This window comes from Novosphingobium rosa NBRC 15208 (genome assembly GCF_001598555.1).
Classification (GTDB): domain Bacteria; phylum Pseudomonadota; class Alphaproteobacteria; order Sphingomonadales; family Sphingomonadaceae; genus Novosphingobium; species Novosphingobium rosa.
Genome location: NZ_BCZE01000023.1, coordinates 57,672 through 113,239 on the forward strand (window position 1 = coordinate 57,672; position 55,568 = coordinate 113,239).

43 protein-coding genes (1 of these 43 only partly in view) are annotated in these 55,568 nt (G+C 64.4%); 21 read left to right on the top strand and 22 right to left on the bottom strand.

Features of this window, described 5'->3' with window-relative positions:
• Positions 1-360, bottom strand: the 5' end (the start) of a protein-coding gene (locus SR3_RS09455) for a TonB-dependent siderophore receptor (RefSeq protein ID WP_084455273.1). The gene continues 1,791 nt to the left of window position 1, outside the view; 360 of the gene's 2,151 nt are visible here — the first part of the coding sequence; the start codon lies at positions 358-360; its stop codon lies beyond the left edge, outside the window.
• Between the two features lie 45 nt (positions 361-405).
• On the opposite strand from SR3_RS09455, the gene SR3_RS09460 reads away from it, so the two are divergent.
• Positions 406-1,350 (top strand): response regulator transcription factor, encoded by a 945-nt coding sequence (locus tag SR3_RS09460; protein ID WP_245653841.1) that lies wholly within the window; start codon positions 406-408, stop codon positions 1,348-1,350.
• Positions 1,351-1,409: 59 nt separating this feature from the next.
• Here SR3_RS09460 and SR3_RS09465 read toward each other — a convergent pair whose 3' ends face one another.
• The 3 genes from SR3_RS09465 to SR3_RS09475 all read right to left on the bottom strand — a co-directional run bounded on the left by SR3_RS09465 (position 1,410) and on the right by SR3_RS09475 (position 8,016).
• Entirely contained in the window at positions 1,410-4,004 is a 2,595-nt protein-coding gene (locus SR3_RS09465; protein WP_084455275.1) for a TonB-dependent receptor, read from the bottom strand.
• 352 nt (positions 4,005-4,356) lie between these two features.
• Positions 4,357-5,355, bottom strand: a complete 999-nt coding sequence (locus SR3_RS09470) for a YncE family protein (RefSeq protein WP_068084340.1) — start codon at positions 5,353-5,355, stop codon at positions 4,357-4,359.
• Between the two features lie 15 nt (positions 5,356-5,370).
• A complete protein-coding gene (locus SR3_RS09475) occupies positions 5,371-8,016 on the bottom strand; it encodes a TonB-dependent receptor (RefSeq protein WP_084455277.1) in 2,646 nt (881 codons plus the stop codon).
• A gap of 235 nt (positions 8,017-8,251) precedes the next feature.
• Between SR3_RS09475 and SR3_RS09480 the strand changes: the two genes are divergently transcribed.
• The 4 genes from SR3_RS09480 (at position 8,252) to SR3_RS09495 (ending at position 12,312) form a co-directional block, all read left to right on the top strand.
• Positions 8,252-8,920 carry a response regulator transcription factor gene (locus SR3_RS09480; protein ID WP_068084346.1) on the top strand — a complete coding sequence of 223 codons (669 nt, stop codon included), beginning with the start codon at positions 8,252-8,254 and terminating at the stop codon, positions 8,918-8,920.
• Positions 8,921-8,928: 8 nt separating this feature from the next.
• Positions 8,929-10,326: an ATP-binding protein gene (locus SR3_RS09485; RefSeq protein WP_169805597.1), complete on the top strand. Its 1,398-nt coding sequence runs from the start codon at positions 8,929-8,931 to the stop codon at positions 10,324-10,326.
• 164 nt (positions 10,327-10,490) lie between these two features.
• A complete protein-coding gene (locus tag SR3_RS09490) occupies positions 10,491-11,168 on the top strand; it encodes a response regulator transcription factor (RefSeq protein ID WP_068084353.1) in 678 nt (225 codons plus the stop codon).
• A 109-nt stretch (positions 11,169-11,277) separates the two neighbouring features.
• Positions 11,278-12,312, top strand: a complete 1,035-nt coding sequence (locus SR3_RS09495) for a sulfite exporter TauE/SafE family protein (protein ID WP_169805598.1) — start codon at positions 11,278-11,280, stop codon at positions 12,310-12,312.
• 116 nt (positions 12,313-12,428) lie between these two features.
• On the opposite strand, the gene SR3_RS09500 is transcribed toward SR3_RS09495, so the two are convergent.
• Entirely contained in the window at positions 12,429-13,337 is a 909-nt protein-coding gene (locus SR3_RS09500) for a LysR family transcriptional regulator (RefSeq protein WP_068084360.1), read from the bottom strand.
• Positions 13,338-13,470: 133 nt separating this feature from the next.
• Between SR3_RS09500 and SR3_RS09505 the strand changes: the two genes are divergently transcribed.
• From SR3_RS09505 to SR3_RS09525, 5 genes are read left to right on the top strand one after another with little or no spacing between them, the layout of a single operon-like run.
• On the top strand, positions 13,471-14,067 hold the full coding sequence (locus tag SR3_RS09505) for a hypothetical protein (protein WP_157098745.1): 597 nt from the start codon (positions 13,471-13,473) through the stop codon (positions 14,065-14,067).
• Entirely contained in the window at positions 14,064-17,246 is a 3,183-nt protein-coding gene (locus SR3_RS09510; RefSeq protein WP_068084367.1) for an efflux RND transporter permease subunit, read from the top strand. Before SR3_RS09505 ends, SR3_RS09510 begins: the two co-directional genes overlap by 4 nt.
• 11 nt (positions 17,247-17,257) lie before the next feature.
• Positions 17,258-18,409, top strand: coding sequence for an efflux RND transporter periplasmic adaptor subunit (locus SR3_RS09515; protein ID WP_245653842.1), 1,152 nt, complete (start codon positions 17,258-17,260; stop codon positions 18,407-18,409).
• Entirely contained in the window at positions 18,406-19,839 is a 1,434-nt protein-coding gene (locus SR3_RS09520; protein ID WP_084455278.1) for an efflux transporter outer membrane subunit, read from the top strand. The genes SR3_RS09515 and SR3_RS09520 overlap by 4 nt, the downstream gene beginning before the upstream one ends.
• A 30-nt stretch (positions 19,840-19,869) precedes the next feature.
• Entirely contained in the window at positions 19,870-20,307 is a 438-nt protein-coding gene (locus SR3_RS09525; protein WP_157098746.1) for an EamA family transporter, read from the top strand.
• A 3-nt stretch (positions 20,308-20,310) separates the two neighbouring features.
• Here SR3_RS09525 and SR3_RS09530 read toward each other — a convergent pair whose 3' ends face one another.
• Entirely contained in the window at positions 20,311-21,678 is a 1,368-nt protein-coding gene (locus SR3_RS09530; protein WP_068084373.1) for a HAMP domain-containing sensor histidine kinase, read from the bottom strand.
• Positions 21,665-22,342 (bottom strand): winged helix-turn-helix domain-containing protein, encoded by a 678-nt coding sequence (locus SR3_RS09535; protein WP_068084376.1) that lies wholly within the window; start codon positions 22,340-22,342, stop codon positions 21,665-21,667. Before SR3_RS09535 ends, SR3_RS09530 begins: the two co-directional genes overlap by 14 nt.
• Positions 22,343-22,624: 282 nt before the next feature.
• Here SR3_RS09535 and SR3_RS09540 point away from each other — a divergent pair, with 282 nt between their 5' ends.
• The 3 genes from SR3_RS09540 (at position 22,625) to SR3_RS09550 (ending at position 28,352) form a co-directional block, all read left to right on the top strand.
• A complete protein-coding gene (locus SR3_RS09540; protein WP_245653843.1) occupies positions 22,625-23,983 on the top strand; it encodes a TolC family protein in 1,359 nt (452 codons plus the stop codon).
• Positions 23,980-25,020: an efflux RND transporter periplasmic adaptor subunit gene (locus SR3_RS09545; protein WP_245653844.1), complete on the top strand. Its 1,041-nt coding sequence runs from the start codon at positions 23,980-23,982 to the stop codon at positions 25,018-25,020. The genes SR3_RS09540 and SR3_RS09545 overlap by 4 nt, the downstream gene beginning before the upstream one ends.
• A 293-nt stretch (positions 25,021-25,313) precedes the next feature.
• Positions 25,314-28,352, top strand: a complete 3,039-nt coding sequence (locus tag SR3_RS09550) for an efflux RND transporter permease subunit (RefSeq protein ID WP_068084378.1) — start codon at positions 25,314-25,316, stop codon at positions 28,350-28,352.
• Between the two features lie 31 nt (positions 28,353-28,383).
• On the opposite strand, the gene SR3_RS09555 is transcribed toward SR3_RS09550, so the two are convergent.
• Both SR3_RS09555 and SR3_RS09560 read right to left on the bottom strand, forming a co-directional pair.
• Entirely contained in the window at positions 28,384-29,064 is a 681-nt protein-coding gene (locus SR3_RS09555) for a Fe2+-dependent dioxygenase (protein ID WP_068084382.1), read from the bottom strand.
• Positions 29,065-29,082: 18 nt separating this feature from the next.
• Positions 29,083-31,440 (bottom strand): TonB-dependent receptor, encoded by a 2,358-nt coding sequence (locus SR3_RS09560; protein WP_084455280.1) that lies wholly within the window; start codon positions 31,438-31,440, stop codon positions 29,083-29,085.
• 197 nt (positions 31,441-31,637) lie between these two features.
• On the opposite strand from SR3_RS09560, the gene SR3_RS09565 reads away from it, so the two are divergent.
• Both SR3_RS09565 and SR3_RS09570 read left to right on the top strand, forming a co-directional pair.
• Positions 31,638-32,387, top strand: a complete 750-nt coding sequence (locus SR3_RS09565) for a response regulator (RefSeq protein ID WP_068084385.1) — start codon at positions 31,638-31,640, stop codon at positions 32,385-32,387.
• On the top strand, positions 32,387-33,784 hold the full coding sequence (locus SR3_RS09570; RefSeq protein ID WP_068084386.1) for an ATP-binding protein: 1,398 nt from the start codon (positions 32,387-32,389) through the stop codon (positions 33,782-33,784). The genes SR3_RS09565 and SR3_RS09570 overlap by 1 nt, the downstream gene beginning before the upstream one ends.
• Here SR3_RS09570 and SR3_RS09575 read toward each other — a convergent pair.
• From SR3_RS09575 to SR3_RS09595, 5 genes are all read right to left on the bottom strand, one after another.
• Positions 33,781-34,626 carry a protein-L-isoaspartate O-methyltransferase family protein gene (locus SR3_RS09575; protein WP_068084389.1) on the bottom strand — a complete coding sequence of 282 codons (846 nt, stop codon included), beginning with the start codon at positions 34,624-34,626 and terminating at the stop codon, positions 33,781-33,783. The genes SR3_RS09570 and SR3_RS09575 overlap by 4 nt on opposite strands.
• A gap of 169 nt (positions 34,627-34,795) precedes the next feature.
• Positions 34,796-35,290, bottom strand: a complete 495-nt coding sequence (locus tag SR3_RS09580; protein WP_068084392.1) for a hypothetical protein — start codon at positions 35,288-35,290, stop codon at positions 34,796-34,798.
• Between the two features lie 24 nt (positions 35,291-35,314).
• The gene (locus SR3_RS09585) at positions 35,315-38,440 is read right to left on the bottom strand and encodes an efflux RND transporter permease subunit (RefSeq protein WP_068084395.1); all 3,126 of its coding nucleotides are present in this window, start codon (positions 38,438-38,440) and stop codon (positions 35,315-35,317) included.
• Positions 38,437-39,603 (bottom strand): efflux RND transporter periplasmic adaptor subunit, encoded by a 1,167-nt coding sequence (locus tag SR3_RS09590; protein ID WP_245653845.1) that lies wholly within the window; start codon positions 39,601-39,603, stop codon positions 38,437-38,439. The genes SR3_RS09585 and SR3_RS09590 overlap by 4 nt, the downstream gene beginning before the upstream one ends.
• Positions 39,600-41,072 (bottom strand): efflux transporter outer membrane subunit, encoded by a 1,473-nt coding sequence (locus SR3_RS09595; protein ID WP_084455284.1) that lies wholly within the window; start codon positions 41,070-41,072, stop codon positions 39,600-39,602. The genes SR3_RS09590 and SR3_RS09595 overlap by 4 nt, the downstream gene beginning before the upstream one ends.
• Before the next feature lie 103 nt (positions 41,073-41,175).
• On the opposite strand from SR3_RS09595, the gene SR3_RS31235 reads away from it, so the two are divergent.
• The 4 genes from SR3_RS31235 to SR3_RS09610 all read left to right on the top strand — a co-directional run bounded on the left by SR3_RS31235 (position 41,176) and on the right by SR3_RS09610 (position 45,887).
• Positions 41,176-41,532 (top strand): hypothetical protein, encoded by a 357-nt coding sequence (locus tag SR3_RS31235; protein ID WP_157098747.1) that lies wholly within the window; start codon positions 41,176-41,178, stop codon positions 41,530-41,532.
• Between the two features lie 165 nt (positions 41,533-41,697).
• Positions 41,698-43,080: a pyridoxal phosphate-dependent decarboxylase family protein gene (locus SR3_RS09600; protein WP_245653846.1), complete on the top strand. Its 1,383-nt coding sequence runs from the start codon at positions 41,698-41,700 to the stop codon at positions 43,078-43,080.
• 12 nt (positions 43,081-43,092) lie between these two features.
• Complete coding sequence (locus SR3_RS09605; RefSeq protein ID WP_068084407.1) at positions 43,093-44,346, top strand: ATP-grasp domain-containing protein; 1,254 nt, start codon at positions 43,093-43,095, stop codon at positions 44,344-44,346.
• The gene (locus SR3_RS09610; protein ID WP_068084410.1) at positions 44,343-45,887 is read left to right on the top strand and encodes a hypothetical protein; all 1,545 of its coding nucleotides are present in this window, start codon (positions 44,343-44,345) and stop codon (positions 45,885-45,887) included. The genes SR3_RS09605 and SR3_RS09610 overlap by 4 nt, the downstream gene beginning before the upstream one ends.
• A gap of 1 nt (position 45,888) precedes the next feature.
• On the opposite strand, the gene SR3_RS09615 is transcribed toward SR3_RS09610, so the two are convergent.
• A complete protein-coding gene (locus tag SR3_RS09615) occupies positions 45,889-46,581 on the bottom strand; it encodes a response regulator transcription factor (RefSeq protein ID WP_068084414.1) in 693 nt (230 codons plus the stop codon).
• Positions 46,582-46,711: 130 nt separating this feature from the next.
• Complete coding sequence (locus tag SR3_RS09620) at positions 46,712-48,451, bottom strand: M61 family metallopeptidase (RefSeq protein ID WP_068084416.1); 1,740 nt, start codon at positions 48,449-48,451, stop codon at positions 46,712-46,714.
• 170 nt (positions 48,452-48,621) lie between these two features.
• Here SR3_RS09620 and SR3_RS30520 point away from each other — a divergent pair, with 170 nt between their 5' ends.
• Positions 48,622-49,062, top strand: coding sequence for a GNAT family N-acetyltransferase (locus SR3_RS30520; protein WP_169805599.1), 441 nt, complete (start codon positions 48,622-48,624; stop codon positions 49,060-49,062).
• A 204-nt stretch (positions 49,063-49,266) separates the two neighbouring features.
• Here the strand turns inward: SR3_RS30520 and SR3_RS09625 are convergent, their stop codons facing one another.
• Positions 49,267-50,151, bottom strand: coding sequence for an MBL fold metallo-hydrolase (locus SR3_RS09625; RefSeq protein ID WP_068084419.1), 885 nt, complete (start codon positions 50,149-50,151; stop codon positions 49,267-49,269).
• 89 nt (positions 50,152-50,240) lie between these two features.
• Between SR3_RS09625 and SR3_RS09630 the strand changes: the two genes are divergently transcribed.
• Complete coding sequence (locus SR3_RS09630) at positions 50,241-51,158, top strand: LysR substrate-binding domain-containing protein (protein WP_068084422.1); 918 nt, start codon at positions 50,241-50,243, stop codon at positions 51,156-51,158.
• Positions 51,159-51,591: 433 nt separating this feature from the next.
• On the opposite strand, the gene SR3_RS09635 is transcribed toward SR3_RS09630, so the two are convergent.
• The 5 genes from SR3_RS09635 to SR3_RS09655 form a co-directional block, all read right to left on the bottom strand.
• Entirely contained in the window at positions 51,592-52,284 is a 693-nt protein-coding gene (locus tag SR3_RS09635) for a GntR family transcriptional regulator (protein WP_068084424.1), read from the bottom strand.
• A gap of 26 nt (positions 52,285-52,310) precedes the next feature.
• A complete protein-coding gene (locus SR3_RS09640) occupies positions 52,311-53,087 on the bottom strand; it encodes an N-formylglutamate amidohydrolase (RefSeq protein ID WP_068084428.1) in 777 nt (258 codons plus the stop codon).
• 3 nt (positions 53,088-53,090) lie between these two features.
• Complete coding sequence (locus SR3_RS09645) at positions 53,091-54,386, bottom strand: glutamine synthetase family protein (RefSeq protein WP_068084431.1); 1,296 nt, start codon at positions 54,384-54,386, stop codon at positions 53,091-53,093.
• A 12-nt stretch (positions 54,387-54,398) separates the two neighbouring features.
• On the bottom strand, positions 54,399-55,061 hold the full coding sequence (locus SR3_RS09650) for an isochorismatase family cysteine hydrolase (protein WP_157098749.1): 663 nt from the start codon (positions 55,059-55,061) through the stop codon (positions 54,399-54,401).
• Positions 55,055-55,568: aminotransferase class III-fold pyridoxal phosphate-dependent enzyme (locus tag SR3_RS09655; RefSeq protein WP_157098750.1), on the bottom strand; the 514-nt coding region annotated here is incomplete at its 5' end. The genes SR3_RS09650 and SR3_RS09655, both read right to left, overlap by 7 nt.

The window sequence follows — 55,568 nt, forward strand, 5'->3', positions numbered from 1 at the left end:
GTCACGATTGCCGCCGAAGCCGCGCTTCATGATGGTGTCCTGCGTGGAGGCCAGCGTGTTGCCCTGCGTGATGCCGCTGACATTGGTCAGCACATCGTCGAGATAGCGCGGGCGCTGATCGCGGATCACCTGCGCTGCCACGATGTTGACCACCTGAGGCACATCGAGCGCGCGGGCCGTGGAGCGCAGGGTCGAGGCATCGGGCGTGGGTTGATACCGATCATCGGCGCCGATCTGCACCTGTGACGCGCGGCCCGTCACCACGATCGTATCCTGCGGCGGGGGCGGTGTCTCGGCATGAGCAGGCACGGCATGCGCCAGCAGGGCCGATGAGGCGAAAAAGGCGGATTTGAACGACACGAAAGGTTCTCGCTTGGTTTAATTTTATGAGATAATGAGAGTCGATTGCATTATCATGTGGCGCCTAGCGAGATTGGCGGCTGGCGTAAAGCGCTTCCGGCAACATTGGGAATCTTTAACTTTTTACACCATGCGGATGCCACCTTGCCGGGCATCGGAGGTGGATCAGGTGCAGGCATGCCGCGCCGCAATGTTGATTTTTCCCAACTTGGCTCAGGCCAATCCGATGGCGTATCCAATTTGAGCATCGGCATTGTTGTCAATGTCGGCAGCGCATGCCCGTCTTGGGGCGCAAGAGGGCCGAGCGTGATGAAAATCCTCTTCCTCGAAGATGATGAACTTCTTCTCAACAGCCTGGTGCATGTTTTAGAAGAAGCACAACATACCGTCGAAACCTGTAAGTCAGGGCAAGATGCCATTTATCTGGCCGGGTCGCATGATTATGATGTGCTGATCTTTGACCGCATGGTCGAAGGCGTCGACGGATTGAAGGCCATTAAAATATTGCGGAGCATGGGCGTACAGACCCCGGCCTTGTTTCTTACGGCCATGACCGGCGTGGATGATCGCGTCGATGGGCTGGAGGCGGGAGCGGATGATTACCTTGCCAAACCTTTTGCCACGCGTGAGCTGCTCGCCCGGATCATGGCACTGGGGCGCCGCGCGACCTATGGTGAAACCTCGGCCTGTCTGACCGTCGGCGATATCGAGATCGACCGCTTGAAGCGGCAGGTCAGGCGTGGCGGGGCTCCTATTCCGTTGCAGGTGCAGGAGTTCAAACTGCTGGAGTATCTCATGCTGCATGCGGGACAGATCGTGACGCGCAGCATGTTGCTTGAGGGTGTTTGGTCCTATCACTTCGAGGTCAGGACCAACATCGTCGAGAGCCATATGAGCCGATTGCGCGCGAAACTATGCGTGGATGGAAAGCCGGACCCAATTCAGACGTTGCGCCGTATTGGCTATCGCTTCGATGTTATGGAGGCATGACGGCTATTTGAACAATCCTGCCGGCCAGCATTATTGCAGACCGGCAGGATTGATGGGACTCAGAACTTGATGTTGAAGCCGGCCAGCAGTGATGATCCGAACATCTCGCGCTGGATCACGCGGTTGGCTGAGCCTTCCGTCAACGTATGGGCGGTGTTGAGCAGATTACGCCCCGATGCATAGATCGAAACCTTGTCGGTTACGGCATAGCTGACGCTGACATCGGCGGAGAGGCGTGCCTCTGTATATTGATCCAGCGCACGGCTGGTGCTGACATAGAGCAGGCTGCGCCCCACATAGGTGACAGCGCCCCGGATGTTGAACTTGCCGTCATCCCAATAGAGCGCGGCGTTGTAATTGTCCTTCGAGGTGGAGGGCAGCATGGCATTCTCGCCTGCGCGGATCTGGGCCTTTGAATCCACATAGGTGTAATTGGCCGAAACGCCGAAATGGCCGAGCGGGCCGGGCAGGAAGCTGAGATGCTGATCATAGTTCAGCTCGAAGCCGCGCGCATGGGCATGCGCGATGTTGCTGTAGGTGACGGATTGCGTGGGCGTGCTCTGCGATCCCAGCGCGCCCAGGATCACCGGATTGGTGATGCCGCCATAGAGGGTGCGCCCGAAGATGTAGTTCGACAGCTCCTTGTCGAACAGGCCCAGCGAGACGATGCCGCCATGGGGCAGATATTGCTCCACCGAGAGATCGAAATTCTGCGAGGTGATCGGCTTGAGATTGGGATTGCCCGAAGTGACGATGTTGTTCGCCGTATCGATGGTCGCTGCCGGATCGACCTGGTTGAAGCCGGGGCGGGCGATGGTGCTGGAATAGGAAGCGCGCAGCACCAGATCCTTGCGCATCTCGAAACGCGCCTGAATCGAGGGGAAGACGTTGGTGTAGCTGGCCCTGGATGTCACCGGGATCAGCGTCGAGCCATTGTAGGTCGCCGTTTGCCCGCCGCGATCGGTGGTGGCGCTGGTGGAGTTGGTGGGGACGGTGGTGTTGCCGCTGTAGACCGCATCGGTATGCTCGATGCGCAGCCCGCCGATCAGGCCAAGGCGGCCCAGCTTCAGCTGCCCCTGCACATAACCGGCATAGACATCCTCGCGATTGTCCTGCTGCACGGCCAGGCCGCCGAAGCTGTTGGCGGCGTCATTGGTGGCGAAACCGGCGCCCGCGCCATTGGCCCACAGGGCGCGTACGGCAGGGATGCCGATGTTGGGCCCATCCGCGTAATGGTTCTGATAGTAATAGACCTGACCCGGCTCGACATAGGAGGAGAGCGCCGCGCCCGGCACGGCGGTGGAGGTGTATGGGTTGTAGACATGGGTGTTGGTGCGGCGGCGGAAGGCCACGCCCGCTTTCAGGTCTTCATGCCTTTCGCCGCCCAGCAGATGCGTCGGCAGCGTGGCATCCAGCCCGCCGGCCCATTCGCGGGTGCGATAGAGCTGGTTGTTGTTGGTCACGCCGGAGAGCGTATAGCCGCTGGTGTCAGCCGGATTGGCGCCCGAAGTCGACCAGCCGGGATAATTGTAATTGCGCTGATTGTAGGTGAAGCTGGCGCCCGAGGGCTTGGACGTGAAGGTGGTGATCGTATCATAGGGGCGATAGTCCCGGCCCTGCGCGTAGGAGCCGTGATAATCCAGCCGCAGATTGCCGATCTTGTTGTGGCCGCCCGCCGTGAAGACGTCGAGGCTCACCTGCTCCAGCATGTCGCGCACGCTCTTGTCGAACTGCTTGACCGGAGAGGTGATGCTGCCATCGGCGTTCTGCACCGATGTTCCGCTGGTCTTGATGACCATGCGGTCGCGGTCGACCTGCTCGTCGTAACCGGTGCGCAGATAGCGGATGAAGAGATGCGTATCGGGGTTGGGATCATAGGCCGCCTCGATCGCGCCGCCCTTGGTGGTGCGGTGGAAGCGGTAATAGGCCTGGGTGTAGCTCGACCAGCCGAGATTGGGCTGGCTGGCGGAATCGGAGAAGCTGGCGCGGCGGTCGTCATTGCCCAGCGCATCCTTGTAATAGGTCAGGCTGGCGACCACCGAGAAAGGCTTGTCATCGCCCGAACCGCCGAAGCGGAAACCGCCGCTGGCCGAGAGATCCACCACCGGCGTGTTGCGCGAGAACTGCACGCCTGAGCCCAGATGCAGGTCGAGAAAGTGGTTGCGCCCGGCGGGTATCGCCATGGGGGTGATCTCGATGGTGCCGCCCAGCGCCTCGGCGTCCTGATCGGGGCGGTTGGTCTTGGTGATGGTCATCGCGCCGATCATGCCGGTGGGAAAGGCGTCGAAGGCGAAGGCCCGCCCGCCGTTCTGCGGGGTCACCGGATTGGTCGGGGGCAGATGAATGCCGCCATAGGTGGTGGTGGTGAGGTCCGCGTCCAGCCCGCGAATGTTAACCCAGCGGCCTTGCCCGGTGTCCACCGCCAGAGAGGCGCCGGGCAGGCGGGCGATGGCCTCGCCCGCGTTGAGGTCGGGCAGGCGGCGCGCCTCGCCCTGGGTGATCGACTGGATCAGATTGGGGGCATCCTCCTGCGCTGCGCGCGAGGGGCTGTCGGCCTGCTTGCCCGAGACGATGATGGTTCCGGGGGCTGCCGAATCTGTGGCCGAGCCTGCTTCCTCCGCCCGGGCCTGGCCCGGCAAGGATGGAAGAGCCATGGCTAAAGCCAGAGCAAGAAAGGATATGTTGCGACCTGAATAAGCGCGCGACCTTTTGGACACGAGTTCCTCCGATTGTTCAGCCTGAGTGAAGGTGAGGAGGGAGGCGGTTTTTCTTTCCCCCTGCCGCTCGGAGGGCGCGATTAGAGGGGAAGAATTATGCGAAAATTATCGACGCGTCTGGCATGCCGGGAAATATTGTTAAATGTTTCCAACAATGATTTGTAACAATCTTGACTTGCATGACGCCTATCCACCCCGGCTTCTCGCGGGCGGGCGATGCGCCGGATCCCCAACGAAACAAGCCCCATGCAGGCATGGGGCTTGTCCGTTTTCGTCTGGCAGGACTGTCTTACCGCGTTTCGAAGATCTGCAGCGCGGCCACTTGTGCCCCCTTCTTCGGACGCATCACATAGAGCCGATGCAGCTTGCCGACATAGAGAGAGGTCTTGCCGACGAGCGCGGGATCGGTCTCCAGCAGCCGGGCCGCGCCATCCGCCGCCAGTTGGTAGCGGCTCATGCCGGTGTCGCCGGAAAAGTAGAGGATGCGCTTCTCGTGATCGAAGGACACGCTGTCGGCGGTTTCCGTCGCCGGGAGCGACTGGAGCGTTCTCCCGCTTCGCGCGTCGATCACCGTCAGGCGGCCCGGCTCACGCGATCCGGCATAGAGGCGCTGGCTGCCCGCATCGAAGGCCAGCGGCACGCTCTTCCTGAGCCCTTCGGGCCGCCACGTGCTGACTGCGCCGCTGTCAAGCTGCACCACGCCGATGGCATCCTTGTCACGCATGCTGACGAAGAGGCGCTTGCCCGCCGTATCGATCGCCAGTCCCTTGAGCACCAGCGCGGGCACCTGAAAGCTGCGCACCACCTCCAGCGTGTCGAGCGAGATGGCGCTGATGCGCGATCCCGTCGCATTAGCATCGCCATCGCGGCTGCTGACGTAGAAGATCCGCGCGGCGCTATCGAGCACGCCGGTGTCGGGCTTGGCGCCCACCGGGATGGTCTTGACGGGCTGCAAATCGGCGGTCAGCACCTCGACCGTGCCGTCCTTGCCATTGGCGAAGAGCAGATGCCCCCGCGCCTTGTCCAGCACGGCCTTATGCGGCGAAGAGGCCGGCACGCTTTTGAGCAGGGCGCCGCTCGTCAGGTCGAACATGTCCATGGCGTCGCCGTCCTCGGCGGCCACATAGAGCCGGTTGGCGGTGACATCGGCCACAAGCTGGTCCCAGTCGCCTTCGGGCATGGCGGGCACCGGCGTGGTCGAGAGCAGGCGATAGGGCGATGGGGCGGCCAAAGCCGCCGTGCCCTGCAGCAGCGCCATGCCCAGCGAGAGGAGAAGAAGCTTTTTCATAAGGTTGACCTTTCTTTAGAACTTGAAGTTGAAGCCGCCCAGAAAGGCCGCGCCCGAAAGCTGGTCCTGAACGATGCGCGCCTGCGACCCTTCACTCTTGATCTTGGCGGTGTTGAGCAGGTTGCGCGCGGCGGCGTAGATCGAGATGTTGTTGGTGATCGCGTAATTGGCGCCGATATCCAGCGAAAGGCGCTGTTCCAGATATTGGTCTGTGGCCTTGGTGGCGCCCACCGTCAGCAGGCTGGCGCCGTTGAAGGCCAGAGCGCCGCGCAGGCTGAACTGGCCGTCGTCCCAATAGGCGGCGATGTTGTAGATATGCTTGGAGGTGCCGGGCAGGCTGCCGCGTTCGCCAGCGCGGATTTCGCCCGAGGAGTCGATGTAGGAATAGTTGGCGGCAAGGCCCAGATTGGCCAGCGGGCCGGGCAGGAAGGTCAGATGCTGGTCATAGTTCAGCTCGATGCCGCGCGCCCAGGCATGCGCGGCATTGGCATAGGTGGTGACCTGCGTGGCCGTCGCCTGCGAGCCCAGCGTGGCCAGAATGACCGGATCGGTGATGCCGCCGTAGTTGGTGCGGCTGAAGATGTAGTTGGACAGCTCCTTGTCGAACAGGCCGACCGAGATGATCCCGCCTTTGGGGAGATAATGCTCGACGGAGAGGTCGAAGCTGTTGGCGGTGATCGGCTTCAGATTGGGATTGCCGGTGGAGACCACATTGTTGGCGACATCGATGGTTGCCGCCGGATCGATCTGGTTGAAGCCTGGCCGCGCGATGGTGCTGGAATAGGAGGCGCGGACAATGGTGCCGGGCGTCAGCGTGTAGCGGGCCTGAAGCGAGGGAAAGAGGTTGGTGTAGTCCGCCGATGAGGCCACCGGCACCAGCGTCGAGCCATTGTAGGTGGTCGTTCCGCCCGAGGCTGCCGAGGAGGTGTTCGGCACGCTGGTGTTGCCCTGATAGCGCGCCGATGTGTGCTCGACCCTCAGGCCCGCCAGCAGGTGAAGCTTGCCGAAGCTCGTCTCGCCCTGCACATAGCCCGCGACGACGTCCTCCCGATTGTCCTGCTGCACCAGCCCGCTGGCATAGGCATTGGCGGCGGCATTGGTGGCGAAGCCCGCGCCCGATCCGTTCTGCCACAGGGCGTTGACCGTCCCGACATCGATGTTGGGGCCATTGGCATAATGGGCCTGATCGAACAGGATGTTCTGCCCGGTCGCCGCGCTGGCCATGTTGACGGCCGGGACGGCAGTGGAGGCGTAAGAGTTGTAGACATGGGTGTTGGTGCGGTGGCGCGCGGCCAGGCCGACCTTGATCTTTTCGTCCGCGCTGCCGGTCAGCCGCGTGGCCAGCGTGCCATCGATCCCGCCCGACCATTCGCGAGTGCGGTAAAGCTGGTTGTTGTTGGTCACGCCCGACAGCGTGTAATTGGCCGGATTGTAGGCATCCGTGCCGGTGAAGGCATAGGTGGGGAAGGCGCCGCCCGCATTGCCATAGGTGATGCTGGTGTTCGCGGGCTTGGCGCTGAAGGTCGCCACCGTGTCATAGGGGCGATAGTCCTGCCCCTGCGCGTAGGAGGCATGATAGGCCAGCGCCAGATTGCCCAGCTTGTTGTGCCCGCCCACTTCGGTCAGATGCAGGCTGACGCGCTGGAGCATGTCGCGCACCGATTTGTCGAGTTGCTTGACCGATGAGGTGATGGTGCCATCGGCATTGGCGGCGCCATTGTTGCCCATCTTGATAGCGAACTGGTTGCGGACGACCTCTTCCTGATAGCCGGTGTTGAGGTAGCGGACATAGAGGCGCGTGTCGGCATTGGGCTCGTAGCCCAGCTCGATCGAACCGCCTTTCGTCTGGCGATGGAACTGGTAATAGGCCTGCGTCACGCCGGACCAGGCCAGATTGGGCGATCCGGCCTTGTCGACATAGGAGACGCGGCGGTCATCGGTGCCCAGCGCGTCCTTGTAATAGTTGATCGAGCCGACCAGCGTGAAGGGGCGATTGCCCTTTTCCCCGCCGAAGCGGATGCCCGCGCTGGCCGAGAGATCGACCACGCCCGTGCCGCGCGAGAATTGCATGCCCGATCCCACGCGGCCCTCGGCGAAAAAGTCGCGGTCTCTGGGCATGGTCTTGGGGGTGATCTCCACCGTGCCGCCCAGCGCTTCGGCATCCTGATCGGGGCGGTTGGTCTTGGTGATCGTCATCGCGCCGACCAGCCCGATGGGGAAGGCGTCGAAGGTGAAGGCGCGGCCGCCGCCCTGCGGGGTCACCGGGCTGGGCGGGGGCAGATGCGTGCCGCCATAGGTGGTGCTGGTGAGATCGGCATCCAGCCCGCGAATGTTGACCCAGTGCCCCACGCCGCTGTCCGCCGAAATGGTGACGCTGGGCATGCGGGAGATGATCTCGCCGGCGTTCAGGTCGGGCAGGCGGCGCGCTTCGGCCTGAGAGATGGTCTGGATGATGTTGGGTGCCGCCTCCTGCCGCTCGCGGCTGCTGGTGGCGGCATGTCCGGTGACGATGATATCGTTGGCGGTGGGCTGTTCGGCGGCATCGCCGGGTGCTTCTGCCCCTGTCGCGGCGAGGGCAGGGGCCGCCGTGCCGCTTAACAGGGCCGCGATGGCGAGCATGCCCGCAGTTGAGAGCGAGTGTCGCTTGAAGTGTCTGGTCATTGATCCACCCTTTTTTCAAGGCGGGTGGTGGGTTTGTGCCTGTTTTGCACCTGCGCCACCGGCCCGCAGTCAAATTCGGATGGCTCGATAGGGCGCGACGATTATGCCGGAATTAGATCGCAATGTTGGCAATAAGTAACATATTTCTGTCGTAAATCAGGAAATTTTGTCAAAAAATGGAAATATAAAGCAAGCACAGGCGTAACGTCTTAAGGATTTCTGAAGATTATACCCTATGCGCCTCTGTCTCGTCGAAGATGATCTTGCGATCGGATCAAGCCTGCACGCAGGCCTGCGCAGCTGCGGCTTTACCGTTGACTGGGTTCAGGATGGCGAGACGGCTGAGGATACGCTTCGTGTCACCGATTATACCACGGTCTTGCTCGACATTGGCTTGCCGGGGAAATCCGGACTGGATGTGCTCAATGCGCTGCGCAGCCGGGGCAATGACACGCCGGTGATCATCCTTTCCGCGCGCGACCGGGTGGCCGATCGCATCAACGGCCTGGATAGCGGCGCCGATGACTATCTGCCCAAGCCTTTCGATCTCGACGAGCTGACCGCGCGGATCCGGGCGCTGCGCCGCCGCCGGGGGGGGCGCACCAGCACGCTGATGCGCCATGGCCAGATCGTGTTCGATCCCGCGCGGCAGGCGGTCAGCTATCGCGGGGCCACCGTGTCTCTGCGCAGCCGCGAACTCGCCTTTTTGGCCGCCCTGATGGAGGAGCCGGGCAAAGTGCTGTCACGCAGCCAGTTGATCGATCGGGTTTACGGCTGGGATACCGACATTGAAAGCAATGCGGTTGAATTTCATATCCATGCCCTGCGTCAGAAGCTTTCGGCGGGGGCGATCCGCAACATGCGTGGCGTCGGCTATTTTCTGGCCGATGAGCCAGCCGCTTGAAGCCTCGCGTGCGACACCGGGCACTGTCGATCCGGCGCCGCCTGCTGCTGTGGCAACTGGCGTGCTTGCTGGGGGTGAGCTGCATCTTTATCGTATCGACCTATTGGATCGAGCGCGTGGGGATCGAACATCATCAAGATCTGCGCTTGCGCAAGATCGCGCTTGATATTCCCGACAGTCTCAAGCCTGACGATCTGCGCTCGATCAATGTCAAACTCTTCCATGGGCGTGACGATTTCCTGCTGCAGATCTGGCAGGGTGATCGCGAGATCTATCGTTCGACCATCGACCGGGAATTGCCCCGCGCCTTGCAACCGGGTTTCGGCTTGCAGGCAGTGCACGGCGAGGTCTGGAAGTTCTTTGTGCGGCAATCCGGGCCCTATACCATCCAGGTGTCGCAATCGCTGGATGAGCGCAACGCGCTGGCGCGGGAGCGGGCGCTTCATCTGATCGTGCCGCTTATCCTGCTGATCGGCGCCATCGCGCTGTGCACGCCGATTGGCGTGAATGCGGGTTTGAGGTCGCTTCACCGCATTTCCTCGGAGCTTGAGACGCGTCATCTTGATCGTTTGATCCCGCTCGACCCCCATGATGAGCCCGAAGAAATCCTGCCGGTGATCGAAGCCATCAACACGCTGCTGGCAAGGTTGGGCCAGGCGGCTGTCGTGCAGCAGCAGTTTCTTGCCGATGCCTCGCATGAATTGCGCACGCCGCTGGCGGGGCTTCAGCTTCAGGTGACGATGGTCGAGCAGGCGCAGAATCCCGCAAGCCGCAGCGAGGCGCTGGCTGCGGTGACGGCCAGCGTGAAGCGGGCGGGCCGCCTCGTCGAGCAACTGCTGACGACGTCGCGGCTTGATGCCGATCTGCCTGTTGCACGGCGTGAGATGGTGTCGCTCAACCAGATCGTGCGGGAGGCCATCATGCGTCTGGCTCAGATTGCCGAGGCGCGGCACATCGATCTGGGGTTGATACAGGACGAGGCCGCCTGGGTCCGTGGCGCTTATGACGAGTTGACGCTGCTGGTCGTCAATCTGATCGAGAATGCCATTCGTTACACGCCAAAAGGGGGGCAGATCGATGTGACCCTTCGCGGGCAGGGCGTGGAGGTCTGCCTTGTGATCGAGGATTCCGGTCCGGGCATTCCCCATGCCGAGCGCCAGCGCGCCTTCGATCGCTTCTATCGCGGGCGCGGTGTTGCGGCTGCGGGGAGCGGCCTGGGGCTGGCCATCGTCAAGCGGATTGCGGATCGCCATGCCGCATCGGTCAGTCTGGATGATGGAGCCTCGCTGGGTGGCCTGAGGGTCTATGTCGCCTTTGAACGCCATGAGCCTGATGAGACGCCCCCCTGCATCGCCTTGGCCACGCAGGGGGACGCTTCCGGATCAAGGCGGGGGATAGTGCGATGATCCGGAAACTGCTGATCCGGAAGCTGATGCTCCCACTCGTGCATCGCCTTGTTTATAGGCGGCTCTGTGTTGCCTGATGCTTGCCTGACTGTTGGAAATTCCCAACTTGTCTCAAGGTGGTTGGGCGCGCTTGTCTGACGGGGATTTCACCAGCGAGGCGCCTCATGAAACTCCTGCTCCTGGACGATGATCCGGATATCACCGGTTACGTTACGCGGCTCCTGGGCGCGGATGGGCATCAGGTCGATGCCACATCGCTGGGATGCGATGCCTTGTTTCTGGGAAAGTGCACCAGCTATGATGCGATGATTTTCGACCGCCAGCTTCCTGACTGCGATGGTCTGGACGTCCTGCGCGAGTTGCGAAGCGTCGGCGTGCCGACGCCGGTGATGATCCTGTCATCGCTGGGCGCGCATGGCGATCGATCCGAGGCCCGCGCGGCGGGCGCGGCGGATTATCTGCTCAAACCCTTTACGGGGGCCGAGTTTCTGGCGCGGATCCAGTGCCTTGGGCGCGCGCGAAGGCCTGGTGTGGTGGATGCCCCGATCATGGTGGCGGACCTTGAAATCGATCGCCGGGCCGGTGAGGTCAGGCGCTCTGGCCTGAGCATCGCCTTGTCGAGCCAGGAATACCGCATTCTGGAGTTTCTGGCGAAGCATGCCGGTCAGGTCGTGACCAAATCCATGATCCTGGAAAGGGTGTTCGGCATTTATTTTGCGCCTGCTTCCAATGTTGTTGAAAGCTATATGAATCGTCTCCGCTCAAAGATTGAAGGTGGCGCAAGATGTCCGATCATTCGACCGATCCGTAACATCGGATACAGTATCGAGCTGGCTAACTGACTTGATGCGCATCATGGCGATGACCACGATGATTGATGAAAGATTGGGAAGAATCAATAAATCTCGCCTTGCCGGGGATTGCCGCTTTGCAGCATGATATGGCGTGCTCGTGATCTCGCTCTTTTTCCTGGCGATCCTCGCCTTTGCTGTCAGCACCGTATCCGGCGGCGGAGCCGGGTTGATGCTGATGCCGGTGCTCGCGCTGTTGTTGCCCGGGGCGCAGGTGCCTGCCGCTCTGTCAATCGGCACGGCCGTCAGCTCGCTGTCGAGGATTGCCCTGTTCTGGCGCTCGGTGCGTTGGCGCGTGGTGGGCTGGTTTCTGCCCGCGGCCTTGCCTGCTGCGGCGCTGGGCGCCTGGATGCTGTCCCGCTTCGAGCCGATCTATGTGAAGTTGATCCTTGGCCTGTTTCTCACCGCGAATTTGCCTTTGCTGTTCCTGCGCCCGCGTCCGGCTCCCCCTCGCGATGACGCCGCGATACGGCCCGCCTTTCTCCTGACGCTGGGGGCAGGCGTGGGCCTGCTTTCGGGGTTCACCGGGGCGGTGGGGGTGGCCTTCAACCGCTTTTATCTCCGCCTCAATCTCCAGAAATCGGAGATCGTGGCGACACGCGCCTTCAACGAGGTGTTTCTGCATCTTCTCAAGATCGCGCTCTATGGCATGTTCGGCCTGCTGACCGATCGCAGCATCATGGCAGGCGCCATCGTGGCCGTGGCTGCGGTTGTGGCGTCCTGGATCATGAAGCATCTGATCCATCATGTGGCGGATCACCATTTCCGGCATGCCAGCACGATGGCGATGGTGGGGGCGGGCCTTGTCATGCTGGCCACGGCGGTTCCCGCGGTCCTGTCGCGCCATGATGCCGGTCTGCGCTTCGTCAATGAGCAGCAGGAGCGGGAAATGCAGGCCTATTGGGGCCTCCATGCCGTGGCTGTCGCCTGGAATGCACGCGGCGGTTTCGTGCTGGAAAAGCGGCTCGACCCCGCGCGTCTCAAGCCGCGCTATCAACGCATGTTGCCGCCCACCCCGGCGGGTGCCCGCATCGCCAGCATCGAGAAGTTCGAGCGGATCGATCGCGAGGGATTGGAAATTCATTACATCCAGGGCCACCGGCAATGGTCGCAGCTGGTGATGGCCGAGGATTGAGAGGCTGCGCCCACGCCCTCCGCGCCTCTGGCGGATGGTATGGGGGCAGCCTGCCTTGGCGCTCTGGAAGGTGAGGGGGGCGTTCCGGGGGGAACGGCCCCCCTCCCTGTCCCGAGTCAATCGATAGGGTCGGACAGATCCCGGGCCACGGAAAGGATGGTCTGGCGCAGCCAGACATGCGCGGGCTGATCCTGAAAGCGGCCTTGCCACACCATGGTGGCGATTAGGGGGGCGGGCTGGGCAGGCAGTTCGATCAGCTGGACGGCATAGGCGCGGCGGAACTCCTCCGCGATATGGCGCGCCATCACCGTGATCATGTCGGATTGCGTGAGCACCGGCCCTGCCGAGAGATAGGGCGCCTCGGTTTGCACCATGCGGCTGAGGCTCTGGCGGGCCAGCGCCTCGTCAAGCCGCGAAAGATCATCCCCGCTCGACGAAATGGTGAGATGCGACAGCTGCGCGAAATGCTCAAGGTCCAGCCCGCCTGACAGCACCGGATGGCCCGCCCGCACCAGCCCGACGAAATCATCCTCGAGCAGCCGCTGGGCCGGAAAGCGCGACAGGCGCGGCGCGTTGGACACCAGTGCGAGATCCAGCTCGCCCCGGTCGAGCAGATCGGCGATGTCCAGCGTGCCGCTGGGGCGGAAGCGCAGTTGCAGGCGCGGGGCCAGCGCGCGGATCCGCTGCAGGATCGGCCCCACCAGCGCGATGGCGGCATAATTGTTGACCGCGATGGTGAAGCGCTGATCGGCCTCTTCGGGGATGAAGGCGTCGGTTTCCAGCGCCGTGCGCAGCTCCAGCAGGGCATGGCGCACCGGATCGGCCAGCCTTTCCCCGCGCGGCGTGGGCACCATCCCCTGCGGGGTGCGGATAAAGAGCTGATCGCGCGTGAGATGCCGCAGCCGGTTGAGGGCATGGCTCATCGCGGGCTGGCTGAGGCCCAGTCTCTGTCCGGCGCGGGTGACGCTGCGTTCACGCAGGATAGCCTCGAAGATCACCAGAAGGTTGAGGTCGATCCTCTCCATGAGACGCACCACCTTTATTCATTTCATGCATGTTTGAATTCGTACAATGCGTTGGCCGGATGAGGGGCGCAAGGGCAAATGCGGCGCCATGGTTTCGAATCCCGCCCCTTCTGCCCGTTGGCATCCTCTCGCCATGGCTGGGCTTGCGCGCAGCGAGGCGCTGGTGCTGTGCCTCTGCGCCTCGGGTGACAGCGCGGCCACGCAGGCTCTGGCGCAGCCATGGACCCTGCTGGCGCCGCGCAGCGCCTTTGCGGTGATCGAACTCGATCTGCCCCTGAGCGAAACCGCCCGGCAGCAGGCGCTGGCCTTGATCGCAGATGGCATGGCCCTGCGTGGCCTCTCCGTGCCGCATCTGGTTCTGGTGGGGCAGGGAGACGCGGCAAGCGCGGCCCTCGATCTGGCGCTGGGCGGTGGGCTGGCCGGTGTCGGCGCGATCCTGATCGATCTGCCACCCCAAGCGCCACGCCACAGGACGGACCAGACCCGCAGCGTGTTCCGCTTCGTTCAGCACCCTGCACCCGGCACGCCCCACAGCGTCCATGTCGACCAGACGCTCCATGCGCTGCGTCAGGACGGTCATGACATCCGCACCATTGCCCTGCCCGATGCGCCCGAACCCACCGGGCGGGCCATCGGGGCCTTCCTCGTCGAACTCGTCGCAAGGGCGAGCCGCCATCACGCCATCGCGCGCCCGTCCGGTGCCGCCCTCCCTTCCAAGGACCGCTCATGAACCGCATCGTCCGGATTGCCCTGGACCGCCCTTACACCGTGGTGGTGATGTCCATCCTGATCCTGCTGGCCGGGATCATGGCGATCGTCAAATCGCCGGTGGACATCTTCCCTTCCATCAACGTGCCGGTGGTCAGCGCGGTCTTCACCTACAACGGCCTGTCGCCCGATGAGATGTCGGGGCGGGTCGTCACCTATTACGAGCGCGCGCTGACCAACAGCGTCAACAATGTCGAGCATATCGAGAGCCAGTCGCTGCCCGGCTATGGCATCGTGAAGATCTATTTCCAGCCTTCGGTCAACATCAATGCCGCGCTGGCGCAGGTCGATGCCGCATCGCAGACGGTGCTGAAGCAGATGCCCGCCGGGATCACCCCGCCCACCATCCTCAGCTTCGATGCCTCCAGCGTGCCGATCCTGCAGCTGGCGCTGTCGAGCAAGACGCTGTCCGACACGGCGATCAACGATCAGGCCTCCAGCTTTATCCGGCCTCAGCTCGCTTCGGTGGCGGGGGCCTCGATTCCGCTGCCCTATGGCGGCAAGGTGCGGCAGATCCAGGCCGATCTCAACCCGCAGGCGCTTCAGCAATATGGCCTTTCCGCCAATGACGTGACCGCCGCGCTGGCTAGTCAGAATCTGATCACGCCCATCGGCACGCAGAAGATCGGCAAGCTGGAATATACTCTGAAGCTCAATGCCTCGCCCGATGCGATCAAGGATTTCAACGATCTGCCGGTGAAGACGGTGAACGGCGCGGTGGTGAAGATGCGCGATGTCGCCTTCGTGCATGACGGCAATCCGCCCCAGACCAATGTGGTGCACGTCGATGGACAGAATGCTGTGCTGCTCAGCATCATCAAGGCGGGCGCCACCTCCACCCTGTCGATCATCTCTGGCGTGATGGACAAGCTGCCGCAGATCCGCGACACGCTGCCCGCCGGGATCAACCTGCTGCCCACCGGCGACCAGTCGGTCTTTGTGACGGCGGCGGTGTCCAGCGTGGTGCGCGAAGGCGTGATCGCCGCGACGCTCACGGGCCTGATGATCCTGCTGTTTCTGGGCAGCTGGCGCTCCACGCTGATCATCACGGTCTCGATTCCCCTGTCCATTCTGGCCTCGCTGGCGGCGCTTTCGCTCTGCGGCCAGACGATCAATGTGATGACCTTGGGCGGGCTGGCGCTGGCGGTGGGCATTCTGGTCGACGACGCCACCGTCACCATCGAGAACATCAACGTCTATCTCGAAGCCGGGCGCCCCGTACGCGAGGCGGTGATCGTGGGCACCGAGGAGATCACCACCCCGGCCTTTGTCGCCCTGCTGTGCATCAGCATCGCCTTCGTGCCCATGCTGCTGCTGACGGGCGTTCCGGGCAGCCTGTTCCTGCCGCTGGCCGAGGCGGTGGTCTTCGCGCTGGTGGCTTCCTTCATCTTGTCGCGCACGCTGGTGCCCGCCATGGCCAACTGGCTGATCAAGGAGCATGTCCACAGCGAGGAAACAGGCAGCGGCCTCATGGGCGCGATGCGCCGCTTCCAGCAGGGCTTCGAGCGTCGCTTCGAGGTGGTGCGCGCCTATTATGTCGGCCTGCTCGATCTGGCGCTGGGACGCAGCCGGGCGATCATCGTCGGTTTTCTGGGTTTCTCGGCGCTCTCGCTGCTGCTGGTGACCCAGCTGGGACAGGATTTCTTCCCGCAACTCGATGGCGGCCAGATCCGCATCCATATGCGCGCGCCCGCGGGCACGCGGATCGAGGAAACCACCCGCATCGCCGACAGCGTGGGCACCGCCATTCATCAGATCCTGCCGCCAGGGCAGGTGCAGGGGGTGGTCGATACCATCGGCCTGAGCGTCAGCGGTATCAACATGGCCTATGACAATGCCGGGACCATCGGCACGCAGGATGCCACGATCCAGATCACCCTTGCGCCCGAACACGGCGCCACCGCTGATTTCGTGAAGCAACTGCGCGAGCAATTGCCGCGACGCTTCCCCGGCGTCAGCTTTGATTTCCTGCCTGCCGATATGGTCAGCCAGATCCTCAATTTCGGCTCGCCCGCACCCATCGACCTCCAGATCGTGGGCAGCGATACCGATGCCGACCGCGCCTATGCCAATCTGGTGCTGGCCAAGGTGAAGGCCATCCCCGGCATTGCCGACGCGCGCATCCAGCAGTCTTTTCAGGCGCCGATGCTCAAGGTCGATGTTGATCGCTCGCTGGCGGGCATGGTCGGGCTGACCGAAAAGGACGCCGCCAGCGCCATGCTGACCACCTATGCAGGCAGCACGCAGGTTGCGCCGACCTATTGGCTCAATCCCAAAACGGGCGTGTCCTACCCCGTCTCGGTGCAGGCGCCGCAGCGTGACATGGCGTCGATGGATGCTTTAAACAACACCGCGATCAGCCCTTCCAGCGCCGGTGGGCAGACCCCGCAATTGCTGCGCAATCTGGCCGGGATCAGCCGCGCGCCCAATGATGCGGTGGTTTCGCATTACAATGTCCGCACCGTGATCGACATCTACGCCACGCCGCAGGACCGCGATCTGGGCGGGGTGGCTGCCGATGTAAAGACGATCCTCAAACACACCGCCGCGCAGCTGCCCAAGGGGGCCTCTGCAACGCTGCGTGGTCAGGTCTCGACGATGAACAGCGCCTATTCCCAGCTCTACATCGGGCTGGCTGGGGCCATCGTGCTGATTTTCCTGCTGATCGTGGTCAATTTCCAGTCCTGGCTCGATCCGCTGGTGATCGTGCTGGGCCTGCCCACCGCGCTGGCGGGCATCGTCTGGATGCTGTTCGGCACGGGCACGCCGCTGTCCGTCCCGGCGCTGACGGGGGCGATCATGTGCATGGGCGTGGCGACGGCCAACTCCATTCTGGTGATCGCCTTCGCCCGCGAAAAACTGGCCGAAGGGCTCGACGCGCTGCAGGCCGCGCGCGAGGCTGGCGCCGCCCGCTTTCGCCCGGTGCTCATGACCGCCACCGCGATGATCCTTGGCATGGTGCCCATGGCCATAGAGCCGGGGCAAAACATGCCGCTGGGCCGCGCGGTGATCGGCGGGCTGATGCTGGCCACCTGCGCCACGTTGATGCTGGTGCCGGTGCTGTTCAGCGTGATGCACCGCCGCCACGCCGGCGCCCAGACCCCCGATGCCGCCACGCCTTCCTCCCCAGTTCACGCCTGAGAGCCCCTGCCATGACCGAACTTCACGTTAAAACGCCCAGCCCCCGCTTTCTGGCCCGCACCGCCATGGCCGCCGCGCTGGTGGCGGTGGTCATCGCCGGCGGCGGCTTTCTCTCGCGGGCCCATACGGCGCGGCAGAATGCGCAATGGTCGCAGGCGCAGGCCGTGCCCACGGTCTCGCTGGCCACGCTGCAAACCGAGCAGGACAGCGCGGTCGAATTGCCCGGCACGGCGCAGCCTTTCCAGAAAGCGCAGATCTTTGCCCGGGTCAGCGGTTATCTGCATGGCTGGCAGGCCGATATCGGCAGCCGCGTGCAGGCCGGGCAGACGCTGGCGGTGATCGACGCCCCCGATCTCGACCAGCAGCTGGTGCAGGCGCGCGGCGATCTGGAGATGGCCAAAGCCAATGCCGCCCTCGCCGATCTGACCGCCAAACGCTGGACGGCGCTGGAAAAGAGCGGTGCCGTCTCCCAGCAGGTGATCGATGAGAAGGCGGGCGACAGCGCCGCCAAGCGCGCGGCGGTCCATGCCGCGCAGGGCCGCTTGCGCAGCATCGAGGCGCTGGCCGCCTACAAGCGCATCGCCAGCCCCTTTGCCGGCACGGTGACCGCCCGCAAGACCGATATCGGCGCGCTGATCAATGCCGGATCGAATGGACAGGAGCTGTTCGAGGTTTCCGATCTCAGCCGGCTGCGCATCTATGTGCAGGTGCCCCAGACTTTGGCCTCCGGGCTCAAGGTTGGCGATCAGGCCGATTTCTCCCTGCCGGAAAGCCCCGGCAAGAGCCACCCCGCGACGATCACCGCCGTCTCCCACGCTCTGGATGCCGCGAGCCGGACGATGCTGATCCAGCTTCAGGCCCCCAATGCGGATGGCGCCATCGGGGCGGGGGCCTATTGTCAGGTCCGCTTCCATCGCCCGGCGCAAAGCGGCACGCTGCGCATTCCGGCCACGGCGTTGATCACCACCAATGGCGGATCGCGCGTGGCGGTGGTTGGCGCGGGCAACAAGGTCGCCTTCAGGAGCGTGATGTTGGGCCATGACTATGGCACGGCTGTCGATGTCACCTCGGGCCTGAGCCGCGGCGATCAGGTGATCGACAATCCGCCCGAAACCTTGCGCAGCGGCGATCCGGTGCAGATCAGCCACGCAGGTGCGGCATGAACCGCCTCGTCCCGGCCTTGCGCCAGTTCCTCGCCGGGGCCGGGCTGGTTGCCCTTGCCGGCTGCAATCTGGCGCCCGCCTATCATCCGCCCGTTGTGACGACACCGGCGGCCTACAAGCCCATCGAGGGTTGGAGCCCGGCGGCCCCGGCGGATGATGCGCCGCGCGGACCATGGTGGACGGTCTTCAACGACCCGGTGCTCAACGATCTGGAAGGCAGGCTGGACGCTGCCAACCCCGATTTGCAGGCGGCTCTGGCGCGATACGAGGGCGCTCGGGCCTATGCGCTTCAGGCCAAAGGGGGGCTGCTGCCCTCGGCGGGCGTGCAAGGCACGGCGCTGCGCAACCGTCAGTCCGCGGACAAGCCGCTGCGCGGGACCAATCAGCCTGACAACTACACCGCCGATCAGCTCAATGGCGTGGCCAGTTATGAGCTGGATCTCTGGGGCAAGCTGCACAACCAGTGGCGCGCGGACAAGGCATTGGCGCAGGCCAGCGACGAAGACCGCGCCGCGATCCAACTCAGCCTGGAAGCGCAACTGGCCAGCGATTACATGCAGTTGCGCGGGCTCGACGCGGATATCGCGCTGCTGACCCAGACGGTGGCGGCCTATCGCAAGAGCTACGATCTGACCCGGCGCCTCTATGCCGGAAAGATCATCGCCCAGATGGATGTCTCGCGCGCGCAAGTGCAATGGAACAATGCCCAGACCAGCGCGGCGGATCTGATCGCCAACCGTGATCTGATGGCCAATGCCATCGCCGTTCTGCTGGGGGATAACCCCTCCACTTTCACCCTGAGCCCGGCGACGGCCAACGCGCAGATGCCCGCGATCCCGGAAGGCCTGCCATCGTCCCTGCTGCAACGAAGGCCCGATATCGCCTCGGCGGAGCGGGCAGCGGCGGCGGCGAATTTCAGGATCGGCGTGGCGCGCGCGGCCTTCTACCCCTCGATCAGCTTCGATGCCGCGGGCGGGGTGATGAGCCAGGGCGCCAACCCCTTCAAGGCGGCCGATCTGTTCTGGGCGCTTGGACCCAGCATCAGCCTACCGATCTTTCAGGGCGGGCGGCTCAAGGGGCAACTGGCTCAGGCCCGGGCGCAATTCGATGAGGCTTCGGCGCATTACCGCGGCGTGACCCTCAACGCTTTCAAGGAGGTGGAGGACAATCGCGCCCTCACGGCTCGCCTGACTCAGGAAGAAAGCTTCGCCCGCGACGCCAGCGCAGCAGCGCAGCAGACCGTCAATGCCGCCAATGACCTGTATGCGCAGGGCGCGACCAGCTACCTTGACGTCGTCACGGCCCAGACCGCCCTGCTTCAGGCCCGGAAGGATGCGATCGACATTCGCACGCGCCGGTTTGTCGCCTCGGTCGGTCTGATCCGTGCGCTGGGCGGGGGATGGTCGGTCAGCGGCGATGGTGCGGGATAGGATCGGATCACACGGGAACGGATGAATGAGATGCTGAACATCGGGTCTTCCTCATGGCTGTTCTGGAGCCTGCTTTCGGCCGGTTTTGCCTCCCTGACCGCGATCTTCGCCAAGATCGGCATCGAGGGGCTGGATTCCGATCTGGCCACCTTCTTCCGCACCATCGTGATCGTCGCGGTGCTGGGGGCCATTCTGGCGTTCAGCCACAAGTTTCAGGGGCTGCCGGCGATCAGCCTGCGCAGCTGGGTCTTCCTGATCCTGTCAGGGCTGGCGACCGGGGCTTCATGGCTCTGCTATTTCCGCGCGCTGAAGCTGGGCGATGCCGCGCGCGTCGCCCCCATCGACAAGCTGAGCGTGGTGCTCGTCGCGCTGGCCGGGGTTCTTCTGCTGGGCGAGCATCTGAGCGGACGCGGCTGGATCGGCATCGGCCTCATCACGGTCGGGGCGATCCTTGTCGCCCTGGCCTGAGGCCTAGGGCCGTTCCGGCAGGCCGACCACCACGCGCAAGCCGGGCCCCGCATCCTCAAGGTCGATCGTGCCTTCGTGCAACTGCACGATGGCGGAGACCAGCGCCAGCCCCAGCCCCGATCCCGGCGTGGTGCGGCTGCGTTCGCCGCGGAAGAAGCGGCGAAACACCTTGGCGCGATCCTCTTGCGGCACCCCGGGGCCATTGTCTTCGATGACAATCCGGGCGGCATGGCCATCGCCGGCCCCCTGCAGATCCAGCCTCACCGTACTGCCAGCGGGCGTGTGCCGCGCGGCGTTTTCCAGCAGATTGGTCACGGCCTGCGCGATCAGATCCCGGTCGCCCAGCACTGCAATGTCGGGAGCGATGGTGACGATGAGGCTGCGCCCGTCATCCTCGATGGCCGGGGTAAAGGCGGCTCCCAGCCTGACCAGCAGACCGGACAGGTCGACATTCTCGAAATTGGCGCGGGCTTTGCCGTTCTCGAGCGTGGCGATCCGCAGGAGCGAGGAGAAAATGCGGATGATGTCGTCGATCTGATCGATGCAACCCTCGACCCTGGCCTCGATCTCATCGGCGGAGGCGTCATGCTGGATGGCCTCCAGCCGATGCCGCAGGCGGGTGAGCGGGGTGCGCAGATCATGCGCGACATCGGTCGAGACCTGCCGCAAACCCTCCATCAGCACCTCGATGCGTTCGAGCATCCGGTTGAGATTGTCGGTCAGCTCGTTGAACTCGGGGCTCAGGCCGAAACGGGGCAGGCGTTCGGAGAAATTGCCGTGAATGATGCGGTGGATCGAACGGTTGGTCTCATCGAGGCGCCGCAGGAACAGGCTGCCCACGGCCAGCCCGCCGATCAGCGCCAGCAAGCTGATGGAAATGCCCGCCAAAGCGGTGAAACGGCGCAATTGCCACGCCAGATCGCGCGAATCCTGCAGATCGCCAGCCACCACCAGAAGCCAGCCATTGGTCAGCCTGGTGCCCTTGGCCAAGAGGGAGACGGGATGATTGCCCTGCTCGTCTTGCGCCGTCACGGTGATGCGCTGCCAGCCCGGCACCCCGGATGTTCTCGGCAGGCTGCCGGTCAGCGCATGGCCGTTCTGATCGATCAGCAGATAGCGGAAGGAAGTGTCATGAACCGCGCGGGCATGGCGATCGATGGCGTGGATCAGCTCGCGTTCGCCCAGTTCGTTCTGTTCGCCCTTCAGAATGTCGGTCTCGGTCTCGATGCCGTCTGTCAATTCTTCCGTGATGTAACGGTCCGTCAAATGGCTGACTGTCAGCAGCAGGCCGATGCTCCCCAGAGCGAAGCAACTGGCGAGCATGAAGGCGAACCGGAAGGCGCCGCTGGAAAACGGCCTAGGCGGGCGCATCGAGCCGATATCCCGCGCCGCGCACGGTGTGTATCAGTTCCACATCGAAATCGCGATCGATCTTGCCGCGCAACCGGCTGATATGGCTGGTGATCAGATTGGTGCCGGGATCGAAATGGAAATCCCAGACATGTTCGAGCAGCATGGTGCGCGTCACCACCTGCCCGGCATGGCGGGCCATATATTCGAGCAGCTTGAATTCCTGCTGCTGCAGATCGATCCGCCGCCCGTCGCGTGTCACCGTCCGTTTGAGCAAGTCGATTTCCAGATCGCCCACGATGATGAAACCGGATGTTTCGACGACCGGCCTCCGGCGCCCCAGCGCGGCGATGCGCGCGACGAGTTCGGAGGCGGCGAAGGGCTTGACCAGATAGTCATCGCCGCCGGCGTTGAGGCCCTCCACCCGGTCGCTGATTTCACCCAGCGCCGTAAGGAACAGGGCGGGGGCCTGCACGCCTGCGGCGCGCAGGGCGCGCAGCACGGCCAGCCCGTCGACGGCGGGCACCATGCGGTCCAGCACCAGCACGTCATATTTGTTGCTGGCGCCAAGAAAGATCGCATCGGGTCCGGTCTGGGCGATGTCCACCACATGGCCCTCGCCGCGCACGGCTTTCGCCAGATAATTCGCGGTTTCCTCGTCGTCTTCGAGCAGCAGCAGCTTCATGACGCGCACCTCGTGAACAACCTCGTGAAGAAAGGCTTGTCGAAAGCCTCCCCCGCGCTTCGACGCAAGTTGGTAATTCCCAACATTACGGACCTTTTGCGATGGTTTACTGATCCCAGAAAGAGATAGCTCGAATGTGCGCAATTCCCAACATTGAGGTGAGGTTTGGCGCAAGGTTGAGCTGCTATGGCCCCCATGTTTTCGGGCGGGGCATGCCCGGCAAAGAGGCTGCGCGAGTCCCGCAAGGCCATGAAAACGAGATGTGAAGTCCATGATATGGTTATGAAGAACATCCAGCGCCCCATGAAGACTGCTTCGCGCAACCTGGGCCTGATCGTCGGCCTGAGCGGGTTGCTGGCTGGTTGCGCGCATTACACGGCGCTGCCCTTGCCCAGGGAGGCGGCGCTTGCCCCCTCCGTCGCGGCCCTGACGTCACAGCAGGCCGATGCCACGCCCCTGGGGGTCGATCAGGTGGTGGCTCTGGCGCTGGCGAACAATCCGGAGCTTCAGGCGATCCGCGCCCGGCATGCCCTCGCGCAGGGGAACCTCAAACAGGCCGGGCTGCTGCCCAACCCCAGCCTGACCGGTGCTTTCCTGCCGTTGCTTTCGGGCGTCGGCACGGTTCCGGCATGGAACATCGGCCTGTCGCAGAACATCCGCTCGCTGATCGTCTACAGCTCGAAAAAGCGGGCTGCGGGCTTTGCCGCAAGGCAGGTGGATGCCGATATCGTCTGGCAGGAATGGCAGGTGATGGGGCAGGCGCGCCAATTGACGGTGGACCTGATCGTCGGCCAGCGGAGCCGCGCCAGCTATGAGGCCGCCTGGCGCCTGCTGCGTGACCGCAACGCCAAGGCCGAGGCGGCGCTCGCGTCCGGCAATCTGACCCTGGTGGCGGTGGCTCCGGGCCGCGTGGCCCTGCAGGCGGCCCGCGCGGCGCTCGATACGCTCGATCAGAAGCTGTTGAGCCAGCGCCATCAACTCAACGCCTTGCTGGGCCTTTCGGCCGATGCCAACATCCCCCTGAGCGACGAGGCGCAACTGCCCCCCATCGATCCGGCTGCCATCCGCGCCGGTCTGCCAACCCTGTCCGACCGGCGCCCCGATCTGCTGGCGCTCCGCATGGGTTATGGTCAGGCAGATGAACAAGTGAGGCAGGCGATCCTCTCGCAATTCCCCGATCTGGTGCTGGGCGGCGGCGTGGCCAGCGACAACGCCCGCGTGATCAACGCCGGGCCCAATGTTTCGGTGCCGCTGCCGGTGTTCGACCGGGGGCAGGGGGCCATCGCCATCGCTCGGGCCACCCGCGCCCAGCTTCACGCCGATTACACGGCGCGCCTGAAAGCGGCGACCGGTCAGGTCGAGGCCATGCTGGCCGAGATGGACCAGCTGGCCCGGCAACTGGCGGTGGTCCGGCGCGATCTGCCCGCCGCGCGCGCCGCCGCCGAACGAGCCGCCAAGGCCTTTGGCGCCTCCACTCTGGATGAGCGGGCTTATATCGACCTGCTCTCGAACCGCTACACCAAGGAACAGGACGTCATGACGCTGGAACTCGCCCTGCTCGACCGGCAGGTCGCATTGCAAACGCTGGTGGGCATTGGGCTTCCCGCTGTGGATGTCGCGCCGCAGGGGGCCGGACAATGAGCCGCTTCCTCATCCCGCCGCCGGGCTGCATGATGTTGGCCTGCCTGCTGCTGGCCGGTTGCGGCGGCAGCGCGCCCGCCAATGATCCGGCCCCCTCGGTGCTGGTCACCACCCAACCTGTTCAGCAGGGCACGGCGCCGACCATGCTGGCCGCCTATGGCAGCGCCCGCCCCTCCACCGATGGCGCGCAAACCATGAGCTCGGCGCAGCCCGGGCAGGTGACGGCCATCGCCGTTACGCCTGGCGCGGCGGTCCATGCCGGGCAGGCGCTGCTGACCTTCACGCTGGCCCCCACGGCGCGCACCACCTATGAGCAGGCGGCCCATGCACTGGCCGCCGCTCAGAAGCAGCGCGCCAGCACGGCGCAACTGTTCAGCCAGCAACTGGCGACGCGCGATCAGCTGGTGCAGGCCGAAAAGGCGGTCAGCGACGCGCAGATTGCGCTGGATGGTCTGGCCCGCGAGGGCGCCGGGCAAAGCGTGCGCACCTTCACTGCCCCCTTCGACGGCATCGTCACCGCCATCACCGTGGCGCAGGGCGACCGGACCGCCGCCGATGCACCGCTCATCACGGTCGCCCGCACGCGTGACATCGTCATCACCGTGGGCATCCAGCCCGAGGATCGCGCCAGGGTCCGTGCCGGTCAGGAGGCGCATCTGCAGCGCCTTTCGGGCGGGGACACGATCTTGGGCCATGTGCTGCGCGTCGCCAGCGCACTCAACGTCAAGACGCGCATGATGGATGCGGATATCGCCATTCCCGCCAACGCCTTGCTGCCCGGCGAGGGCCTGCGCGCCGACATTCACACCGGCGATGTTCAGGGCTGGCTGGTGCCGCATAAGGCGGTCGTCACCGCCAATGGCCCCGCGCATGTCTTCCAGATGGAGGGCGGCAAGGCCAGGGCCGTGGAGGTGCGGCTGCTGCAAGCCTCATCGCAGGGCGATGTTGTGCAAGGCGCGCTGAACCCGCGCGCGCCGCTGATCGTGGATGGTGCTTTTCAGGTCGATGACGGCGCTGCCGTGCGAACGGGGCGCTGAGGCCATGCTTGCAAAATTCAAGACGGATCCGTCACGCGCGTGCCTGTATGTGGCCCTGCCGCTGGCGGGCATGAGCGTGGTCGCCGCGATCGCCGCTCCCTACGCTCCTGCCTGTGCCATCCCGCATCTGTTGGTGAGTGTCGATTCCGGAAACAGCCCGGCCCAATGCGTTGCGGCGAACCCAAAGCTTGTCCCCTCTCAATCGGGGACTCTGACGCGGGCGCACAGGCATGCGGCCAGCGTTCAGCCCGGGCATCGTGACAATGATGCCGTGCGGACAGGAGGCTGAGACCATGCTTGCAAAATTCATGGCCAGCCAGTCGCGCGCGCTGGTCTTCATCGCGCTGGCTCTGGCGCTGGCGGGCATCGTGGCCGCCATGTCGCTGCCCATCGGGCTGTTCCCGCAGGTGTCCTTCCCGCGCGTGGTGGTTGATGTCGATTCCGGCAGCCGCCCCGCCGACCAGACCGCCCTGCTGGTGACGCGCCCCATCGAGGATGCCATTCGCGCCATTCCCGGCGTCAACAATGTGCGTTCGGAATCGACGCGCGGCTCGGCGCAGGTCTCGATCGACTTTGGCTGGGGGCGCGACATGGTCGCCAGCACGCTGCTGGTCGATGCGGCGCTCTCGCGCACCTTGCCCTCGCTGCCGCCGGGCACGGTCTACAATGTGCGGCGGATGGACCCCACGGTCTTCCCGATCATCTCCTATGCGCTGGTCTCCGACACGGCCAATCCGGTGGCGCTGCAGGATATCGCCAAATATCAGATCACCCCGCTGCTTTCGGGCATTTCCGGGCTGGCGCGCGTGGGCGTGCAGGGCGGCGAGACGGCCGAGGTGCAGGTGCTGGCCGATCCCTATCGCCTTGCCGACCACAATCTGGCGATCAGCGATCTGGTGACGGCGATCCGCAACGGCAATGTGCTGTCGTCCTCGGGCCAGATTCAGGATCGCGGGCGCCTGTCGCTGGTGATCGCCGACCGCATGGCGGTCAATGCGGCTGACGTCGGCAACATCGTGCTGATGTCCGATGCTTCGGGCGTGGTGCGGGTGCGCGATGTGGCCACGGTGCAGGATGGGGTGATGCCGCAGTGGCAGCGCATCGTCGAGGATGGCCGCCCCGCCGTGCTGTTCAACATTTATGAGCAGCCCGATGGCAATGCGGTGAAGATCGCGCAGACCACCGCCGCCAAGCTGGCGGGCTTCAAGCTGCCGCCCGGCGTCAAGCTGGTCAACTGGTACGATCAGAGCGAGCTGGTCACGCAATCGGTCTCCAGCGTGCGCGATGCGGTGATGATCGGGCTGGTGCTGGCGGCGCTGGTGCTGCTGTTCTTCCTGCGCAGCTGGCGGGTGACCTTGATCGCCGTCATCGCCGTGCCCGCCACGCTGGCCGCCACGGTGCTGGTGCTCTCGATGCTGGGGATGAGCTTCAACATCATGACGCTGGGCGGGATCGCGGCGGCGGTCGGTCTGCTGATCGACGATGTGATCGTGATGGTGGAGCATATCGCGCGCCGCGCCGGAGGCGAGGGCGCCGATGGCCAGCCGTTGGGCAATGATGCGGTGATCCCGGCGGCTCGCGAGTTCCTGATGCCGCTGACGGGATCGAGCATGGCGACGCTGATCGTCTTCCTGCCGCTCTCTTTCCTCACCGGCGTAACGGGCGCCTTTTCCAAGGCGCTCTCGGTCACCATGGCCGCGGCTTTGGCGCTATCATGGGCGATGACGGCTTTTGTCGTGCCGCTGCTGGCGCGCCGGCTGGTCGATTTCGGCACATGGCGCGATCCGGGCAAGCCGGGCGAGGGCATGCTGGCGCGGCGGCACGAAGGCCTGCTCGACCGCCTGATGGCCCGCCCGTGGCTGCTGGCGGCGGCGGCGGTGCCGCTGCTGGTGGTGGGCTATATCGGCTATGCGCAGGTGCCGACCGGCTTCATGCCCAAGGTGGATGAAGGCGGCTTCATCATGGATTATTTCACGCCGCCGGGCACCTCGCTTGAGGAAACGTCGCGCGTGGTCGGCCAGATCGACGCCATGTTGCGCGCCAATCCGGAGGTGGAGACCTTCTCACGCCGCCTTGGCACCGGTCTGGGCGGGGATCTGGGGCAGAGCTATCACGGCGACTATTTCGTGCGGCTGAAAGCCGATCACAGCACGCCGACCGAGGAGCTGGCCGCCAGGGTCGCAGCCGATGTGGGGGCGAAAGTCCCCGGCGTGCAGGTTGAGACGGCGCAGCTGATGGAGGATCTGATCGGCGATCTCACCGCCGTGCCTCAGCCCATCGAGATCAAGCTCTATTCCGCCGACAACAGCCTGCTCAAGCCGCAGGCGCTCAAGGTGGCGGCGCTGATCGGCAAGATCGACGGCGTGGTCGAGGTGAAGGACGGGGTCCGTCTGGCCGGTGACGCGCTGGATGTGCAGGTCGATCCGGTGCGCGCGGGGCTGGAAGGCGTGACGCCCGGCGATGTCGAGGCGGCGCTGACCGGCAGTCTGGGAGGCACGATCGCCACCTCGCTGCCGCAGCCGACCAAGGCGGTGGATGTGCGGGTGCGCCTGCCCGGCGCCATGCAGATGTCGGAAGAGGGGCTGTCTCACCTGCCGATCCGCGCGCCCGACGGGCATGTCTTCCCGCTCTCGCGCGTAGCGACGCTGCACCGCGTGACCGGGCAACCGCAGCTCAGCCGCGAGAATCTGGAGCCTATGGTGGCGGTGACGGGCCGCATTCAGGGGCGCGGCATGGGCGCGGCCATTGCCGATGTGACCAAGGCGCTGGATGCCCCCGGCGTGCTGGCGCCCGGCGTGCGCTATGAGCTGGGCGGGCTCTATCAGCAGCAGCAGATCGCCTTTGCCGGCCTGACCCGCGTTTTCGGCGCGGCGCTGGTGGCGGAGTTCATCCTGCTGTTGCTGCTCTATCGGCGCTTCTGGCTGCCGGTGATCATCATCGGCTGTTCGCTGCTCTCCACCACGGCGGTCTTCACCGCGCTGTGGCTGACGGGGGTGGACCTCAACATCACGGCGCTGATGGGCATGACGATGATCATCGGCATCGGGACGGAAATGGCGATCTTCTATGTCTCGGAATTCGAGGAGCTGGCCCATCACATGCCCGCGCGGGAGGCCACCCGTGAAGCCAGCCGCAACCGTCTGAGGCCGATCACCATGACCACGTTGACCGCGATCCTGACGCTGATGCCGCTGGCGCTGGCGATCGGGCAGGGTTCGGGCATTCAGCAACCGCTGGCGATTGCCATCATCGGGGGCCTGCTGCTGCAGTTCCCGCTGGTGCTGGTGGCCATGCCGGTGCTGGTGCGGCTGACGTTGCCGCGCGAAGTCTAATGGTGGGGCCGGGGGTTTTGGCTTCCGGCCCTTACAGATCCGCCCAGCGCCGCAGCAGATTGTGATAGACGCCGGTCAGCTGGATCAGCGCATTCTGCTCGGCGCCGGTCTGGGTCAGGCGCTGGATCGCCATATCGAGGTCCAGCAGCGTCTCGCGCTGGCCATCGTCGCGGATCAGGCTCTGCACCCAGAAGAAGGAGGCGATACGCCGCCCACTCGCGACAGGCTCGACGCGGTGGATGCTGGTGCCGGGATAGAGCAGCAGCGATCCCGCCGCCAGCTTCACCGCCTGCGTGCCGAAGCCGGTGCGCATCACCAGCTCGCCGCCGTCATAGCTGTCGGGCTCGGCGAGGAAGAGCGTGGCGGAGAGATCGGTGCGCACCCGCTCACGCGTGCCGTTGATGGGGCGGATGGCATTGTCGATATGATCGCCGAAGTCGTGGCCGGGCTCGTAGGAATTGAACAGCGGCGGGTAGATCTTCTCGGGCAGGGCGGCGGCCATGAACACGGCGTTGGTGGCCAGCCTGTCGAGAATCCGCTGGCCCAGCTTGCGGGCCAGCGGATGGCTCTCGGCCAATTGGCGGTTGCGCTTGGCCTTGGCGGATTGCGCGCCCGCCGTCACCTTGCCGTCCAGCCAGTCGGCGTGGAGCAGGGCCTCATGCATCGCGGCGGCCTCGTCACGCGTGAACACATCGGGGATTTCGAGAAGCATGAGGTCTGGTCCTGAGGATTAGAAGGAAAGGTCGAGGCTGCCTGTCACGGTGCGGCCCGCGCCGGGGATGCCATAGATCTGGAACCCGTCGAGCGAGGAGCCGATGCGCGACCAGTAGAAGCGGTTGGTCAGATTGGCGACATTGAGGTTGAGCGAGGCATAGTCACGCAGCTTCCAGCGCGCCGCGATGTTCTGCACGAAGTAGGCTGGGGCCTTTTCCTGATCCAGCGTATAGACCGCATAGACGCCCGATGGCCCCGAGGCATAGCTGGCATTGTTGTTTTGCCCGCCAACATAGCGGAAGTTGGTGAAACGCCGTTTGCCGACATATTGCGCGCCATAGCTGACCTCGAATTTGGGCGTGATCTTGTAGGAGGTCCACAGGCTGCCGCCCCAGTCGGGCACATTGGCGGCTTCCACGCCCTTGTTGACGCCCTTGGTGATGCGGCTCTTCAGGCGTGACAGGCTGGCGATCACCGACCAGCGCCTGGTGATCTCGCCATGGGCTTCCAGCTCGAAGCCATCGACGCGCTTGGCGGGCAGGGCGCGCACCGGGGAGGTGTCGCTGTCGCCATACTCCCAGCTGTCGGAGAGTTCGGTGCGGAAGATCGCGCCGGTCAGATTCAGCGCGCCGCCCAGCAGATCCCACTTGCTGCCCAGCTCATAGGTCCGCGATGTCGCCGGTTGCAGCGCGGCGGTGGCGGCGGTGCCATAGATGGTGTTGTTGGTGGTGAGCCCCACCGCCGAAGGTTCCGAGGCCTGGCTGAAGGAGACATAGACCGCGCCCGTCTTCACCGGCTTGTAGACCAGCCCGGCGCGCCCACTCAGCGCCACATCGGTGCGGCTGGCGCCGGATGACACGGCGGTCCAGCGGTCGAAGCGCAGGGCGGTCTGCAACTGCCATTTGTCGCCCAGCGCGATCGTGTCGTTCATATAGGCGCCCACGCTGTCGACATGGGCGCGCACGCTGCCCGCGCCCTTCACCGTGGTGGTGGCGGCAAAGCTGGTGGAGGGGGCGGCCAGATCGAACCACATGGCGGTGGCGGGGGTCAGCGTAGTGCGTTGATGATCGCCGTAGAACTCGCGATAAAGTTCGAAGCCCGCCGTCAGATCGTGCTTGAGGGCGCCGGTGTGGAAGCTGGCCTTCACATCGGTCTGATTGTCGAGGATCTCATAGCGTTTGGAGGTGCCGAAATCATTGCCGCGCAGGGTGCCATACTGCTGGTTCGTGGTGTTGGCATAAGCGGTGTAGCTGTTGATGCCCGCGATGCTGGTCAAGCCGCCCGAGGCGACATAGCCCAGCGTAGCGCAGCGCGTGCCGGTGCAGGTCTGCGCGCCATTGGCGTTGGCGGCGTTGAAGCGCGCGGGGGAATAGGTGCCCCAATTGTCCGAACGCTCGTAACGGAACTGGCTGCGCAGGCGGGCGCTGGCTGAAAAATCATGCTCGTAACGGGCGGTGACGGAATCGATCTGGGTGTTCTGCGCATAGATGCCTGTCGCGCCATACCAGGCGTTTTCCGGCACATTGGGCATGCGCTGGCCGCCAGTGCCGCGCTGGATCGGCAGGCCGGTGTCGGGCACATTATGATCGCGCTGATGCAGCAGGTCGAGATAGAAGCGGTCGCCGGTGCCAAGCCCCGTGGCCAGCGAGGCGCCGATGCCATAGCGTTCATAGTTGACCTGATCGCGCCGGGCGACATCATTGTGATGCGCCATCAGATTGATGCGCAGCGCGGTGGTTTCGCCCAGCTTGTGGTTCACATCCATGGTGGCGCGCTTGTAGTTCTGGCTGCCCAGCCCCAGCGAGGCGCGGGCGAAATTCTCCAGCCCCGCTTCCTTGCTCACCAGATTGACGCTGCCGCCCGTGGCCGCCACGCCCGATTCCACCGACCCCGTGCCCTTGTAGACCTCGGCCTGGGCGAGGTTGAAGATGTCTGTGCGGCTGGACATGCCGCCATCGCGCACGCCATCGACGGTGATGCTGGTTTCCGAGGAAAAGCCGCGGATCGTGAAGAAATCGCCCCAGCCCAGATTGCCCTCGCCCGAGGTGAAGGTGATGCCCGCCACATTCTTCAGCACATCCTGCAGGTTCAGCGCATTCTGCTCATGCAGCGCCTCTTCGGTGACCACGCTGATGCTCTGCGGCGTGTCGAGCAAAGGCTGCGAAAGCTTGGGGGATTGCACCGTGTCGGCCTTGTAGGGGTTGATGGCCTCACCCTCGACCGTGATGCCACCCAGCGAAACGGGATGGTCCGCCTTTTGCGCATGAGCTTGCGTGCCCAGCGCGAGCAGGAGCCCCGCCGGCAGCAGCCGCGTCGTGCCGACCTTGCGGACCACGCCGGCGCTTGTCTCCGATCCCGCATCTGTCTTTGCCATGTATCGCCCCTTTCATATTGCGAAGCATTCGCATATGCCGGGCGCATAGCATGAGGCGATCAAATGGAAATCGAGGCAGGGCCAGTGAATTGTATCGGAAGAAACTGTTTTGCAATGAAATGTCATGAAGGGCCTGTTCCTTACATTCCATTACAATCGGCACCGGATCATGCCCAAGACGGCATGGGGATGTTTGCATGACATTCGCCGCGGCATCATTGCAGAAGGATGAGCGCAACAGGATTCTGATCGTCGATGACGATGCGGAGATTCGCGATCTTCTCTGCGAATATCTCGACGACGCCGGGATGGAGACCCGCTCCGCCGAACATGGCGAGGCGATGTGGCAGGTGCTGGACAGTTTTCGCCCCGATCTCATCATCCTGGATCTGATGCTGCCGGGGACGGATGGGCTGGCGCTGTGCCGCGCGCTGGGCGAGCGCATGGCGATCCCCGTCATCATGCTGACCGCGCGCGGCGCGCTGATCGACCGCATCGTCGGGCTCGAAATGGGCGCGGATGATTATCTGGTGAAACCCTGCGATCCGCGCGAGCTGCTGGCGCGCATCAAGGTGGTCCTGCGCCGCACCATGCTGTTCCCGCCCGAGGCGCGCGTGGAGGACGTCGCATCGCTGCGCTTTGCCGGCTGGCGGCTCGACACGCGGTTGCGACAGCTGCACGCGCGGGATGGCGGCGTGACGGCGCTGGGCGGATCGGATTATCTCGCCCTGCGGCTGCTGCTGCGCCATCCGCATCGCACGCTCAGCCGCGATTACATCAACCTTCAGGTCTATGGGCGTGAACGTGGACCGCTCGACCGCGCGGTGGATGTGTGCATCAGCCGCCTGCGCCAGATGCTGGAGGAGGACGCCCGCAACCCCTCGATCATCCGCACCGTGCGCAATGGTGGCTATGCCCTGTCGGTCGATGTGATGGTTGAGGCCTGATGCGGCGGCTGGTCTGGTGGCCGCGCTCTCTCTCCAGCCGGATGGCGTGCATTCTGGTGCTGGGCCTCTTCGCGGCGCAGGCCTTGACCAGCACGATCTGGCTCGACCGCCGCCATGGCGAGCTGATGGAGGTGCCGGGGCAGATCGTGGCCGCCCGGGTGGCCGATATGCTGCGGCTGATGGGCCGCCCGGATGCGCCGCCCGCCGATCGCCTGCTGGCCATGCTGCGCACGCCTTCTTTCGATCCGGTGCTGGTGCGCTTTCTGCCTTCCCCCATGCCGGGCGTGGCGCCCGCCACGCAGGATCTGGTGCAGGATGTCGTGCGCAATCAGGTCGGGCATGCGGTGGAGGTGCGGGTCACCAGGGCCGATCTGCTCGACGACAATGGCAGGGGCAGCCATACGCTGACCCTGCTCTGCGCGCGCACGCTGTCCGTGCGCTACACGATCTATGCCCGCCTGCCGAGCTGGCCGCATTGGCTGCGCGTCGACGCGCTGGAGGGAGAGAATGGCGGCGGGCAGCACTGTTTCAAGACCATCGGCGACTATCTGTTGCGGATCTATCTGATCCGGATGCTGATCGTGATCGGCATCGCCCTGCTGGCGGTGCGGCTGGCGATGAAGCCGCTGGGCCGCATGGCGCGCGCCGCCGAGGCGCTGGGCGGCAATCTCAACCATCCGCCTTTGGGCATCGATGGCCCGGTGGAGGTGCGGCAGGCGGCGGAGGCCTTCAACCGCATGCAGCAGCGGCTGGTGGAAGCGATGAAGGAGCGTTCGCGCTTTTTGGCGGCGGTGTCGCATGATCTGCGCTCGCCCATCACGCGGCTGCGGCTGCGCACCGAACTGCTGCGGCAGGAGGATTTGCGGGAGAAGTTTCGCAAGGATCTGGCCGAGATGGAGGTGCTGGTCAATGCCACGCTGGTCTTTGTGCAGGGCGTGGAGGGAGAGATGGAGGCGGCGCCGGTCGAAATCGGCACGATGCTGCGGGAGCTGGTCGAAAATCTGCGGGAACAGGGCGGGGATATCACGCTGACCGGTGAGGTGAGCGCGCCTTTATGGGGCTTCGCTCATAGTCTGCGCCGGTGCTTTCAGAACCTTGCCGAGAATGCGCTGCGTTATGCGGGGTCTGCGCAGATCATCGTGGAAGACAGCCGGAATGCGCTGAACATCGCGGTGCTTGATCGCGGCCCCGGCATTCCCCCGGGCCAGCTGGAGCAGGTCTTCGAACCTTTTGTCAGGCTTGAAGGGTCGAGAAATCCCGCCTCGGGCGGCGTGGGGCTTGGCCTCAGCATCGTGCGCACCGTGGCGCTCGCCCATGGCGGCACGGTGAGGTTGGAGAACAGGCCGGACGGCGGCCTGAAGGCCAGCGTGGTCCTGCGTCGGCGCCCCGGGGATTAGAGTTCGGGTTTTTCCATCAGCGTCGCGGCCTGTTCCTGTGCCTCCGTGGCTGGGGCACCAGGGGGCTGGCGCATTCCTTCCCCGGTCAGAGGGACAAATCGGACCGGGCGCAGGACGGTCTGTCGATAGGTGTCCGGGGCAAGGCGTTCGAGCAGGATCATATGCTCCTGATCCTGAGACGGGCCGACAGGCATCACCAGCCTGCCACCCACTTTCAGGGCCGCCTGCAACCCGTGGGGAATGGTGGCCGCACCGGCGGCAACCACGATGGCGTCGAAGGTTTCAGGGGCGAAGCGGCCCGTCGCACCGGCATCGCCGGTGAGGACCTCTATGTTGGTGTAACCCAGCGTCTTCAGGCGGTCCCCGGCGAGGCACGCATGATCCCCGATGATCTCCATGGAGATGACATGCCTCGCCATCCCGGCCATCACCGCCGCCTGATAGCCCGATCCTGTGCCGACATCCAGCACGCTTCCGCCCCGAGGATCACCGGCAGCGGCCAGCAGGGCCACGATTTCGGGATGGGAGATGGTCTGCTCCAGTCCGATGCCATGCACCATGGGCAAATAGGCCAGATCCTCGATCGGCTCAGGCATGAAGCATTCGCGCGGCACCTTTGCCATGGCCGCCATGGTGCGCTCGATTGCCTGTGGGGAGATCGTCTTCATGGCCAGCAGGCGCGCGCGGATGGCGGCGATCATCTGTTTGCGCTGTTCGCCCCATGCCTGAGGGGCGCTGATCAGCCATTCCATCAGGGTTTTTTCATCCCACAGATCAACCGGCATCGCGCCTTTGGGACGCGTCCGGCGCGCCACGGCAATGGCTTCCGCAAGATATCCCATTGAATTTTTTTTCAGACCTCTTCGATCAGCTATGCTGATCGAGAGAAATTACATTGGATGTTGTTATTTTAAAGAAAAATGGCGATATTTTATCAATTGTTGGCAAGAATTTAGGTTGACAGCAATCAGCGATCGTTATGCGTATTGGATGGGATCATCTTGCAGACGACTAGCGCGCTGCGGAAAACAGCGCTGGCAGAGAGCTGATCCGCTGCGCCATCAGATCGCGAATATCGATGGCGCGGGCCAGCGCGGTCTTCTGGCTGTCACCCTGCTTCCAGCGCGACATGATGCCGATCGCGCCGATGGGGTGATGCTGTGCATCGCGCAGTTGCAGCAGCACGCCGATCCGCACGCCATCCTTCTGCACCTCGACCAGCGGCTTGCCGGTACGGGCCACGCCCAGATCGTCATCACCTGATATTTCGCCCAGATCCTTGGGCAGATGGGCGGCGATCACGATGTTGCGGCTTTCTCCGGGCGGGGTGACATGCAGCAGCACGTCTAGCAGTTCGGGGTTTTCCGCCACCACCTCATCAACCAGCTTCTGCGCCGGGGCGGCTGCGGGGGCGGTCTGCGCGGCGGCATGCTGCACGCCGCCGCCCACCATCACCGGCAGCAACAGGGCGGAGGCGAGGAGGCGGGCATATCGGATTGGCATCATAAGCAACTCCTTGCGATCAAAAGCTCAGGGAAGGTTGTGAAGCGCTTCGGACGCCTTCTCGCTGCGCCGGCGGCGCCATGCCTCGCGCGCTCTGGACAGCACGCCACGCAGGCGTTCGAACTGCAGGAAGATCACCGGCGTGGTGAACAGCGTAAGGATCTGCGAGACGATCAGCCCGCCCACGATAGCGATGCCCAGCGGCTGGCGCAGTTCAGACCCCGCGCCCGAGCCGATGGCCAGCGGCACCGCGCCCAGCAGCGCGGCCAGCGTGGTCATCAGGATCGGGCGGAAGCGCAGCAGGCAGGCTTCGTGGATCGCCTCGTAAGATGACAGGCCGCGCTCGCGCTCGGCATGCAGGGCGAAGTCGATCATCATGATCGCGTTTTTCTTGACGATGCCGATCAGCAGCAGAATGCCGATGATCCCCATGATCGAGAGATCCTTGCCCCACAGCATCAGCGCCAGCAGCGCCCCCAGCCCGGCCGAGGGCAAGGTGGAAAGGATCGTGAGCGGATGGATCGCGCTTTCATACAGCACGCCCAGCACGATGTAGATCGTGATCACCGCTGCCAGGATCAGCAGCGGCAGCGTGCTGAGCGAGGCCTGAAAAGCCTGCGCCGCGCCCTGAAAGGTGCCCTTCACCGTGGCGGGCATGCCGGCGGCCCGCTCGGCATTCTGGATCGCGATCACCGCATCGCCCAGCGCCACGCCGGGCGCCAGATTGAAGGAGAGCGTCACGGCGGGGAACAGGCCCTGATGCGCGATGGTCACCGGCGCCACGCCCTGTTTCACATGCACCAGCAGGCTGAGCGGGATCAGCGCCTGCGTGTCGCTGGAGCGCACATAGAGATGCGACAGGGCTTCGGCAGCCATCTGATCGCGTGGCGCAACCTCCTCGATCACGTAATATTGGCTCAGCGGATCGAAGATCGTCGCCACCTGCCGCTGGCCGAAAGCGTCGTAGAGCGTGTTGTCGATGTCCTGCGCATGGACGCCGAGACGCGAGGCGGTCATGCGGTCGATCTCCAGCGTCAGGCTGGTGGCCGAAGCCTGCTTGTCGGAGGAGACATTCTGCAGCTGCGGCAACTGGCCGAATTTGGTCTGGAGGATCGTGGCCCAGCGGTACAGCTCGGCCACATCGCCATCCTGAAGCGTGTACTGATATTGCGCCAGCCCCGGGCGCGCACCGATCTGGATATCCTGCCGCACCTGCATGCCCGAAATCACTCCCTGCAGACCGGAGATCTGCTTGCCGATCCGGCTGAGGATCGTGTCGGCATTGTCCTTGCGCTGGTCCAGCGGCTTGAGGTTGAGGATGATGCGCGCATCGCTCATCGTCGGGTTGGGGCCGACCCAATAGTCCACCGTATCCACGCCCGGGTCCTTCATGGCGATGCGCGCGGCGGCATTCACCCGCTCTGAAATCGCATCGAAGGAGATGTCGGGGGCGCCGCGCACCGTGCCCAGCACGAAGCTGGTATCGACCTGCGGGAAGAACCCCTTGGGCAGCGCCACATAGAGCCCCACCGTCACCACCAGCGTGGCCATAAAGCTGAGCAGGGTCAGCCTCTGCCGGCTCAGCGCCAGATTGAGCAGATGCTCATAGCCTTGCGTCATGCGGGTGAAGACATGCTCGGACCAGCGGTAGAAACGACCATGTTCGGCCTTGTGTTCGTCGCGGATTAGCCAGCCGCAGAGCATTGGCGTGACCGTGAGCGAGACAATGCCCGAGGCGATCAGCGCCACGGTGATCGTCACCGCGAATTCGCGGAAGATGCGGCCGATCAGGCCCCCCATCGCCAGAATGGGAATGAACACCGCGATCAGCGAGATCGTCATCGACAGGATGGTGAAACCCACCTCGCGCGAGCCGAGCAGCGCGGCCTCCAGCGGGGTCTTGCCCTCCTCGATATGGCGCATGATGTTCTCGATCACCACGATGGCATCGTCGACCACAAAGCCCACCGCGATGGTCAGCCCCATCAGCGAGAGATTGTCGAGGCTGTAGCCCAGCGCATACATCACCGCGAAGGTGGCGATCAGCGAGAGCGGAATGGTCAGGCTGGGGATCAGCGTGGCCCACAGATTGCGCAGGAAGACCAGAATGACCATCACCACCAGCGCGATGGTGATCATCAGCGTGATCTGCACATCGTTGACCGAGGCCTTGATGGTCTGTGTGCGGTCAGCCACGATATCCAGATGCACCGAGGGCGGCAGAGCGGCGGCCAGCGCGGGCAGCTTGTCCTTGATGCCCTGCAAGGTGGACATGACGTTGGAGCCCGGGCTCTGCGCCACATCGATGATCACCGCGCGCTTGCCCTGAAACCAGGCAGCCTGCCGCACATCCTCGGGCGCGTTTTCCACCGTGGCCACATCGGAGAGGCGGATCGGCGCGCCATTGCGGGTGGCAACCACCACATTGCGATAGGCGGCGGCGTTCATCAGCTGGTCGGTGGTGGCCAGCACGATCGCCTGATTGGGCCCGTTCAGCGTGCCCTTGGGCGCATTGACGGTGGAAGCGCTGATGATGCTGCGCACATCCTCAAGCGACAGGTTCAGCGCGGCAAGGCGGTCGGGTTCGACCCGCACGCGCACGGCGGGCCGCAGCTGCCCATGGTAATCCACCAGCCCCACGCCCGAAAGCTGGGAAATCGGCTGGGCGATGTTGTTTTCCGCGTAACGGTCCACCTCGGTCAGTGGCAGCGTGTCGGAGGTGAGCGCCAGCGAGATGATCGAGACGCCCGCCGGGTTCACCTTGTGATAGGTGGGCGGGTTGGGCATGTTCTTGGGCAGCAGGCCCGCCGCGGCATTGATTTCGGTCTGCACATCCACCGCCGCGCCGTTGATGTCGCGCGTCAGGTCGAACTGCAGGGTGATCTGCGTCTGCCCCAGCGAGCTGGAGGAGGTCATCTGTGTCACGCCCGGGATGTTGGTCAGCATCCTTTCGAGCGGCGTCGCCACAGCGGTCGCCATCGTGTCGGCACTGGCGCCCGGCAGGCTGGCCGAGACCGAGATGGTGGGATATTCCACCTGCGGCATGGAGGAGATCGGCAGCGAACGGTACGCCACCAGACCCACCAGAATGACGCCGATGGCCAGCAGGCAGGTGCCGATGCGGCGGTAGATAAAGGGGCTGGAGAGGTTCACGAATGCGCCCCCCCGGCAGGCCGCGCCGTGGTTTTGGCGCCAGGGGACAGGCGCATCTGGCCGCCGGTCACCACGGTTTCGCCCACCTTCAGCCCGCTGGCGATTTCGGTAAAACCCTCCATGCTGGGGCCGGTGGTCACCTTGCGCGGGTTGGCGGTGCCATCGGCGGCCAGCACATAGACGAAGCTGCCGGTCTCACCGGTCTGCACCGCCGTGTCCGGCACCACCATTGCCTGCCTGTCGGTGCGCACCAGCACGCGGGCCTGCACGAATGTGCCCGGCCACAGCTCACGCTTGGTGTTGGTGAAGAGCGCGCGCAACTGGAACTGCCCGTTGGTCTGATCGACCGCATTGGCGACAAAGGCCAGCTGCCCGTCGGCCAGATGCCCGCTGCCGTCACGCGCATAGACGGCCACCGGCAGCACGCCATGCTTCTGCCCGGCCAGCACTTGCCCCAGCGCGTCCTGAGGCAGGGAAAAGATCACCGAGATCGGGGCCATTTGCGTCACGGTGACAAGGCCGGTGGTGTCACTGGCATGCACCATGCTCCCCAGCGTGACCTGCCTGAGCCCCACGCGGCCCGCCACCGGCGCGCGCACGCTGGCAAAATCCAGATTGAGCCGCGCGGCGCGCACGGCGGCGGTATCCGCTGCGACGGTGGCCTTGAGCGTGGCGGCCTGCGCCTGCGCGGCATCGGCGGTTTGCATGGTGCCGGCCCCGGCCTGCGCCAGCGCCGCCGTGCGGGTGGCATCGCGCCGGGCATTGCCGAACTGGGCGCTATCTTTCGCCTGCATGGCCTGCGCCTGCATCAGCGCGGCCTGATAGGGGCGCGGATCGATTTGGGCCAACAGCTGCCCGGCCTTCACCTCGTCGCCCTCGGCAAAGAACAGGCGGGCCAGCTGGCCATCGGCCCGGGCCTTTACATCGACGACATTGATCGGCGCCACGCTGCCCACGCCCGTCAGCCAAACCGGCATATCCCGCCGCGTCACCATGCCGGTGGCCACCGGCATGGCGGTGGAGGAAGCCGCTGCGGCCGCCTTGGTGGCGTGGCCATGATAGAGCAATGTTCCCGTCGCCATAGCTACGGCCAACGCGCCGAGACTGGCCATTTTCCATGGTGCGGACAGGCGCTGCTGCGGCCCATGAGAGTTGGTGCTCAAGGATTTGATCCATCTGAAAGAGAAGGTATTGGCCGTGGTGTCCTGTCGGACAGACCGAAGCCGCCACCCAGCGCCCGGCAGAGGCCAACACTGGCCTCAAGCTGCTGGAGGTGGATCTGGGCCAGACTGTCCTGCGCCTGATAGAGGCTCTGCCGGGTGGTCAGCACGGTCAGCTCGTCGGCGCCGCCGAGGCGGTATTGCTGCTCGGCCAGCGTGGCGGCCTGACCAGCGGCCTTGACGGCGGTAGCCTGCAAAGCCTCCTGATCGCGCAGCTGGGCCAGGGCGCTGAGCATATCCTCGACATCCTGATAGGCGGTCAGCACTGTCTGGCGGTAGGTGGCAACCAGTTCGAGCTTGCGCGCGCGGTTCACCTTGAGCTGGCCCGACAAGGCTCCGCCCTGAAACAGCGGCGCCAGCAGACTGCCGCCCAGACTGCCCAGCGCGGCGGGCGGGAAAAGTTTGCTGGTGCTGGCCGCATCGATGCCGCCCGAGGGCGAGAGGATCAGACTTGGGAAGAAGGCGGCCCGCGCCACGCCGATGTCAAAATTTGCCGAGCGCAGGCGGGCTTCGGCGGCCTGAATATCCGGGCGCAAGGCCAGCAGATCGGCGGGCATGTCGGGGCGGATCGTGGGCTCGGTTATTGCTGCCAGACTCTCGGCGCTGTCCAGCCTGAACTGCTCGGGCGTCTGGCCGCATAGCACGGCCAGCGCATGAAAGGCCGCAGCCCGCTGCTGGGTCAGTGCCGGAACGGCGGCCAGATAGGTTGCCAGCGCGGCTTCCTGCTGATGAAGTTGAAGGTCGGTGGCAGCTCCATAGCTGCGCTGGGTCTCGATCAGGTCGCGCTGTCGCCGGGCGGCCCGCGCTGCTTCGCGGGCAAGGGCAATGCGCTCGTCAAGTGAGAGCAGGGTGAAATAGCCATTGGCCACCGAGGCAGAGAGGGTCATGGCAACGGTGTCGGCGTCGAAGTCGCTGGCTTCCACCAGCGCCTTGGCCGAAGCGGCGGCATTCCGGTTCTTGCCCCAAAAATCCAGCTCATAGCTTGCCTGCGCCAGCACTTCGCGGCTGGAGCGACCGACAGACTGGGTTGAAAGCTTGGTGACGCCGGACAGCGAGAGGGACGGAACCAGAGGTGCGCCCGCGATCCGCGCTTGTCCCTCGGCCTGCTGAACCCGTGCGGCGGCGGCCTGCAGGGTGAGGCTGTCGGTCAGCGCTTTCGCCATCAGCCGGTCGAGCTGTGAACTTGAGAAATGCTTCCACCATTCGGCACGCACGGTGGTTGGGCGAATGGATGACGACGGGGTGGAGAGCGCCGGGCTGTTCCATCCATCAGGGCTGGGCAGGGATGGCGGGTGGTAGGCCGGGGCCAGCGAGCAGCCGCACAGGCTCAACGCAAGCGTCGTGGCCAGCGCAAGGCTTGGCGGGACGTGAGCCGCAAAGGCCAGTCTGGGCGAGGGGCATCGAATCTGCACAGCGCTTGACTAGGACTGGCGGGATGGCCGCCGTTTCGCGCAAAGATGAAATCGAGTTCAGGAATGCTTTCGATTCTCCTGAAACGACTGCCGATGGATGTCGATGACTGCATCTGCGTGGAAGGCGCAACAAGCCTTGATCCTGTCCGGGCATAGGGGGGCAGGGGCTTTCGGCTTTCCATCGCGGGAGGGAGGTTTGGGGGCCATGCCCCACTCTCTTTCCGAGAATTATTGTCAAAAATTGAATAAAATCAATGTGAATTGGCAAAAGATAATGTTCTTCCAACATGGCTTCGAAAGCCCGGAAATTGAAGGATTTTTGATCGAGCCGTTGATCGCGGGCGAGGTTTCCGGAGGACGTATTTCATATATCGTTAACCTCAATTTCCGATCATTCTGGCGAAATATTGCTCGGAAATATCAATTATTCGCAACATTGGGCGATATTGAGAAATATTGATTTCGACCTTGATCGGGATGAACAATTTTGCGCGCACTTCGTGACAATATTGATGCAGACTTCACCTGTGACAGCGTGATGGAACGCTCTCGTTCGGATCATGCGCAAGGGAGCACGAGCCTGGACCCTGCGGATTGGTCGGCGATCCGCGCGCAGGGGCATCGCATGCTTGACGATATGTTCGATCATCTCGAACATGTGAGGCACGGCCCGGTCTGGCAGCAGGCGCCGCAAGCGATCCGCGCGACCATGCGATGCCCGCTCCCCCTCGATCCCACCGATCTTGGCGATGTTCATGACCATTTCAGGGAAGCGGTCCTGCCCTTCCATGGCGGCAACATTCATCCCGGCTTCATGGGCTGGGTGCAGGGCGGCGGCAGCGCGGTCGGCATGCTGGCCGAGATGCTGGCGGGCGGGCTCAACGCCAATCTGGGCGGGCGCGACCATATGCCGATCGAGGTCGAGCGGCAGGTCGTGGCTTGGATGCGCGAGGGTTTCGGCTATCCGCAGAGCGCCGATGGCCTGTTTCTCACCGGTGCGTCGCAGGCCAATTTCATCGCCACCTTGCTGGCTCGCCTGCGTCGTTGCGGCCCTGCGGTGAGGGAGCAGGGCCTCGCCGGAGCGCCCGGACTTGTCGCTTATGCCTCATGTGACGTGCATGGCTGCGTTCCGCGCGCTTTCGACATGGCCGGGCTTGGCACCGATGCCCTGCGGCGCATCGCGGCCAATGCGCTGGGCCAGATCGACGTCGAAGCCCTGCGTTGCCAGATCGCACGCGACCGCGCCGCTGGCTTCACGCCGTTTATGGTGGTGGGCACGGCGGGCACGGTCAACACCGGCGCAATCGACGACCTGGCCGCGCTTGGCGCGCTGGCGCGAGACGAGGCGCTGCATTTCCATGTCGATGGCGCGCTGGCGGCGCCGGGCATCTTCAGCGACCGACTGGCCCCGCTGCTGGCGGGCATCGAGGGCAGCGACAGCATCGCCTTCGATTTCCACAAATGGGGCAGCGTGCCTTACGACGCCGGTTTCTTGCTGGTGCGCGACGGCGGCTGGCAGAGGGCGGCTTTCGCCTCGCAGGCGGCCTATCTCACCCGCGCCTCCAGCGGTCTGGCGGCGGGGGACTGGTGGCCTTGCGACATGGGGCCCGATCTGTCGCGCGGCTTTCGCGCGCTCAAGACCTGGTTCACGCTCAAGACCTATGGCCTCAAGGCGCTGGGGCGGGCGATGGAGGCCAATTGCGATCTGGCCCGCAGGTTGGAGCAGGGCATCGCCGCGCATCCCGATCTGGCGTTGCTGGCCCCGGTGGCGCTCAACATCGTCTGCTTCGGCTATGCGCCGGGCGGGCAGAGCGGCGATGGCGAGATCAACCGCCGCATCGTCGAGAAGCTGCATGCGCAGGGCCTTGTCGCGCCTTCGCTGACCATGATCCATGGCAAGCCCGCGATCCGCGCTGCTTTCGTCAACCACCGTTCCACCATCGCGGATGTCGACCGGCTCATCGAGGGCGTGCTCGCCTTCGGCGCCGATGACACGCCTACCGGGTAAGGACCCGCCATCATGCCCATCGCCATCACCGCCACGCGGCCCCATGCCATCGATGAAAAAAGCCGCATTCTCGGGCTGCACCGCATCCTGCCCATGGCCTATCGCCAGCAATCCTTCGCGGCGCTGTGGCAGCAACGCCTGGACCGGCTGGCGGAGGATGAGGCGGACGCGGCGGCGCTGATGGATATGGCGATCATCCTGCAGAGCCTGAGCCGCAGCCGTGACGCCCGGCTGATGATGGATCAGGCGATCGGCCTGCGGAAGGATTACACGGTGGTGCATGGCGACGGTTCGGGCCTGCGCATTCTGGCGCTGGTGACCGCCGGCGATTTCATGGCCAACACGCCGATCGACTTTCTGCTGAACGGGTCGAACGCCGTGCTGCTGCTGCATTATGTCGATGGCGACACGCCGGATCTGGACGATCTGCCGGATCACGACATCGCCTTTTTCGCCATCGGCGAGGGCAATGACCATGGCCCGGTGCTTGCCCGCATGGCGCAGTTGCTGCCGCGCTATGGCAGGCCGATGATGAACCGCGATCCGGGCCTGATCGGGGGGCTGACGCGCGACGGGGTGAGCGCGATGCTCGCCGACGAGCCAGCGATCCTCGCGCCCGAGACCCATCGGCTCGATCGCCGGGCGCTGCTGGCCATTGCGGCGGGAGAGGCCCGGCTTGGCGACTATCTGCCGCTGGAGAGCTTCCCCCTCATCATCCGCCCGGTCGGCACGCATGCCGGGCATGGCATGGAGCGGATCGCGAATGCGTCGGCGCTGCATGCCTATCTCGCCGCCGAGCAGGGGGATCGCTTTTACATCGCGCCCTTTATCGATTATCGCGGGGCGGACGGCCTGTTCAACAAGCAGCGCATCGTGCTGATCGACGGCAAGCCCTATCCGGGCCATATGGCGCTCTCCGATCACTGGATGGTGCATTATCTGAGCGCGGGCATGGCTGAGGATACCGGCAAGCGCGCCGTCGAGGCGGCATGGATGGAGCATTTCGACAGCGATTTCGCACAGCGGCACGCCGCTGCCTTCGCGGCGCTCAACCGCCATATCGGCCTCGATTATTTCGGCCTCGATTGCGCCGAACTGCCCGACGGGCGACTGCTGGTCTTCGAACTCGATGTGGCGATGATCGTGCATGACATGGATGACCACGCGACCTTCCCCTACAAGGCGCGGGCAATGCAGCGGCTTTTTGGCGCCTTCATGGCTGCGGCGGAGCGTAAGCGGGGTTCTGTCGCGGGACTGGCGGCATGAGCAACACCGATTTCCATGCGCTGCTCACCAGCGGCGGCGACGATCGTCTGGCGCTCCATCCGGTCAGCGGGCTCAACCCCTATGGCCATGGGCCGGCGCCGCGACCAGACGATCTCGCCATGGGCTCCTCCACCGCCTCGTCCATTTCATCGCATGCCTATCAGAGGCTGGCATCGTCGCATGCGGCTTTGATGGAACGGATCCAGCGTGACGGAGAGCTGGCGACCTATCGGGCCGAGATCGCCGGGCTGCGCAGCAGGCTGCAGGCCTTGCTGGGTCTGGGGAGCCGGAAGGCGCAGGCCGATATCATGTTTTCCGCCTCGGGCACCGATCTCCATCTGTTGGCGGCCGTTATGGTGGCAGGTGTGTCAGCCTCTTTGCTGACCATCACGCTGGAAGGCAGTGAAACGGGAAGCGGTGTGGCCACCGCCTCGGCAGGGCGGCATTTCCGGGACCGGGCATCCGATGGCTCCGCCGTGGCAAAAGACATGCCTCTCGGCGCGGTGCATCAGAACCTGGCGCTTGCCGTGCGCGATGGTGCGGGAGCCCTCATCGCCAACATGGACATTGAACGGCAGCTTGAAGCCATGATCGGCGCCGCGATCCGGGCCGGACGGGATTGTCTGCTGGTGATCGGCGATGTGACCAAGACCGGATTGATTGCGCCCGGTCTTGGCGCCGTCTTCCGTCTCAAGGCTCGCTATGGCGACCGGTTATGGATCATGGTCGATGCCTGCCAGCTGCGGATATCGCCCGAAACGATCCGGGCCTATCTGGCGCGAGAGATGATGGTCGCCATCACCGGGTCCAAATTTATGGGAGGGCCGGTTTTCAGTGGCGCCTTGCTGTGTCCGCCCGCTGTTGCGCGGCGGCTGTCGGCCTCGGCTCCGCCCGTCGTGCTTGGCGCCTATGTTGGTCAGGACGATGTGCCTGAGGGATGGAGCATGCGGGCCCATGTGCCGCCCCGCGCCAATCCGGGCTTGCTGCTGCGATGGCAGGCGGCCTTGTTTGAATGGGAACAGCTGCAGGAGTCTGGCTGCGATGAAGCTGCTCATGCCATCCATAGTTTTGCGGCGGCGGTCGAGCGCCGATTGGCGCGGGACAGTGCCTTCGAGCCCCTCGAAACCCGCCCGCTCGATCGCGGCGCCTTGTATGGTTCGGAGCATCATGGGCGCGAAATCGACACGACGCCCACGATTTTCCCCTTCCTGCTGCTGCGCCGGGACGCGGCCGGGAGACCGATCGGATATCTGGATCGCGATGAAACACGCCTTGCCTACGAGCATCTGGCTGCCGGAAGCGTGGCTGGCCGAAGCATTCGGCTGGGTCAGCCAGTGGTCTGCGGAAGCAGGGGTGGGCTGCCTGTCTCGGCGCTGCGCCTGAGCCTGAGCGCCCCGATGATCGTGGAGGCCTGCGGCAAAGCGGGCGGGTTGAACGCTTTGGTGGATAACGCCATGCTGGCTCTCGATGGCGCCGCGCAGGCTGCCCGGATGGTGAGCGATGCAGCGCCCTTGAGACAATCTGCGCGACAATCTGCCTGATCTATGCCCCTTCGGCGTGACCTGCCTCGTCAAGGCAATAGCCCACCCCATGGATCGTGCGGATCAGCGGCCTGACCGGATCGGGATCGATCTTGCGGCGCAGGCGGTGGATATGGCGGTCTATGATCGCATCGCCCGGATCAAAATCATAGTCCCACGCCGCTTCGATCAGCATGGAGCGCGTCACCACCTGCCCGGCGTGCCGCATCAGATAGGCCAGCAGCAGCGCCTCCTTGGGCTGGAGCGTCACCTCGACCGCGCCGCGCCGCGCCAGGCGGCTGTCCGGCGTGAAGTGAAGGTCGCGCACCATCATCGTCGCGGCGGACGGGCGGTGTTCGATCCGGCGGCCCAGCGCCTCGATCCGGGCCAGCAGTTCGACAAACGCATAGGGCTTGGCCAGATAGTCATCGCATCCCGCACGTAGCCCTTCGGCCCGGTCCAGCGCACCGCCTTGGGCGCTGAGCATCAGCACCGGCAGATCATGCCCCTGAGCGCGCAGCTGGCGCACCAACGATAGTCCATCCTGCCCGGGCAGGCGGCGGTCGAGGATGACGAGATCGTAGATGCCCTCTCCGGCCAGCACCAGCCCGGTGTCGCCATCCTCCGCCCGGTCGACGATATGGCCGCTTTCCTTCAGGCCGCGCAGCAGATAGGCGGCCGAGCGCTCATCATCCTCAACAATCAGCAGGCGCACGGGTTACGCCCATATCCATGAACAATCATGGTCGATTTTCCTTTCATCGACGTTCACCTTTCCAGGCCATCAGGCTCGAGCCGAACGATCCGATGGAGCAAAACCTGTCTCCCGGGGCGGTTACAACGCCTCATAAGCCCCCTAAAGTGCGGCTGCATATCGGTGTGGTCGCCTCCCTGACCTGAAGCTCTTGAACCACCGTTTGGCCATGACCCTGCGGCAAATATCGGATCTTGCGTTGCGCGCCGTGATCTTCGACCAACAGAACATACGGAATGAGGGCATTATCCGGCTCGCCCTCGATGTGGGCAAGAATTTTCATGCCATCGCGCAGGCCAGCGGCATAGGCGGGCAGCGATGGATCGACGCCTCGGGCGAGATTGCCGGAGGCCGCCGTGGCCTCGGTATCGAAACCACGGGAGAAGGATGGGCGTTGCGCGGTAACGACCGTGGCGCAGGGCCCGAATGTGTTTGCAGGAAGCAGGATTGGCTGCCCCCGGGCCAGAAAGCGCTCCTCGTCCGGGCCAACGTTTAGGCCACGGCGCTGTGCCAGTGAGCGGAACAGCGATGTTGCCGCACCGGGGGCTGTGCGGGCCAGCCTCATCTGGCTTACCAGGATCGTATCGAGATTGCTGGCTCCCTTGCTCGCCGCCAGCAAGCGCCTGTTCCACATCGCGGCAAGCATGGCGCCGCGTTGATAAGGCAGTTTCTGCGCCGCATCGCTGTTCCAAAACGTGGCGGCAGCCTGTTTGCCGGGCATGGTTTTGACCGGCGATCCGGCATAGGAGGCCAGCATCTCGTTCCATTCAGCGGCGAATTGTGCCGGAGAGATGATCCCGGAGCGCACCATCAGGGCGCGGGCGTAGTAATCCGTGAAACCCTCGCTGAACCAATATTGCTCCGGGCGGGCCGCTCGATCTTGCGACATGCTGCCCAGCAGGGCGGGGTTCCAAGTGTGAAAATACTCATGGGCAAGCAGCCATGCCGTGCGATCAAGCGGCGTGCGTTCATCGATCCACAGCGCGAAGGCATCGCCGCGCCCGGTTCCACTGAAGCCGGTGAGGGTTGGCGTGCTGGTGATGGGCGCTGTGGTCACCAGAAATGGCGCGCGACGGTCAGCTTTCCAGAAGCTACGCTCGACATCGATGACACGGCGGGTCAGGTTGTTCATCTGCTCCGGGGTGAAAGCGTAGCTGCCGACACTGGCGACCCTGACACCCGATCCGTCGGTTGCGGGGAAGACGCGCAGGTCCTGGCCACCGATCACGATGCTCTCCAGCACATCCGCAACCGTGCCGGGGCGCAGCGCTTTGCGCGCTTGCCCTGCCAGATGCTCCAGATCCGAGGCAAAGCCCACGCCCGGCGTGTTCACCCAGTCGAAGGTCGCGGGCGCATTCTCACGATGGGCGGGATAGGCGAAAAGCGCATTCCCGGCGGCATAGAACCAACGTGGCCGGATGACTGGCCGGGGCTGCTCGCTGTCTTCGACACGGGGATCATGGTCATAGCCAGAGACGATCCGATAGGTTGCGGTCAATTTTGCGCCTGGAGCCGCCTTGATATGCCAATGGCCGTTGCCAGCGACCTCGACCGCACTGGCGCCAGCGACTTTGAAATCCCGCGCCCATTGCCAAAGCTTGTTTTCGCCCGCCCAGCCTTCGTCCCAGCCCATGTCGGTTGTTCCAGAGGGTTCGGCCTGAAACTGCACTGACACACGCAAAGCGGCCACCGTATCGCCCGACATTTCAGGGGCGAGCGTATAGTGCAAGGGTTCGGGATGAACCTTGGGGGAGGCAGCGCCAGGCACCAAGAGGGTAAATCCGAGGATGACGGCGCGCATGGGGCCACTGTAGTGATGTTGCAGCGTCATTCAATCTGTTGAGCAGATCGAACCCTCCTTGGTCCGCTATAGGCACGCCTATAAAAGACCACCGTCCGCCTATCAGAACGATACATAGGATGGGCTCCGATATGCTAACCGCTGGTGAAGCCGCTCGGGCGTCACAAGATACCTGACCGCTGCCCATCATTGAGATGAACATGGAAATCAGACCAGCTCGGCCCAACGAATACGAGACCATCGCTGCCATTTGGCATGAAAGCGCCAGCGCGATGGATGGAGGCGCCCCCGCCCTTGATGACCCAAGCACTTTGCCTGACCGGATTCTCAGGAGCATCGAAAGTGGCTGGTGCTTGAACGTCGCCGTGGTGGACGGCCATATCGTCGGGCTACTCGCGACTTTCCCTGAGCGACGCATTCTTGATCAGCTTTTCGTTGCGCCAGACGCGCAACGCCAGGGCGTTGGTGCTGCGCTGCTCGATGAAGCCAAGCGGCAGCTTGCGACGGGCTTCACGCTGCGCACACCCCTGACCAATGCAGCCGGGCACCGCTTCTATCAGCGCCATGGTCTTCGAGTTTTAGAGGATGCAGCGCACCCGATTACAGGAGCGCCTGTCCGCTGCTTCGGATGGGCACGATAGCCGCTATAGGCCCAAATGGATGTCAGCAAAGGGCGCGGCGCTCTGGAAATAGCTGCCGTTCCAATACTCGGTCATCCGCGCCCCCGAAGTTTACATTTGGAAACTGTCCGTGGTGCATCGACGACGCTCGAGGCCACGTCCCAGTGGCGCCACGCCAAATTTGTGCCAGGTGTTTTGAGGACGAATAGTTGCCGAACCGGATCATCACGCAAAGCTCCATGAAAAACCGTTCCCGTGCCTGTTGACCTTGCCTGCCGAGGAGGCGGGGAAATGGGCGCTGAACAGCATGGCCCCCTCGTCAGCGGCGACATCCAGGGCCCAGCTGCGCGATCTCAGGGTCATCTCGCGCTCGGCATCGAAGATTGAAAGCAGATCGGGCGCCAGCACCTGGACGGGATGGTGAAAGACATCGCCCGAAAACAGCGCCTTGGCACTACCGCTTTCCAGCATGATCGAGGCGTGATCGGCCGAATGCCCCGGCGTGGCATGGAACGAGAAGCCGGGAATGACCTCGCGCCCATAGACCTCGATCATGTCGGCCATACCTGCCTCGACGATTGGCGTCACACTGTCCTGCTGGGTCTGGAAACTGGTGCGGTGCCGGTTGCCGACATTGGCCGGATCGCGGAAGAACGCATATTCCCTGGCCGAGAACACATGACGGGCATTCGGAAATGTCGGGCGCCACTGCCCATCAATGAGGCGTGTGTTCCAGCCCACGTGATCGACATGCAGATGGGTATGCAGCACACAATCGACCGCCTCGGGCGTGACGCCCAGCGCGGCCAGTCGCGCCAGATAGGGCGTGGTCAGCCGGTCGAAATAGGGGGCGAAGGGGCGCGGCTTGTCATTGCCCACGCCGGTGTCGATCAGGATGATCCGCCCGTCGAGCCAGACCACCCAACTGTGAATGCTCAGCACCATGCGCCGCCCGTCGCCCGATAATGTCTCGGGCAGGCTGGCGAGCAGCGCCTCATGCGCGGCGCTCCAGTCCGGCATGAGGTCGGTGGGCCGGAATGTGTCGATCTGGCAGTCGACGACGCGCGCCACTCTTGCCTTGCCGACGGTGTACACTGGATCTGTGGGCATGGATCATTCCCTTCATGCCGGGATATGTCGCTTTCATTGGTCAATTGGAATATCATCCTCCTTCACATATTGCTGACCATGAGTTGTGAATGAACGCCGGCGAGATCCTCGAACTGAACACTTTTCTGGCCGTGGCGCGCGAGGGGCGGTTCGCTGCGGCGGCGGTTCGCCTGGGGGTCACGCCCTCTGCCGTCAGCCAGTCGATCCGTCGTCTGGAAAGCCGGCTCGGCCTGCGCCTGTTCACCCGCACCACGCGCAGCGTCGCGTTGACCCGGGATGGAGAGGCCTTGCTGCTCGAAGCCGGGCCAGCGCTCGACAGGCTGGCCGGGGCACAGCGGGCCCTGATCGAGGGGCGGCGCGATGCGGCCGGGCGGGCACGGATCAGCGTTCCCGCCGTGGCGATGGAATTGCTGATCGCGCCGGTTCTCGCCGATTTCCGCCTCGCCTATCCGGCTTTTCAGCTCGACATCATCGTCGAAGACCGGCTGACCGATCCGGTGGCCCAGCAGTATGATGCGGTCATCCGGCGTGGCGATCTGCTGGAGCAGGATATGATTGCCCGCCGCCTCTCCGCCGACGATCGCCTGATCATGGTCGCTTCCACCGCTTGGCTCGACGCCCGAGCCTTGCCGCGGCATCCCCGCGACCTTGCCGCGGACCGGATCGTGATCCGCAGGCCGCGCTCCGGGGCGATCCTGCCCTGGTCGCTGTCGCGCAGCGACGAGGCCGTGACCATGCGGGGCGCTTCGAGCCTGGTCGTGGAGAACGCTCCTGCGGCGCGCGACTATGCCCTGTCGGGCCTGGGCGTGGCGCTGCTGGCGCGCGCGTTCGTGGAGGAGATGTTGGCCGATGGCAGGCTGCACCTCATCCTGCCGGAATGGAACGCACCACTTTCAGGATTTTACCTGATGTATATCCATCGGGGGCATCTGGCTCCGCCCGTTGGCGATCTGATGCAGCGCATCATGCATCATTCAGCGCTGAGGCCTCGGCAGAACACCGATTAACACTGCCCATTCCTGCCGGAACGCAACGCTTTTCCAGCGTCCGCTCCCGTGAATTTGTGTCCGGATAATGTACGGAGGCCCAGACGCGCAACATCGGCCGCGGAATTGTTAGAAAGAGTCGGGTGCTGCTCACGCGTGCTAGCCAATCCGAATGTCGGCTGTCCGGCTTCTGAAGTTGTAAGCCGTCTTTCGGGTTAATCCGCCAAAGGAGAAAGCGATTAAGCGGCTCCATGAATGACCGGTTTCGGCGCAACCGGACGTTCCGGGTCGCGGCACCGATTGACGGCCTTCGTGGCAGAGATGAACGACTGGCAATTTTCAATAAGCTCAACAGACCGTTCTTAGGGCAGGTTTGGCATCATGCCCGGAAGTTCGGGGCGCCCTGGACGGCTGCTGGCGAAGCCAGGATGGGACATGATTTCCGTTGGCTGCCTCAGCCCCGTGCTGCGACGCTCAGATGCTCAGCCAAAGATTGCCTCAATCCCTCGATATCATAGGATTGCAGCATGCCGAGCAAGGTCACATGCTCGCGGTGGATCTTGGCGAGATGGGCCTGGTTCAGCTCCACCATCATCCCGACACGGTCATAGCGTGAGCGCAGCGACTTATACATTTCGATGATCACGTCATTGCCGCACATCTCGACGATCGAGCAATGCAGATGCCAGTCGAGGCCGATAAAGGCCAGCTGCCCGTCCGGCGTATCGACATCGCGCGCGTTGCGCATCTTTTCCACCGTGGCGGCGATCTCGGACGAGATGGGAATGCGCTCGCGGCAGACCAGTTCGATCACGCTGCCCTCGATCATCAGCCGGGCCTGATACATGCCTGCCAGTTCCTGCACATTGACCTGCCGCACCAGCGCACCTTTACGCGGCACAAGGTCGATGTACTGGTCGCCATGCAACCGGCTGAAGGCCTCGCGCACGGGGGTGCGCGATACACCGACCCGTCCGGAAATCTCTTCCTCCTCAATGAAGGTGCCGCCGGGATACTCGCCGACCAGAATGGCGCGTCGCACGAAATCATAGACGCGGTCGCGCGTGGGCCGGGCGGAGGCCTGATCGGTTTCGGCCTTGCGCGGCTTGCGTGCGGGCAGTCCCTCGGTGGTCAGGGCGTCGGGCATCAACGGCTGAGTCATCCTCGTCAAAATCACACAAAATTCCCGCGTGCCGCTTCAAGCGCGTCACTCACCGTCCGGGCCCATTGCAGGGCTCCGGCGGCATCCGCGATCAGATCTTGCCGAATTTCGAATTCGACATAGGCCAGACCGCGCTTTTCGGCATGCACCGGGACAGAATAATCATTCAGCATGTCAACTTGATAAGGCTGGTTGTCAACGGCTGTCGGCCCCACGCGGGCCTGCAGCACATCCAGAACCTTGCCCGCAAAGCGCCGGTCATCGCCATAGAGGCAGCCGATTTCCATGGTTCGCACCTGTTCCTTGTAGCGCGGCGTGCAGCTGTGCATCGCCACCAGGATCGGCGCGGGCCCCTGCCAGCGGTCGAGCAGATCGGCGATGCAGGCGTGATAGGGCGCGTGGATTTCCTGCTGGCGGATCAGGCGATCCGTTTCGGACAGGTCGTGATTGCCGGGCACCTGCGTGTATTCGGAGATCTGCGGGATGGAATCATGGGCATGCAGCTGGCGGTTGCAGTCGATCACCAGCCGCGAATAGCGCTGATAGACCAGCGGCGCCTCCAGCATCGCGCTGACATGCTTCGACACCGCCAGAGCGCCGATGTCCCAGGCGATATGGCGCTGCAGATCGGCTTCGTCGAGGCCCAGCCAGCCCAGACGGCGCGGAATGGCGCGCCCGGCATGGTCGGCGATCAGCAGGAAGGGGCCGCTGGGCGCGCCCTGCGCCGGAGTGCGTAAGGTGCCGACCGGCGCGGCTTCGTCGGGGAAGAGCAGGGGGGTGTTGCTCATGGCTCAATAGACCTCGGCATAGCGGTCGCAGACCTGCTGTTCGGTCAGGCCGTCGAGCGCGGCGATCTCGCTGCGCTTCAACATCACATAGGCGGTCATCAGCGCCTCGCCCAGCGCGGCGCGGGCAAAGCTGGAGGCTTCGAGGCGATCGAGCGCCTCGCCCAGACTGGCGGGCAGGGGGGAGACCCCGGCGGCGGCGTAATCGGCATCGGCCTCCTGCGGGTGAGCGGGCAGCGCCAGCTTGTTGCGCAGCCCGTCGAGCCCGGCATGCAGGATCGCGCCCAACGCCATATAGGGGCTGGCGGCGGCATCCACCACGCGGAATTCCACGTTGAACTGCCGCGCGATGCCCTCGGGCGTGGTGGCCGTGACCGGGCAGACGCGGAGCGAGGCGCCGCGATCCTGCGCCGCGATGTTGGCCCATGTCGGCGCCCATTTGTCGGGGCGCAGGCGGTAATAGGAGCTGACCGAGGGCGCCGTCAGCGCGGTGATCGCGGGCATATGCGCGATGATCCCGGCGGCGAAATGCTGCGCGGCCTCGCTTAGGCCGAAGAGGCCTTGCGGATCATGCATGGCCGGCTTGCCGTCAAGATCGCGCAGGCTCAGGTGGATATGCGTGCCGCTGCTGGTGCCATCGGGTGAGAGCAAGGGCGCCAGAATGGCCCGCGCCCCCAGATTGGCGGCGCAGCCCCGCACCACCTCGCGCAGCAGCACGGCCTGATCGGCGCTACGTGTGCCCTCGGCGGGGTCGATGGTCACCTCGAACTGGCGGTCGCCCGCTTCGGGCAGGAAGGAGTCGGGGGCGATCCCCGCTGTGCGCAGGCCCGTCATGATCGCCTCGCCCAGCAGCCCGCTGCGGCGGTACATGTCGAAGGCATAGCTGCTGCCCGCCGCCGCTTCCACGCCGGTGTAGATGAACTCCTGCTCGAAGGTGGAGAGCAGGCGCAGGCCGAACTCGTCCTCCATCGCCGCCACCGCGCGCTTCAGAAAGCTGCGAGGGCAGCAGGACCATAGCGAACCGTCGAGGTTGCGAATATCGCCGAGCGCCAGTTGCAATGCTTTGCCATCCAGCCCCGGCACGCTGGCCAGCGCCGCTTCATCGGGCACCAGCTTCAGATCGCCCTTGGTGCCGAAAGGCGTGGCATAGATCGGCCCGAAGGCGGAGAGCATGATGTTGCTGCCCGTATAGCCCACCCCGGATTTGAGGCGCGAAGGCAGGTCGCCCGACGGAAAGGCCTTGCCGCGAACATGGCCCGCCAGATCGCAGGTGGCGGCAAAGATGAGGGTTTCGCAGGTCATCTTCAATCTTTCTCAAGCGCGGGCCGACAGTTCGGCGATCATCGCATCGGTGGTGATCTGGCGGCAGAAACCGCGATTGTTGCGCAGCGACCAGTCGTGCCGCTCGGCGCTGTGGGTGGCGCAGGCATCGGTGACGACGGTGACCAGATAGCCAAGATCGCAGGCGTCGCGGATGGCGGAATCGACGCATTGGTCGGTCAGCACCCCGGCGATCACCAGCGAACGCACCTGAAGATTGCGCAGCAGATAGTCGATGTTGGTCGACATGAAGACCGAGCAGGAGCTTTTGGGCAGCACGATCTCATCCTCGCCCGGCATGATCTGCGGCAGCATTTGTGCGTCGGGGTTGCCGCGCGGGATGTTGAAGCCGCTGATCTTGTAGTCCAGGCTGCGGTCGCGCCCGTCGCGGGTCAGGCTTTCCATCACCGTGTAGAGGACTTCTTCCTGGCGCTCGCGAAAAGCGGCCTGCAGGCGGGCCCAGCGCTCGATCACGCCGCCCTCCAGCGCCGCGAAGAAGAAGCCATAGCGCTCCTCGATCTCGGCGGCGGACAGGCCTGCGAACTGGCCACCCTTACGGCTGCAATTGTAACGCTGGGCATCGATGAACAGCAGGGCGGTTTCGCCGGGAAGGCAAGCGATCTCGCGGCTGACGGGCAGGGGAGAGCGGCTTACCATCCCGCATAGGCCTTGACAGTGTCCAGCGAGACCAGCCCCGCCGCCGCATCCTTCACCGCCTGGGCGATGATGGTCACGGCCAGATCGACCTCATCATCGCTGATGACCATCGGCGGGGTGATTTCCAGCACATTGCCGCCGACATAATAGACGACCAGACCCAGCTCCCACGCACGATAGACCGCCATTTGCGCCAGCTCGCGGTCGGGCACCATGCTGCCATCGGGCTTCACCAGCTCCAGCCCGATGGCCAGACCATGGCCGCGCACATCGCCGATCTGCGGGATATCGACCATCGCCTCGCGCAGCCCGGCGCGCAGGCGCTTGCCCGCGCGGTCGGAGCGGCCCGGCATATCCTCCTCGATCAGCACGCGCAGCACCTCGCGCCCCACGGCGGTGCAGATGGGGTTGCCCGCCATGGTCAGCAGCGCGGCGGCGGGCGGACCATCCAGCAGATCCTTCGGTCCCACGGCGGCGGAGAGCGGCAGGCCCCCGCCGATCACCTTG

Excerpts from the sequence above, each read along its gene's own strand:
- SR3_RS09610 (WP_068084410.1), top strand. The coding sequence starts at position 44,343 with ATGAGCAACACCGATTTCCATGCGCTGCTCACCAGCGGCGGCGACGAT.
- SR3_RS09575 (WP_068084389.1), bottom strand. The coding sequence starts at position 34,626 with ATGGGATATCTTGCGGAAGCCATTGCCGTGGCGCGCCGGACGCGTCCC.
- SR3_RS31235 (WP_157098747.1), top strand. The coding sequence starts at position 41,176 with ATGACTGCATCTGCGTGGAAGGCGCAACAAGCCTTGATCCTGTCCGGG.
- SR3_RS09635 (WP_068084424.1), bottom strand. The coding sequence starts at position 52,284 with ATGCCCGACGCCCTGACCACCGAGGGACTGCCCGCACGCAAGCCGCGC.
- SR3_RS09630 (WP_068084422.1), top strand. The coding sequence starts at position 50,241 with ATGAACGCCGGCGAGATCCTCGAACTGAACACTTTTCTGGCCGTGGCG.
- SR3_RS09490 (WP_068084353.1), top strand. The coding sequence starts at position 10,491 with ATGAAACTCCTGCTCCTGGACGATGATCCGGATATCACCGGTTACGTT.
- SR3_RS09525 (WP_157098746.1), top strand. The coding sequence starts at position 19,870 with ATGCTGAACATCGGGTCTTCCTCATGGCTGTTCTGGAGCCTGCTTTCG.
- SR3_RS09510 (WP_068084367.1), top strand. The coding sequence starts at position 14,064 with ATGAACCGCATCGTCCGGATTGCCCTGGACCGCCCTTACACCGTGGTG.
- SR3_RS09550 (WP_068084378.1), top strand. The coding sequence starts at position 25,314 with ATGCTTGCAAAATTCATGGCCAGCCAGTCGCGCGCGCTGGTCTTCATC.
- SR3_RS09640 (WP_068084428.1), bottom strand. The coding sequence starts at position 53,087 with ATGAGCAACACCCCCCTGCTCTTCCCCGACGAAGCCGCGCCGGTCGGC.
- SR3_RS09645 (WP_068084431.1), bottom strand. The coding sequence starts at position 54,386 with ATGACCTGCGAAACCCTCATCTTTGCCGCCACCTGCGATCTGGCGGGC.
- SR3_RS09580 (WP_068084392.1), bottom strand. The coding sequence starts at position 35,290 with ATGATGCCAATCCGATATGCCCGCCTCCTCGCCTCCGCCCTGTTGCTG.
- SR3_RS09625 (WP_068084419.1), bottom strand. The coding sequence starts at position 50,151 with ATGCCCACAGATCCAGTGTACACCGTCGGCAAGGCAAGAGTGGCGCGC.
- SR3_RS30520 (WP_169805599.1), top strand. The coding sequence starts at position 48,622 with ATGGAAATCAGACCAGCTCGGCCCAACGAATACGAGACCATCGCTGCC.
- SR3_RS09605 (WP_068084407.1), top strand. The coding sequence starts at position 43,093 with ATGCCCATCGCCATCACCGCCACGCGGCCCCATGCCATCGATGAAAAA.
- SR3_RS09470 (WP_068084340.1), bottom strand. The coding sequence starts at position 5,355 with ATGAAAAAGCTTCTTCTCCTCTCGCTGGGCATGGCGCTGCTGCAGGGC.
- SR3_RS09570 (WP_068084386.1), top strand. The coding sequence starts at position 32,387 with ATGCGGCGGCTGGTCTGGTGGCCGCGCTCTCTCTCCAGCCGGATGGCG.
- SR3_RS09555 (WP_068084382.1), bottom strand. The coding sequence starts at position 29,064 with ATGCTTCTCGAAATCCCCGATGTGTTCACGCGTGACGAGGCCGCCGCG.
- SR3_RS09515 (WP_245653842.1), top strand. The coding sequence starts at position 17,258 with ATGACCGAACTTCACGTTAAAACGCCCAGCCCCCGCTTTCTGGCCCGC.
- SR3_RS09535 (WP_068084376.1), bottom strand. The coding sequence starts at position 22,342 with ATGAAGCTGCTGCTGCTCGAAGACGACGAGGAAACCGCGAATTATCTG.
- SR3_RS09520 (WP_084455278.1), top strand. The coding sequence starts at position 18,406 with ATGAACCGCCTCGTCCCGGCCTTGCGCCAGTTCCTCGCCGGGGCCGGG.
- SR3_RS09600 (WP_245653846.1), top strand. The coding sequence starts at position 41,698 with ATGCTTGACGATATGTTCGATCATCTCGAACATGTGAGGCACGGCCCG.
- SR3_RS09500 (WP_068084360.1), bottom strand. The coding sequence starts at position 13,337 with ATGGAGAGGATCGACCTCAACCTTCTGGTGATCTTCGAGGCTATCCTG.
- SR3_RS09545 (WP_245653844.1), top strand. The coding sequence starts at position 23,980 with ATGAGCCGCTTCCTCATCCCGCCGCCGGGCTGCATGATGTTGGCCTGC.
- SR3_RS09530 (WP_068084373.1), bottom strand. The coding sequence starts at position 21,678 with ATGCGCCCGCCTAGGCCGTTTTCCAGCGGCGCCTTCCGGTTCGCCTTC.
- SR3_RS09620 (WP_068084416.1), bottom strand. The coding sequence starts at position 48,451 with ATGACGCTGCAACATCACTACAGTGGCCCCATGCGCGCCGTCATCCTC.
- SR3_RS09540 (WP_245653843.1), top strand. The coding sequence starts at position 22,625 with ATGAAGAACATCCAGCGCCCCATGAAGACTGCTTCGCGCAACCTGGGC.
- SR3_RS09565 (WP_068084385.1), top strand. The coding sequence starts at position 31,638 with ATGACATTCGCCGCGGCATCATTGCAGAAGGATGAGCGCAACAGGATT.
- SR3_RS09505 (WP_157098745.1), top strand. The coding sequence starts at position 13,471 with ATGGCTGGGCTTGCGCGCAGCGAGGCGCTGGTGCTGTGCCTCTGCGCC.
- SR3_RS09480 (WP_068084346.1), top strand. The coding sequence starts at position 8,252 with ATGCGCCTCTGTCTCGTCGAAGATGATCTTGCGATCGGATCAAGCCTG.
- SR3_RS09560 (WP_084455280.1), bottom strand. The coding sequence starts at position 31,440 with ATGGCAAAGACAGATGCGGGATCGGAGACAAGCGCCGGCGTGGTCCGC.
- SR3_RS09465 (WP_084455275.1), bottom strand. The coding sequence starts at position 4,004 with ATGGCTCTTCCATCCTTGCCGGGCCAGGCCCGGGCGGAGGAAGCAGGC.
- SR3_RS09650 (WP_157098749.1), bottom strand. The coding sequence starts at position 55,061 with ATGGTAAGCCGCTCTCCCCTGCCCGTCAGCCGCGAGATCGCTTGCCTT.
- SR3_RS09475 (WP_084455277.1), bottom strand. The coding sequence starts at position 8,016 with ATGACCAGACACTTCAAGCGACACTCGCTCTCAACTGCGGGCATGCTC.